We start from the raw sequence: 57,671 nt of genomic DNA, 5'->3' as shown, positions 1-57,671 counted from the left end.
ACTTGACAGAACTCCGGTTATTTTCCATAAGGAATTTGATGCCTCCGACCTTGTAATCGATGAGAGTCCACTTGAGATTACAAAGGTGAAGGAAGGTGAATACCTTGTTAAGGGCTCCAAGATTGATAAAATGCTTGGATACACTAACCTTGATGATGAAAAGGGCTTTGCTTTCTTCCAAAAATTCCTGCGTGACCAGGGAGTTATTGATAGATTAGAGGAGCTTGGAATAGAGGAGGGTGACCTTGTAAATCTTGGTGACCTGAGTTTTGATTATTATAAGTAAATTATGTGTTTATAAAAAGTATTTTATAATTATACTTTTGACACTTGTATCAATAAATATTGATTGACATAGCGGGAGATTATATGACCAGTAAACAAAGAGCATACCTTAAAGGTCTTGCAATGAAGTTAGATCCTGTATTTAATGTTGGGAAATCCAGCATCACCCCTGAATTTACCTCTGCAATTGCAGAAGTTCTTGAAACAAGGGAGCTTATTAAAATATCCGTACTTAAGAACTGTCTGGATGAGCCTCGTGAAATAGCTGAAGTTCTCGCTGAGCGCACGCATTCACAGGTTGTACAGGTGATTGGAAAGAAGATAGTTCTTTACAAAGAATCAAAAGATAATAAAAAGATTGAACTACCTAAGAAATAACGAGTGACAATATGAAAAAAATAGGTATTTTTGGCGGCACCTTTAATCCGATTCACAACACCCATATAGATATGGCAAACGCCGCTCTTAAAGAAGGAGGGCTTGATGAAGTGTGGGTGATGCCGGCAAAGGTCCCGCCTCATAAGCTTGGAATGAAAATTGTGGCTGACATCCATAGGTTTGAAATGGTAAAGCTTGCACTCATTGGCGAAAAGAACATCTTCCCATCTGATTATGAGCTTGTAAGAGATAGGGTTAGCTATACCTCAGATACTTTAATATCACTTAAGAAAGACTTTCCAGGCGATGAATTTACACTTATCATTGGAGGAGATTCGGTTCTATACCTTGAAGACTGGCACGAGCCACAGATTATCTTTGATAATGCCGATATTCTCTATATTTCAAGAATAGGAAGTGAGTCCGACAAATGCTTGTCTCACATTGATAATGTTTTAAAGAAAAGATTCACTAATGTCAGAATGAAGGAAGTGAGGTTTAGGGCAACGTCAGTTTCATCAACTGAAATCAGAAAATTGATTTCTGAGGGGATAAAGGATGCAAGCTTACTTGGTATAAGTGATAAGGTGATGCAATATATCTTAACTAATAACTTATATAAGGAGGAAGTTCATGGGTGATTCTGTAAGGCTTTTTGATATACAAAACAAGCTAAGAGTGCTTCTTCCTGAGTATAGATTTTATCATACCTTAGGTGTTTCATATACAGCTGCTTCACTGGCAATGAGCCATGGAGGAGATGTATATAAGGCTCAGCTTGCAGGACTTTTGCATGACTGTGCAAAATATCTTAAAAGCTCTGAAATGATAACTGAATGTGAGAAAAACGGGATTGAAATTTCCGATATAGAAAGGCTTTCACCGGGATTGTTACATACAAAGCTGGGTGCCTTCTATGCTGAAAATGTATACGGTGTAGAAGACGTGGATGTGCTTTCAGCCATTACTTACCATACAACAGGCAGACCTGATATGAGCCTATTGGAGGAGATTATATATGTGGCTGATTATATTGAACCAAGTCGTCCTGCTCTGCCTTATATAGATGAAATGAGAGCCTGTGCCTTTACTAATCTACATAAGGCAGCTCTATATGAGCTCAAATCAGTTATCACTAAAATAAAAGAAGATAATGGGGTTATGGATAAAAGAACTGAAGAGACATATGAATATTACAAAAAATTAGTGGAGGGATAATGGAAAATATTTTAGATGCAGTAAGAATTACCTGTAAGGCACTTGATGAGCACCTGGCTCATGATATAAAAGTAATTGATATAGCTCATCTTACAACTATTTCAGAGTATTTTGTAATAGCTGATGCTAAAAACGAAAACCAGATGAAAGCTTTACAGGATGCGGTAGAGGAAAGCCTTGCAAAGGCAGGAATACATCCTGAAAGAATCGAAGGCAGCCGTTCAGAAACCTGGATATTACTTGATTATGGCGAATTTGTAGTGCATATTTTCTCGAGAGAAGACAGAGAGTTCTATAATATTGAGAGAGTATGGTCTGACGGCAAGATGCTTGATACAGATATGCTTATTAATTAACCCTAATTTTTATGAGGCATCCATAGAAATATCGCAATTATTTTGCAAGCTAAAGGTAAGGACTGCTAAAAGTTCAGCTGTAGCAATCCTGTATCAATTTGTGTCAAGTACTGTTGACACACACATCATATAATAAGCAGCAGGAAAATACCACAGCTGATTTAACTAATTATTATGCCTAGTTTAAGGCGGATTAGTCGTAATCAGCTGTGGTATCATTATTTTAATTCCTATAATTCCTGCAATTATAAGAAGCAATGTAGCAATCCTCTATAATATATCGCTGTAACCTTATTAGCTATAATATAGCTCTGTAACCTTATATTTTAAGTTTAAGCTGTTGGTAAATACTGTATAATATTCTAATACATTCTTATAAGTCCTATAACTTTACCAAGGATTTCTACCTGATCAACTATAATAGGCTCCATGGAGTCATTTTCAGGCTGTAATCTAAAGTGGTTTTTCTCTTTATAAAAAGTCTTGACAGTGGCAGAATCGTCTACCATAGCCACTACCATATCACCGTTTGAAGCAGTTGAACATTTTTTGACAATAATCTTATCTCCGCTGTAAACGCCGACATTAATCATACTGTCGCCCTTTACTACAAGCATGAAAGTCTCTTCATTAGGCATATACTCCGCAGGAATAGGGAAGTACTCGGATATATTCTCCACAGCAAAAATAGGCTCACCCGCCGCAACAGTACCCACAACAGGAATACTTACGAGCTCTCTTCTTGTGATATTGAACTCATCATCAACAATCTCTATTGCACGAGGCTTAGTAGGGTCACGCCTGATATAACCATTCTTCTCTAAGGTCTCAAGGTGAGAGTGAACAGATGAAGTTGACTTTAAGTGTACTGCTTCGCATATTTCCCTAACTGAAGGTGGATAACCTTTAGACAAAACCTGTGTTTTCAAATAATCTAATATTTCCTGCTGCTTAGCAGTTATCTTACCATAGCCCATAACTATTCCTCCAAATTCCTAATAATACATGACTCAAGTATATATCATTTATTTCTAAATGTCAAACGGATGTTCCAAAAATTTGTTCGATTTCCCTGTTGACAAAAGAATATTTGTTCGATATAATAACTATATCAGAACGGTTGTTCGCAAACATTTGTTTATTATTTAGGGGGATTTAGATTATGACTAAGAATAATAAGAGAGTACATTATAAAGCAGGGAATCGTCAGAGAAACAAGAGAAGTAAAATCAGCTTTATTTTAACTTTTTATGTTATTACAATGGTTTTTTCATATTTTCTTGGCTTCTCTAACAACTTTGTAAAGGCCGATTCAGAAATGAAGCCTGTATACATAGACAGTAGGGTAGTGAAGCAGGGTGAGACCTTGTGGAGCATTGCACAGAGCTATGACTCTGTTTACTATAGCAGTACCAAAGATTATGTAGAGGCTATAAAAGAGTGTAACAATCTCACCGGTGATGAAATTTCTGCCGGAGTAAGCCTTATTATTCCATATACAAAATGATTTGAGACTAAATATAAAAGGCAACATATAATATTCCACAAGTAATCAGTGTTGCAATGACAAAAATTAGAACTATGCCTAATCTACTTGCGTCTCCTTCATTTTCATCATTGCATTGAGATTGAAGTGTGTGTAGTTGATTGTAACTAGCAGATTTTGGTGTTGATATTTCTTGTGTAAGTTTTGATGGATTAGGCACTGATGCCATAGATTTAGATTCAGTTGTTTTGTCTTTTTCCTGTTTCTTTATAGTAGCTTTTCTATATTGCGCCAAAGGATCTGTAGTGTTCATTATTTCGTTGTAGAAGCTTTTAAGCCATTCAATATCCTCTGGCGCACATATATTATCATAGGATGATCCTATTTCATGGGCATATTGGTTTCTTATGTGTCGTAGTTTTTTTAACCTCTTAAGAACATAGTCCCAGTTTGAAACATATCTATCTCCATTTGTTATTTTTTCCATTGCATCGATATATGAAGTTACGCCTTTTTCACTGTTAAATATTTCTTTACAGATTTTATCCAAGTGTTTAAACGCTTCCATAAATTCTTCATTACTATGGCTCATTGCGGCTCCTTCTATTCTTTACGCAGTTTCACAATATTTGCTGCCTTTCTTCGCCTATCTTCTTCAATGGCAGCATAGTGCTTCTTTGTAGTATTTACGTCCTTGTGACCAAGCACATCGGCTACAAGATAAATATCACCTGTTTCTCTATATAAACTGGTTCCATAGGTACTTCTAAGTTTATGAGGAGTTATTTTTTTCATTGTAGTTACCAGACTGGAATATTTTTTGACCAATAATTCAACTGCACGTACACTTATTCTCTTTTTTTGCATAGATAAAAAGAGGGCATTTGTATGACCTTCTGCAGCTTCTATTTTGATTCTTTCATCCAAGTACTTTTTAAGAGCTGCTTGTGTTTCATCACCAAAGTACACAACAGTTTCATAACCGCCCTTTCTGTGTACCTTCACTCCATTAGTCTTAAAGTCAACATCTTTGATATCAATTCCTACACACTCAGAGACACGAATACCTGTACCAAGCAGGAGAGTAACTATCGCCAAATCTCTCACAGACGTCTTTTCATGATACCTGTTTTGAGCAGCAGTCAGTCCTTCGCCTGACTCGATATTATCAAGCAAGTCAGCAACCTCTTCAGGTTCGAGTCTCACTATTGCCTTATCGTGGAGCTTAGGAGTATCTACGAGAACACTTGGATTATTTTTGATTCTTTCTTTTTTGTAATAATACTTATAAAAGGTTCTAAGCGCCACAAGCTTACGCTTAATACCTTTTTCTTTGTTGCCATGCCCTTCACCGTCTTTTACATAGTACCTGATATAAGATATGTATTCCTCTATATCTATTGCTTTTAAGCTATCTAAAATACTGATATCAATATTTCTCACATCAATGTTTGATAGAGCAGGATTAGACTCCTTAAGCCAGTTAAAAAAGACGATAAGGTCATAGGCGTAGGCTATCCTTGTTCTTGATGCAGTTGTTGACTCTATACCTCTGAAGAATTCAGATGCAAATTGGGGAAGCTTAAGTAGAAGCCCTCTAAGCTTTAATTCATTATCTATATCAACCTGCTGACTATAAGTTTGCTCAGCCATATTACCTCCTGATATTAACGTAAACCTATATTATGATGTGGGTATCAAAAGTATTTGACACCCATTAATACAGGATTGCTACAGCTACGCTTACCGCAATCCTTGCAAAAACTATGTGAAAATTCCAAAAAGCGAAGTCATAATCATACTACATCGCATATTGTTATCATAGCTAATTGTAATTTTTCTACATCAATAGCATATCATATACTACAAATATAGTCAAAAGAATTAATATTTTCTACAAGCATCTAATTGTTACAAATCGCATAAAATAGCTATTTTGTAATGGTTATACCGTGAATTCAACCATAGTAAAGGAGTAGGTTTATGTAAAATGACTAATATTTAACACAAATTCAATCAAAATGACATATTTTTACCACTTGATAATCTTACTATAAAACAGTAAACTAATTAAGTTAAAGCATAAAAATTCCGATAAATATGCCGTAGACACTATTAACGCTTATTTATATTGGTGCTTTTGTATATTATTTTTTGATTGGAGTGATTTAAATGAAATTTAAAAAGTTTGTAACATTTGTATCTGTTTTGGGTATGCTTTGCTGCACTGTACCGAGTGTATCTTATGCTGAAAACATTAATATTAAGTATGGAAAACAAAAGATTAATTATTCGGATGCACAGGTTAAATATACAATAAATGGCAGTAATATCAAATCTAAACATCCGGGTATTATAATTGATGGAATATCTCTTGCAAGTGCAAAAGAGGTCTTTTCTGATTCCAAGATTGGACTTTCTTATAAGTACAACAAGAAAAAAAATACCTTAGAGTTAAAGAGAGACAAGACCACCTTGGTATTAACATTAAATTCAATTAATTCAAAGGTAAACGGCAAGAGTGAAGTGTTGCCTGTAGAACCTAGAATGGTTGAATTTAGCGATAAGACTAAAGATATATATGTTCCTACCAGATATGTAGCAAAAACATTTGGACTTACATACACCTGGGATGCTTCATCAGGCGTTGCATCGATGACCGGAAAGACTGTTAAGAAAAAGAAGGCTGTTAAATCTGACAGCAAAGCAAAGACTAAGAAGGACAAAAATAACACTAAAAAAGATAAAAAAACCACGACTAACAAGACTAATAAGAAGGCAACTAAAAAGACTACTACAAAAAGTGTCAAAGAAACCTTTATATATAGTGGCAAATCTTATGATGTTAAGAATAAAAAGGTCATTTTTAGTATAGAAGATATTGAGCTTAATACTGCAAAGCTTCCAGGTGTCTACGTAGGTAAAACTTTAATGGGACCTGCAAAAAGCTTATTCCTATCAGATAGTATGGAGGGAAGTTTTTCCTTAAGTAAATCAAAGAAAACAGCAACTATAAGCTTCGGTGACAATGACTTAATCCTTACCCTTGGCAGCAAAAATGCAGAATTAAACGGTGCACAGGTAAAACTTGAAAAAGCTCCAGATTTTATTAAACTTAATTTTTCAAATAAAGACGAAGTTTACATACCTATGGAAAGTATATGTGAACTCTTTGATATTGATATTGAAACTAGTGGCAATGTCAGTACTTTAAGCTTACCTGATGATGATGAAGCTGTTGAGGATGTTGGTGATGATGAAAATCCTAAACCAACACCTGAGCCAACACCAGAACCTAGTAATGAAGCAGATAATCCTCTTCAGCCTTTTGTAGCTAACAAACTTCCATTTAGCTGGAAGTCAAAAGTAAACCCTGCGACAGCCTTTAATGCAGTACAAAGCCTAAACGGCAAGAATACTTCTGCAGGCTCATCAATTACTGATATAGTTAATTTATCGGGAAATCAGGCGGATAACTTTGACACATATACCATCAAATCTACAGAAGGGTTTAGTGGCATAAAGGGTAACATGGCCAATAATCAGCTGACAGTAAGCCTTGATAATGTATCTTCAAACGGCGGCCAGAGTTATACAAGTAATATTCGTACCGTTAATTACATAAATACAACATATAACGCTGCGTCAAATTCGAGTAATATCAGCTTTGGCCTTGCAGATGGTGTAGTAGGATATGATATGTCACTGTCAAAAGACGGTAAATCTCTGAATGTGAAAATATATAAAAACACAATTACAGAGATTAAAGGAAGCTATAATAAAGGTGTATATACCTTTACTTTTACAGGTCTTGCACCTTTAAGTGTAAATGATAACGGAAGTTCTGATAGCAACCAGAATCTGGCTATACCTAACATTATAGATACTATAGGCTCAGGTTCATATGTTGACAATACCGGTTCAGCTCTTAGTATGTTTAGCTATTTTAGTAATGGCATAGCAGGAGCTTCTTTATCCGTCAACAAAACTTCAAGACTTACTTATTACACAAGTCAGTCCGGCAATACTTTAACTATAACATTTTCGCAGGCTTCAACACCTGCAAATGTTGCCGGTGCTACAATAGCATTACCAAGCGGCTTAGATACCTCTGAGATAGAAGATGAGGATAATTATTTTTCTGGGAACTTTACAATTACCCTGCCTGGAGACTTAAGAAATCATTTTAATTCTAAGCCAATTAAGTATGATGCAAATAAGGTAAGTAATGTCAATATTTCACTTGATGATTCTGGCGATACAGTACTTACTTTCTATACCACAAAGCTCTATGCATACAGATTAACTGTGTCTAAATCACAGATTAAGGTGGCTATAGATCGTGCTAAAAACCTCTATTCAAAGGTAATTGTGGTAGATCCAGGACATGGTGCCCATGATACAGGCACAGTGAGCTTAAACAAAATATATAAGGAAAAAAATGTAGTGTTGTCAATTGCATATTCATATTTTAGAAATTATATTGACGATGAAGACTTAAAAGTATACTGGACAAGGAAAGATGATACATTTATGACCTTAAATAATAGAGCCGCCTTTGCAAATAAGGTTGATGCTGATTTGTTTGTGAGTGTTCATATGAATTCCGCAGGTAATACATCCGCTAAAGGAACTGAGGTATATTACTCCACAAGGAACAACTCAATTCAGTCAAACGGTTTATCAAGCTATACAATGGCTAGTATGTTCTTAAAGAATATCACCTCCAACTTGAGTATGGCTAACAGGGGTGTGAAGAGTAATGTATTTGTAGTAACAAATATGAATACGGTGCCTGCAGTCCTAATTGAATATGGATTTTTGAGCAATTCAAGTGATTTAGCAAAGTTTAGCAGACTTGATGTGCAGGATAAAGCTGCGGAAATTCTTTACGATACAATAGAAGAGATATTTGATAATTACCCAACAGGGAGATAAAGGAGAGGAAGGTTGAATAATCAGTTTATTAAGAGATTCTTTGCATTCTTTATCGTATTTCAGTTGCTTTTAAGCACCTTTGGCAGCTACGATGCGTATGCAAAGGATAAAATGGCACCAAATATAAAATGTCACGTGTATACAGATGTTAATAACGGGAAATTGAAGTTAAAAATAACTGTCACAGATAACAGTGCAGTTAAAGCTATAAAATACGCTGTTGGAAATCATAGAAAATCATTTTTTGGCAGTGCGTATTACTCAAAAAAAGTAAAAAACGTATCTGTTGACTCAACCAAGAATATAAGTACAGCAATAACAGTTACGCAAAATGATATATACACTGTATATGCAGTGGATAAGTCAGGCAACAGCTCAATTAAAAAGGTGAGGATTAAGATGAACACGAATAACAATCAGACTAATCCAAATACTAAAGATAACACAGATAACAGTAAAAATGCCAGCAAGAATACCGCAAACGGTAATAATGCAAGTAATAATAACGGTGGTAATAACGCTAATGCAGACAGTAATCAAAATGTAAATAAAAATGTTACTGTGAGCACAAATGAAGTGAGAGCTGCTTGGATTACCTTCCTAGAGTTTAATAGCAAGGGATATACATTAAATAGCTTTAACAACAGAATAACAGAGATGTTTGATAGGATAGCAGCGAGTGGCCTCAATGAAATCTACGTACATGTAAGGCCATTTAGTGATGCTATGTACCGTTCTGCATATTTCCCTTGGTCTAAGTATGCCTCCGGTACACAGGGAGTAGATCCTGGCTTTGATCCACTTGCAATAATGGTTAATGCTGCACACTCAAGGAACCTTAAGATTCACGCGTATATAAATCCATATCGAGTGTGTACAGAGGCTGATTTTGGTAAACTGGCTACCAGCAGCCCTGCATATAAATGGCTAAATGATGACGATGAAGACAATGACAGAAATGTACTCAAATTTGGTAACATGTATTACTACAATCCTTCATCAGATGACGTAATTAAGCTTATCAATAACGGTGTTGCAGAAATAGTTAAAAACTATGATGTAGACGGTGTAATCTTTGATGATTATTTTTATCCTACACTTGGCAGTAATTACTCATCAAAGTTTGATTCTGATGAATATAATGACTATAAGTCAGATACGTCAAATCCATTGTCAATAGCTGACTGGCGCAGAAATAACATCAATAAGATGGTTAAGATGGTGTATGCAACAGTTAAAAAATCAGGTAAGAACCGTACTTTTGGCATAAGTCCTGCCGGAAATCTAAATAACTTAAGGGCAAATGACAAGTACTATGTGGACATTGACAGATGGGGTAGGGAATCAGGTTATGTTGACTATATAGCTCCTCAGCTATACTGGGGATTTGAACACAATATATGTCCGTATGAGCAAACTATAAATAACTGGATTGCCACGGTTATCAATCCTAATGTCAAACTATACATTGCACTTCCTATGCATCTTGCACAGGCACAGGAGACTTCTGAGTGGAAGAATAACCATGATATATTAGGACGTATGGTTACGAGTCTCAGGAATAAATCTTTGACCGGATTTTCTGTATACAGATATGACTATATGACGCCGGCCTTCCTTAGAAAGACCGGGGCTATAGATGAATACAATTATTTGGTTAAGGTGATAAAATCTAAATAAATATAACTTTGAAATGGGACTGTACATAGGATAAATTTAGGATGATTTATTTCTTGTGAGACAGTCCCATTTATGTTATAAATACTAAGTCCAGGCAAGAAGTATGATTCCTGCGGTATCTATTCGTTAAACTTGGGTTTCGCGAATAGTTATTATAAGAAACCTATCTCTCATATTCATAAATACCTGTAGTAAAGAGGCTTTCTTAAGGCATCTTACATTTCTTAATATTAAATAAAATCTATTGCATATTCGTTAGTTAAGTGCTAAATTAAAAATATAACAAGGTTTCTATCACTATATTAAAAGGCAGGTGATATATTTGAGAAATAAAGTATATACAGGATATAAGATTATTGATGATTCTTCCATAAAATATTATCTTAAAGAAATAGTTTTGACTTTATTGTCCTTATTCTTAATCTATAGTATATTTTCGTATGGAAGAAACTATGTAATTACTAATAGTCCTTCTTACGTGTTGTATAATAACTGGCATATCAATCTTCCTAAAGGTACTGAAGTTTTAACTCAGTATAAAAATACTAACTGGTTCGGTGAAGGTACTAAGGTATATGTGATTAAGGTTGATAAACAGGAAACAACTGATACCTTCTTTGATTTGAAAAATTATTATACTGATATAGATGATGAATATAAACTTTATCTGACTAACTTAATTAGTCAGATAACAGATACAAACGTCAAGACTGCCCTCTCCGATGCAAACGCTAAATACAAGATACTAACTGCTCAAAGAAAGGCTTGGGACGGAAGTCCTGAGGATAGTAGACGCCTATACTCTTTGTTTGATGAAAAAACAGGCTTATTCTACGTCGTAGAGGAACTGCTCTAGTGTTTCTTAGCAACAATGTATAAAAGTGTATAATTTAGTTAAACATAAAAGAGTGCCGATAGGAAAAGCCTTCGTGCACTCTCTTATTATAATATCATGTTCTCTTACTGCTTATTACGCATATTTATATTGTAAGTTAAATAAATAAACTATAAGCACCTATGTTTACTTATAAGTTTCTTTTAGAACTTCCTGCTGGAGTTCTTAGCAAGCTTCTGTAACTCTGCAATATCGCCTGCTGAAAGGCTTTGATTCTTTAAGTATTCGCTGATAAACGTCTGTAATGAGCCATTATAGAACTGATCTATCAGTCTCTTTGTCTCAATTTCACGAACAGAGCGCTGCGACACAAGTGCACTACAGATAAAACCGGGATCTGTTCTTTGTACAGCACCCTTATCTATTAATCTTTTAATTACAGTATATGTGGTGTTTTTCTCCCAGCCTATATATTCCTTAATAATCTTAGATATATCTTTGGCCGCAAGCTCCTTATTAGACCAAAGAAGTTCCATAATGTTCAGTTCGCCTTCGTGTAATCTCAGTTCGCTCATAACTGTCTCCCCACTCAATAATATACTACTACTGTCTTACGACTTTTTTACTATAACAGTAGTATATAATTATTTAGCCCTAAAGTCAAGCATTTGTAGAAGATTTAAGCCTTTCATAGCATTCTGAGCATACAGCCTTATAAGATATAAAGTCAGAATCATCAATTTCTATCTGATTTCCCTTAAATACAGGCACATTATTAACTAGCCTAAGGTTACAGGTAGCCTTTTTACCACAAGCGCAGACGTTTTTCATCTCGGTTATAGAATGTGCGAGCTCTAACAACCTTGAACTGGCAGGGAAGCCATCCATCCTAAAGTCTGCTCTAAGTCCATAGCATATTACAGGGATATTAAGCACTACCGCTACCCTATAAAGCTCTTCTATCTGAGCTACCGTAAGAAACTGTACCTCATCAACCAGTATACAGTCAAGTCCTTGTCCATTCTCTTCAAAATGCTCAAAAAGATTATCATTTTCCCCAACCAGTAGGTCTACTTCTCTACTTATACCGAGGCGGCTGGTAACACAGGACTTCATCTTTGTGTCTACAGCAGGCTTTATTATTATGGCCTTCTGTCCACTTTCTGAGTAATTATGTGCCGTCTGTAAAAGAGCCGTTGTCTTACCACAGTTCATAGCACCGTACCTAAAATATAATTTAGCCATCACATCTCCTTCTACTTAAATATCCCAAGCATTAGCTTTGACTTCTCCACACTTGTTGCAGCAGTATTATTTAAGAAAACAATGTCTGTATTACTGTGTTTCTTAGCTAGATTAACAACGTTACCGGTATAATACCTATAATCAACCACATACACGTGCTGATAATGATCCACAAGGAAAGGTACAAATGCATTACCATATGACTCTTTGATTATAATACATGAACTGTCATCACTTAATTTTGGATTCTTTATTTCAATTAAAGGCTGGTCTCCTCCAATAAATGCCAGGTATTTATTGGCAGCAGAGAATTTATTTGCATCACTTATTATCTCATAAGTATAAGGCTTTCCTTCACGTGGAGTAATAGTCTCTTTGTTTGTAGCGATAGGAATATAGGCTTCTACAGTATCAGGGTTTTTGGCAAGCGCTTTTGACTGATTGCTGTATGCATAAAATGAGCCTAAGAAATCAGGAAATTCCTTCTTCTTATAATCCTTTAACTCGTGTGGAGTAATACCTTTAACTTCACAAAAACTCCTATACACATAGTATGCACCAAGAGCTGTCCAGTGGTGGTCTGTCTTAAAATACAGATATTCTGAGTTGTGATTTCTAAGCTGCTTGTAGGTCTCAACAGTCTTAATAGACGGATTAAGCCTCTTGTAGATATAGTCAATTGCCTCCCCTTGGTTGGATGTATTCATGCTCTTTTGAATATCCTCATCAAGATTTACTCCAAAGCTGTTAGGAACTACTATATCATACAAGGAAGCTGTATTTTCAACTTTTTTAGCTACAGTATTGAGCATGGATGCATACAAATCAGCTCCCTTTTTATAAAAATAATAAAGAGTGAAGCCTCTGTTTTCGGCTATATAGACTGTTCCCGCCACCTCAGGCTGAACCTTTAATGTTCCATCCTTAAGGGGCTTATCCTTACTGTTCTCCTTCTTATTCTGCACATTAATATTCTCATTGGACTTTGTTACAGTATCGGCGCTTCCTGATACTGTAGCGTTTTCAGCAATTTCCTTAACTGCTGATGTTGAGGCGTTATCTATGTTTTGTTCTTGCCGTGTACTGTTATCCTCGTCTGATGTGCTCTCGTCCACGGTATTATCGGAAGTTTCCTCATCTATATTGGATATAATGGGAGCAGTTTCCTCATTTCCACTTGGAATTGCATCTGCTGTCTGCCCTGTGTCACCATAAATCACTGTATCTCTGATTCCATATATCTCTTCGGCATTCGACTGAAATGCAATCATCTTCTCTCTTAGAGGATAGGTGTCCGCATACCAGGTCACAATATCCTTAAAAAAACTTCCATCAAGTACAGTACGGGTTGTAGGGCTAGGAAATACCGCAAGTTTTCTCTTTTCAAGCTCAGATTCAGTTGGCCTTATAAATATTAAGAATCCTATTATCATAAAAACCATAACAGTTATAGACATAAGTGCAACCCTTATCTTATGCCAAATGTTTTTTTCGTTCATATAAACTCCTTAACTTGGATTAAAACTGATTATAAAGGAATGGAGTAAAGCTATTTCCTGCCATGGCTGCTAATGATAGTAAAAGCAAAATAAGACAGAATAAAGTGCGCATTCCCTGATAAAGGCAAGCTGCACTTCTACTGTTACAAGCCTTGGCAGATATCATTTTACCTAATAAACTAAATACAGGCGTACAGGATAAAACACAGGCTATGATTATAAATATATTATTCTGTATACTAATATTTACAGTAGATATGCTAAATCCATTACTTTTAATTCCAAGGAAGATTGAAATAACTTCCTTTAGCTGATTGATATCGCTGTATCTAAATAATAGCCACGCAAAGTTAATAATAAAGATTGTAATTACCTGTCTTATGATTCTAGGAAATAGAGGGAAATTCATCTTTTTCCACCAGTTTTCAATCATTATAAAAGGCATATAGAATAACCCCCAAAGCACGAAGTTCCAACTTGCACCATGCCAAAGACCTGTAAGCATCCATACTACAAAAAGATTAAAGCCGGTTCTAAGAAGCCCTGCTCTGTTACCTCCCAGAGGGATATACACGTAGTCTCTAAAAAAACTGCTTAGTGTTATATGCCATCTTCTCCAAAAATCCTTTACTGAAGTAGCAACATAGGGATAATTGAAGTTCTCGGTAAAATGAAAGCCGAGGATTCGGCCTACACCAATTGCCATATCGGTATAAGCAGAAAAATCAAGATATAGCTGCATTGCATAGCAAAGAGAGCCCACCCAGACAGCAAGCATTGTAGCTCCTGATATAGACTCAGTGACAGGTGAAAGTGTGTTGGCAAGTTCTCCTATATGGTCAGCAAGAATGGTCTTTTTGGCCAGACCTACTGCAAACCTGTAAATACCCTCAGATATATCATAAGCTCTAGTATCCCTATTATAAATCTCATCTTTAATATCCTTATATCTCTCAATCGGTCCCTGCAAAGCCTGAGGGAATATAGATGTGTATAAAAGCAAAACACTGTAATGCTCTTCCGCGCTGCATTTTCCCGTATAAACATCAGTCACATATGAAATAAGCTTAAATGTATAAAATGATATTCCCATAGGAAGTGCAATTGCTAGTGGCTTCCAGTTAATTCCTGCAATAGAAGTAACTGTTCCCACAAAAAAATTAGTATACTTAAATATACCAAGCACCAAAACAAAGACAACAATTGAAAATATAAGCCACTTCTTCTTAGTATTTTTATCTGGTGCAGTTTCTATTTTTACACCTGAAATCCAACCTATGGCAGTCATAACCATAAGAAGTACAAGATAGCTTACTCCTCCAAAAGAATAGAAAAGCAAAGAAAAAATCAATATAATTCTATTTTTATATCCAACTACAGTTGTAGTAAAGTATATCATTGCCATTATAGGCAAGAAACACAGTACAAAAAACAGGCTCGAAAGCGACATATAAGCTCCTTTGCATATCACAAAGAAGTCACTATAATATAGTTAAATCCCAATTATAGTGACTTTCCATTTATTCTAAAACATTAACTATTTTAATTAAGCTCCTAACTGTGTCTTAACCTCGTCTTTGACAGCTTCAACAGCCTGACCTATTTTGTCAGGAAGCTTTCCACCAGCCTGGGCCATATTAGGTCTTCCACCGCCGCCACCACCTACTATAGGTGCAACTGTCTTTATAAGGTTGCCTGCGTGAACTCCTGCCTTTACGGCGCCATCTGTAGCCATAGCAACAAGATTTACCTTACCATCCTTAGCGGATGCAAGGAAGATAAGCCCTTCGCCAAGCTTATTCTTAAGCTCATCTCCAAGAGTTCTAAGCTCATTTCCATCAGTTTCAGGTATTTCAACGGATAGGACCTTAACTCCACCGATTTCAACAACCTTGTCCATAACATCGCCAAGTGCCTCCTTGGCAGCCTTATTCTTAAGTGATTCATTTTCACTTTGAAGAGCCTTCATCTCCTCCATAAGGTGCTTAGCCTTCTCTACAAGCTTATCAGGACTTGCTTTAATTATCTTTGCTGCCTCAGCGATAGTATTTTCAAGATTCTCATAGTACTTTATTACATTATGACCTGTGATAGCCTCAATTCTTCTGATTCCTGCAGCTACACCACTTTCAGAAATTATCTTAAACTGACCTATCATTCCTGTATTCTTAACGTGGGTACCGCCACAGAATTCCTTTGAGAACTCGCCCATTCCTACTACGCGGACTTCATCCCCGTATTTCTCACCAAAGAGAGCCATAGCACCGCTTTTCTTAGCGTCTTCAACTGACATCACCTTGGTATCAACAGGAAGCGACTCTGCTATCTTGTCATTAACAAGCTTCTCAACAGCCTTAATCTCCTCAGGTGTCATAGCCTTGAAATGGCTAAAATCAAATCTGGTTCTGCCTGCATCCTGATAAGAACCTGACTGCTCAACATGAGTTCCAAGTACCTCACGAAGAGCCTTCTGTAAAAGATGGGTAGCACTATGGTTTCTACAGGTAGCCATACGGTTCTCACTGTCAACCTTAAGGGTAACCTTATCACCTACCTTAAACATTCCCTTTACAACCTTACCTATATGGGCTATCTTAGAGCCTGCCACAGGTATGGTCTCTTTTACTTCAAATACAGAATCTCCAAGAGTTATTACACCTACATCTCCTACCTGTCCACCCTTAGTAGCATAGAAAGGAGTAACATCGGTTATAACAGCTCCAGTCATTCCATCTGTAAGTGCTTCTGATACAGTGCTTTCTTCTCCATCCTCCTCAGAGCTTACACTTACAAGAGCAACAATCTTTCCCTCAGCCTCTGTCTTGTCATAGCCGATATACTCGGAGTTAATAGCAGGATCAATCTGCTCATATACAGTAGCATCGGCACCCATATAGCTGGTGGTTTTTCTGGCATTTCTTGCAGTATCCTTCTGCACCTTCATAGCCTGCTTGAAGGCTTCTTCGTCTATGTCCATTCCCTTTTCTTCAAGGATTTCCTTAGTTAAGTCTATAGGGAAGCCGTATGTATCATAAAGCTTAAAGGCATCTTCTCCTGACATAGTATTAACGCCCTTAGCCTCCATATCCTTCTGAATACCATCAAGTATCTCAAGTCCCTGATTTATGGTCTTTTCAAACTTCTCTTCTTCCTGCTCAATTACACTTAGAATAAAATCCTGCTTTTCAGCCAGCTCAGGATAACCATCCTTACTTCCTGCAATCACAGCCTTAGCAAGACCTACAAGAAACGCTCCATCTATGCCAAGTAGCTTACCATGTCTGTCTGCCCTTCTGATTATTCTTCTAAGCACATAGCCTCTACCTTCGTTAGAAGGCATAATGCCGTCAGATATCATAAAGGTAGCAGAGCGGATATGGTCAGTAATTACACGGATAGAGACATCATTCTTCTCGTTTTCCTTATATTTCTTTCCTGCTATTTCACAAACCTTATTTCTAAGAGCCAAAAGAGTATCCACATCAAAGATGGAATCTACGTCCTGTACAGCTACAGCAAGTCTCTCAAGTCCCATACCAGTATCGATATTCTTCTGTTCAAGCTCTGTATAATGTCCCTTACCATCATTATTAAACTGTGAAAATACAACATTCCATACTTCCATATACCTGTCGCAGTCGCAGCCTACAGTACAGGTAGGCTTTCCACAGCCATACTTCTCTCCCCTGTCGAAGTATATCTCTGTACAAGGACCACAAGGACCTGAGCCATGTTCCCAGAAATTATCATCTTTACCAAACTTGAAGATTCTCTCAGGAGAGATATTCATCTTCTTATTCCAGATTTCATACGCCTCATTGTCATCCACATATACTGATGGATAAAGTCTGTCAGCAGGGATACCAACTGTCTCTGTAAGGAATTCCCAAGCCCAAGGAATTGCCTCTTCCTTAAAATAATCTCCAAAGGAGAAGTTTCCAAGCATCTCAAAGAAGGTACCATGTCTTGCTGTCTTACCTACATTGTCTATATCTCCTGTACGGATACACTTCTGACAGGTACAGACTCTTGTAGATGGTGGTATCTCTTGTCCCGTGAAATAAGGCTTAAGAGGTGCCATACCCGAATTTATAATAAGCAAGCTGTTATCATTATGTGGTACTAGTGAAAAACTGTTCATCTTGAGATGTCCTTTTTTCTCAAAGAACTCAAGGAACATCCTTCTTAATTCATTAACTCCATAAGCTTTCATATCTAATCCTCCATAGGGGTATTGTCATCTAAAGTCATCTTAATATTTTATCATTTAATAATATTTTTTTCAAGCCATTTATCTTGCTTGTTTTCATCAAATAGTCCCATGTAGTTTTGGGACTTAAATGCAACATGACATTGCACTTACCTTGAAAACCTTGCTACAAAACTATCATTTCTGCTATAATAAATCTGCAAACTAAAACGCTTAAAGGAAAATAAGTTATGATAATAGAACGAAAAGCTCTTGATAATTGCTTTAATCCTCCAATTGGCATTAGCTCAGAGGAGACAGTTTATTTTGATATAGAAACAACAGGCTTTTCTGCTGATGTCACTGCTCTTTACCTTATTGGCTGCATATACTTTAAAGAGGGTGAATGGCAATTGATTCAGTGGTTTGCTGAGGATAATAAGTCTGAAAAAGAGGCACTATCCGCCTTTTCAGACTTTATAAAAGATAAAAAATACCTAATTTGCTACAATGGAACCACCTTTGACCTGCCATATCTCACGAAAAAATACGAAAAATACAGTCTCTCTTTTCAGGCTTATAAGTATAAAATTATTGACTTCTATAGGGTGTTTTCTTCCTATAGGAAGTTTCTTGGATTAAGCGGACTGAAACAAAAGGAGGTTGAAGCCTATCTGGGTATCTTAAGGGAGGACAAATACTCCGGCGGTGAGCTCGTGGAGTGGTATGCTAAGTTTTTAAAGCTAAGGTTTAGTGATTCATCTGAAAAAGAAGAAATATACAAGACTTTAATACTACACAACAGTGATGATTTAGCAGGCTTAGCAAGGCTTACAAAGCTTTATAACTTCATAAAAGAACTTGAAACTCTTATTAATTCAGGTGATGAGCTTGAAATTGACTGTGTTGTTAATGATACAACAGGTAAAATCATCTTATCAACAAAGGTTGACTTCGATATTCTAAGGAAAGATGAGCTTCGTGGGGATGGCTTCTCTTGTTGCTTTATTGATGAAAGCACTGCAAATAGGATAGATTTGACCTTAGATATGTATGAAACTGAGCTTAAGTTGTTCTACAAGGACTATAAAAACTACTACTATCTCCCTAAAGAGGACATGGTAGTACATAAGAGTCTGGCATCCTTTGTGGATAAGGAAAACAAAGAAAAAGCTACTTCTTCTAACTGCTATACAAAGCATAAAGGCCGCTTTATAAAGCTCCCCAAAGCCACTACACTTCCAGTGTTTAAATCTGAATATGCGGACAAGACAATGTACACTATTGTAAATGAAAAGCTATTGGAGTCTAAGGAGAGCTTATCTGCTATTTTCAGGTCGTTTCTTAGATATTTAACAAATAATAGGTGAAACACTTCCATAATTGTAGTAAATCACAATTATAATCTAAGTTGAATTAGGGTGTAGATAAAACTTATATCACTTGTATAAAAATAAAATTTTCAGTATTTATAATTTATGATACAAGTGTCAAAAGTATAAAAATTCGATTGGGACTTGCTTGCAGGAGAATTTATTAAAAAAGGGTTTAAATCTTGTTAGAAAGATTTAAACCCTCTTTTTTACCATAAACAAAATAAATAAACATATACAACTAAACTTAGTCTGGATTTTCAAATACTACTTCTCCATATACTTAGACAATACCACCCTATTCTCAGCCAAGCTCCTCTTCATGTCTATGATGCGCTGGTTGGAGCTTCCTCTAAACTTTAGGCTCAAATCTTTAAGCTCAAGTACGAACTTACCGTCTACAAGCACATCTATATTGTTAAGAATATCCATAGTGTGCTCATCATGACAGCGGGAATTAGAGACGTCAAGCAGCTCTTCAAGGGTATAGCCTGAAAAGAGCCAGATGGACTTCTCAGGTAAATCAGCTTTAATCCGCTTAACAAGTCCTGCTACTCCTCTCTGATTGCGGACTTCCATAGGCTCTCCGCCAAGAATTGTAAGCCCTGCTATAAATGATGGAGAAAGGGAAGATATAATCTCCCCTTCTACATCGGTAGTATATTCTTTGCCTGAGTTAAAATCCCAAGCCATTTCATTGAAACAGCCCTTACAGTGGTGAGTACAGCCACTTACAAAAAGGCTTGTCCTCACTCCCGGTCCATTGGCTATGTCAAAGTATTTTATTTCACAATAATTCATCATAAATGAAGAACTCTCTCCGCTATCTCCTGTGTACGTCCCTGATTCCAGTACTGAGTACCTATATAACCACAGGTACGTCTTGCAACATTCATCTTATCCTGGTCTCTATTACCGCAGTTTGGGCATTCCCAAACAAGCTTGCCATCTTCATCATTAACTATCTTGATTTCTCCATCAAAGCCGCAGCACTGGCAGTAATCACTCTTTGTATTCAACTCAGCATACATGATATTGTCATAAATATACTGCATAATAGAAATTACAGCCTCTACATTGTTGCTCATATTAGGTACTTCCACATAGCTTATAGCTCCACCCGGAGAAAGCTTCTGGAAGTCAGACTCAAACTTAAGCTTTGAAAAGGCATCAATCTTCTCTGATACGTGTACATGGTAGCTGTTGGTAATATAATTTCTATCAGTTACACCCTCAATAAGCCCAAATCTCTTCTGTAAGCACTTTGAGAACTTATATGTAGTTGACTCAAGAGGGGTACCATATACTGAATAATCAATATTTTCTTCCTTCTTCCACTTATTACAAGCCTCATTTAACTTCTCCATAACCTTAAGAGCAAATTCCTTACCCTCTGGCGAAGTATGGCTTGCATCCTTCATATATCTTGTCATCTCATACAGACCTGCATAACCTAAGGAAATGGTTGAATATCCATTGTAAAGGAGTTCATCTATCTTCTCTCCCTTAGCAAGTCTTGCTATGGCACCATTTTGCCATAGAATAGGTGCAGAATCTGAAAGTGTCCCAAGAAGCCTGTCATGTCTTGCTCTAAGTGCTCTGTGGCAAAGCTCAAGACGCTCATCAAGGATTCTCCAAAAATCCGCTTCATTTTTCTTAGATGAGCAGGCAACATCAACAAGGTTGATGGTTACAACACCCTGATTGAATCTTCCGTAGTATTTATGCTTATTTTCATCATAATTTTTAGCCTTAGCTATATTGCCTACTCCCTCATCAGTAAATCTATCAGGTGTAAGGAAAGAACGGCAGCCCATGCAAGGGTAAACATCACCCTTTTCCCTGAGCATAATCTTCTCAGATATATAGTCAGGTACAAGGCGTTTAGCAGTACACTTTGCTGCAAGCTCAGTAAGATAATAATACTTACTGTCCTTGCCTACGTTATCCTCTTCAAGTACATATATAAGCTTAGGGAAAGCAGGGGTAATCCATACTCCCTTTTCGTTCTTAACTCCCTGCATACGCTGATTGAGCATCTCTTCTATCACAAGGGCGAGGTCGTCTCTGATACGACCCTCAGGCACTTCATTCAGATACATAAATACAGTAATAAAAGGTGCCTGACCGTTGGTTGTCATAAGGGTAATAACCTGATACTGTATAACCTGTACTCCGCGTCTAACTTCTTCACGTACTCTAAGCTCGGCAACCTTTTCAATCTTCTCGGTATCAAGCTCTACTCCCGCTGCAGCAAACTCTTTTGCAACCTCTACACGGTACTTCTGTCTGCTTACATCTACAAAAGGTACGAGGTGGCTAAGAGTTATGCTCTGTCCGCCATACTGATTACTTGCTATCTGAGCAATAGCCTGAGTAGCGATATTGCAGGCAGTTGAGAAGCTTCTAGGTCTCTCAATCATAGTCTCAGATATAACAGTACCGTTTAGAAGCATATCTTCAAGGTTTACAAGGCAGCAGTTATACATGTGCTGTGCAAAATAATCGCTGTCGTGAAAATGTATAATACCTTCTTCATGTGCCCTTACTATATCTTCAGGAAGTAAGAACCTTCTGGTAATATCCTTACTTACCTCACCTGCCATATAGTCTCTTTGAACACTGTTAACTGTAGGGTTTTTGTTGGAATTCTCCTGCTTAACCTCTTCGTTATCACATTCAATAAGGCTTAGTATCTGGTCATCTGTGGTATTGGCCTGACGAACCAAAGCCCTCTTATATCTGTATGTAATGTACTTTCTGGCAACCTCATTCTTGCCGGTTTTCATAAGCTCATTCTCAACTAAATCCTGTATTTCCTCTACACTAAGCGCTCTGCTCATACCGGAGCACACCTTAGTAACATTCTCTGTAATTGCGAGAACTTCTTCCTCTGTAAGTCTAAGGTTATCGTTAACCTCCTTGTTCGCCTTTCTTACAGCAACGGTAATTTTATTGCCGTCAAAGGTATTTTCCTGACCACTTCTTTTGATAATCTTCACGACTTCCACACTCCCTCAGATATAATTTCCGTTCCAAACGCCCACTATGGGCAGATTTCGGCGGTTTTAAATACAAGTTATTGTTAAGCAACAGTAGTACAATACAATATCTTGTGTCCGTGACTACTATGATAATATATTCTACAGGAAAATGAAAGACCTTTTTAAAATATAATAACGACTACCAATTAATATAATTTTCTTATAGCTGTAGAATGATTTTATTCTACAATAGTAGTTATTTTAAGTATTCTAAGCTTGTCTCCTGTGACCTTAAAATTTACCTCATAAGAAGCAAACCTTAAGCCATATACCCTTGATTCATCACTGTTTTGATATGATGGTCTTGGATCTAAAGACAGTACTTTTATAAGTGCTTCTCTCTTATCATCGCTTACCTTACTAAGTTCTAAGCTCTCTTCCTCAACCTGAAGTCTATGTTCTTTTGTAAATTCAGTATAACCTGAAAGTGCATCTGTATGACAGTCTGCATAAGGCAGATATGGCTTTATATCATATATCGGTGTTCCATCCAGTAAATCAGCACCTCCTACGGTAAGTACAGGACCAATCTCTGTCTCTTCAACAGATATCAGCCTTACACTTGATAGTCCTATTGGGTTAGGCCGGTATGGAGACCTCGTTGCAAATACCCCCAAATGTTCATTCCTAGGAAGCCTCGGAGGCCTTACGCTTGCCTTAAAGGTATCTGTAATAGTTTCAGAAAACTCCCAAATCAGCCAGATATAGTTAAACCCGCTTAGTCCCTTAAATGCATCTATATTTCTATATTCAGGCTCAAATACTATCTTAGCTGTTAGCTCATTTACAAGGCCGCTTTGCCTTGGAATCCCGAATTTATCCTTAAAGTCTGACTGTATCCTAGCTATTATCTTCATTAAACACCCTTAATTATCCAAATTATATTCTTATCTTTTCTAATCTTTCTTATCTTTCTTATCTTTCTTATCTATGCTTAATATTATTATACATACACCTCATGCCTACCTATATCTTCTGCTTATCTGTTATCAAACTTACTTTGTATGCACATATTGTCTAGCTATATCTTTATTTTTGTCCATTTACCCTGTCTGAAGCGTATTTCCGAGAAAATGAACCTGCTGCACTGATCCCCGACTATACCAAACCATATACCAACTATCCCCATGCCTAGCACATAACCAAAAAAGTAAGATACAAATGTCCTTATTATGGTTACACTTATGGTAGAGGTTATTGCAGTATAAAGGGTATCTCCTGCTCCTCTTAGGGCACCTATGTAGACTACGCTTGGGATTTGGAAGATGATTGCAGCTATCAGCACGTGGCTTATGGTAATTCCAATATTTATTACTTCAGGATTGTCAAAGAACATTGAATATATGCCTTTACTGCCCAAAATGTAGACCACTGCAAGAACTGCGGCTATCATAATAGCAAACTTTCTACAGATAACTCCGTATTTTTTAGCCAGTTCAGGTTTTTCCTCGCCTAGACTCTTGCCAATTAATGCTACAACTGTAGACTGAATTCCGTCACCAAAGGAATATGATAGGCTTAAAAGATTCATACTTACCTGATGAGCCGCCATTTGAGAAGTACCCTGGTGAGCCGCCATTATAGCAGTTGACATAAAGCCTACTCTCATAAGAAGCTGCTCGAGGAACACGCTGTATCCTACGGAGGTAATATTTTTAAGGCAGGCAAATGTAGGCCTTATCTTTTCGGCTATCATATAACCTATATTGATAAAGCAGTCTTTTTTCATAATTGAAGCTATACTCATCACACTGGCAACCACTGTCCCAAAAACTGTAGATATGGCCGCTCCCGCTATTCCAAGCTTAGGGAAGCCAAGATTACCTCCTATTAAAAGATAGTTAAACATTATATTTATTACATTGCTCACCACATTGGTGCGCATAGTAATCTTGGTATTCCCTATGCCTCTTTGTGCAGCATTTATGCTCATCTGAAGCACATTAAAAATAATGCCACCCATTATTATCCTGAAATATGTTTCACCATATTCCTTGGTATCAGGAGTTGCACCACATAAGTCCATTATAGTACCGGTAAAAGTAACCGAAATTAGGCTTATAAATACAGTAGCCAAAGTAACAAAAAGTACTCCAGTAAGGACAATCCTATTGGCGTCCTTTCTATTTTTCTGCCCGTACCTTCTTGCTACAAGAGCCGCCAAGGCCACATTGGCTGCAAAGCAGATAGCAAGCCCCAAAAACTTAGGCTGAGCAGTAATTCCAACACCTGCTACTGCATTTTCACCAAGTACGCTCACCATGTAAGAATCAATGAGTGCGGTAAGCGAAAAGAACACAGATTCTAATATAGCTGGCCAGGCCATATTCAGTATAATCCTTAACAACTTCCTATTTTCGTCTTCCATTACCCTAATTCCTTTAGCTTAATAACTTTAGTCTAGTCCTCACAGGTTAGAATTTCAAGAATGTATAAGTTTTAAACTATCCCGCAGTATTTACTTATTTGTAACGGTACTTTTATATTTTGCACCAGATATACGGTCAAATAATAACCGCTTATTTAACAACACAACAGCTATTGTATAGATTAAAAATAATATGAGTATCATAAACGTGATTAAAAATAAGCATATGTACAATAACGAGTCTGCATATTTATTAAACTCATACATCATGTTCTGCAATCCTATGGGAATCAGATAGAAGTATGCTGTTAATAATAATCCTCTAAAAATCGTACCAAACCACTTGTTTTTCTCAAAATAAAGTCCAAATCTAAGTAATGCACTTCCCAGTGTTTTACCGTTAAATAAAGGTATTATGGCAAAATATATTGCTATAAACACAGGAAAAGGAAGTGTTGTATGTGATATGCTATAAGGGATAGATATAATAAAGGTATCAATAATGAGCGAAAGACAAATGCGAATTCCGGAAACCCTTGCACCTGCTTCAAGCGACTTTTCATCTATAGCATCCCTTGATGGAAGAAGTTTAACGGCAAACCACCCCAGAGCATAGCCAATACAGCCTCCTGTTGTATTTTGTATAATGTCATCTATATCGCAAAGGCGGTATGAACCCGGATATATAAAGTATAGTCCCGACAATTGAGTAAGCTCAAAGAATAAGCTAAGAAGAGCTGTCAAAAGTGCTGTCTTCTTAAAGCTGCACTTAAAATAATATCTTAAGTACACTCCAAATGGTATTAACATAAGGACATTAAAAGCCGGCACATAGAAAGTCGAGTGTTTTAATGCCATAAGCCAGGTCGCAGGCTTAGACAAAACAAGCGGATTTTCCTTTATAAAATCCATCACAAATGAAAAAGGCATCAAATTAATCATATCCGTATAGCTGTGTCGCACACTGTCCCTATCCGGCAAAGGCAGAATGACCAAGAGATATATGGTTAGTAAATACAATATAAATGAATATAAAATAAGTGTACGAAGCTTATTTACAGAACCATACTTACGATAGTTAATCACCATATAAGGCAGTGTTATAAATAACGCTAAAATCGGAAACAGTATCATTGCATATGTGATAGTGCTTAAATATCCCATTTATTCTCCTTTTTCATGTGTGATGCATAGTAAAAGCAAGTGCAAAGTCCTGCTAATTAAGACTTCCTTTAGACTGCACCTCTTTCGGTTTGTAGCCCTTCTTACCCAGGCCGTCAATTATTTCCTTCTTATGCTCCATGCCATAGGATTCCATCGTGATAATGAGCTCTACGGCCGCATTTCTATTGATATTTACAAACTGGTTATGTTCAAGCCTTATTACATTGCCCTTTAGCTCTGCAATTACCTCAGCAACCCTTGCAAGCTCACCGGGACGGTCAGGAAGAAGTACAGAAACGGTAAATATCCTTCCTCTCTGCCTCAGTCCGTGCTGAACCATTGAAGACACTGTAATTATATCAATATTACCTCCACTAATGATGGATACGACCTTCTTGCCTGTTACTCCGAGCTTGTTTATGGCCGCAACAGTGAGCAGGCCTGAATTCTCAACCACCATCTTGTGATTCTCTATCATATCAAGGAAGTTTAGTGTAAGTTCTTCATCCTCTATTGTAATTATTTCATCAACATTTTTTTGGATATATGGAAATACATTGGTTCCCGGTGTCCTTACAGCTGTACCGTCAGCTATGGTCTCAACCTTCTTAAGACTGGTGACCTTTCCTGCCTCAAGAGAAGCCTTCATACAGGCTGCTCCTGCAGGTTCTACACCTATTATCTTTACATCCGGATGAAGCATTTTCGCAAGGGTAGATACTCCTGCACAGAGTCCGCCTCCACCGATTGGAACAAGGATGTAGTCCACAGTTGGAAGCTCCTTGAAGATTTCCATTGCTATAGTACCCTGTCCTGTAGCAACTACTTCATCATCAAAGGGATGTATAAAGGTCATCCCATCTTCTTTTGCAAGCTTAAGAGCATAGGCACAGGCCTCGTCATAGATATCACCATATAGAATTACCTCTGCACCGTAGGACTTGGTGCGGTTTACCTTAATAAGAGGCGTTGTTGTAGGCATAACAACTATCGCTTTTACACCAAATAGTTTGGCAGCGTAAGCCACACCTTGAGCGTGGTTACCTGCAGAAGCTGTAATCAGCCCCTTGTTCCTGTCTTCTTCAGAAAGAGTGCTTATCTTATAGTATGCTCCCCTAACCTTGTAAGCACCTGTATACTGCATATTTTCTGGCTTAAGATACACCTTATTACCACTTTGTGCAGAAAAATACTCACTGTACACAAGCTTTGTTGGGTTAACAACTTTCTTCACTGCCTCAGCAGCTTCCTCAAATTTCTCCAGTGTCATCATAATAATTACCTCTTTCTTTCTTGTTTTAGATAAGAAAAGAGGCAAATTACTGCCTCTTTTTCACTGCTCTAAGCTGACTGATGATATTGTATCACTTAAAGTCAGCTTTTACCAGTATAATTTCCCCGTATCTATGCAGTTTCTCTTTATACTACCTATAATTATTGGTTATACTGTTCGACATTAAACAAAGCTTCCACAAACTGCTCTGCATCAAACTTCTGCAAGTCATCTATCTTCTCACCGATTCCAATATACTTAACGGGTATGCTAAGCTCAGACTCTATAGCTATTGCTATACCGCCCTTTGCAGTGCCGTCAAGCTTGGTTAGCACTATACCGTTTACAGGAGCTGCTTCTGAGAACTGTCTTGCCTGTTCTTTGGCATTCTGACCTGTTGTACCATCTACAACTACAAGAGTCTCAACTGCAGCATCAGGGTATTCCTTGCTCACAATCCTATATATCTTGTTAAGCTCGTCCATAAGGTTCTTCTTATTGTGAAGACGGCCTGCGGTATCGCAGATAAGCACATCTACATTACGGGCCTTCGCAGCATTTACTGCATCAAATACAACAGCAGCTGGATCACTGCCCTCACTCTGTGCAATGAGCTCCACATCTGAACGTCTTGCCCATTCAGTAAGCTGCTCTATGGCTCCCGCCCTAAAAGTATCAGCAGCGGCAACCAGAACCTTCTTTCCCGAGTTCTTAAGCTGGCTTGCAAGCTTTCCTACAGATGTAGTCTTACCTACTCCGTTTACACCTATCATAAGGACAACAGACTTTTTATTTTCAAAATCATAAGCATCAGGCTTTACCTGCATCTGCTCCTTAAGGCTGTCCATAAGTAACTTCTTACAATCAGCAGGATCCTTTATCTTTAACTCCTTCACCTTGTCCTTTAAATTCTCGATAACAGAGGTGGTTGTAGTTATCCCAAGGTCCGCCATTATAAGAGTTTCTTCAAGCTCTTCATAAAAATCATCATCTATTATGTCGTGTCCCGTAAAGATGTTGGAGACACTGTTCATTATGTTGTTTCTGGTTTTTGTAAGTCCTTCTGCAAGTTTACTGAAAAATCCCATTATCTCATCCCTTTCTACTTTATATCAGCATCTATAAGGTTAACCGAAACCATGGTAGATACACCCTTTTCCTGCATGGTTATACCGTAGAGTACGTCTGCGGCATTCATTGTACCTCTTCTATGTGTAATAACTATGAACTGGGTGTTCTTTGTAAGCTTATGTAAATAATCCGCAAATCTGGTTACATTGGAGTCATCAAGAGCCGCTTCTATCTCATCAAGAAGACAGAAAGGGGATGGCTTAAGGTTCTGAATGGCAAAAAGAAGTGCAATAGCAGTAAGTGCCTTTTCACCGCCTGAAAGCTGCATCATATTCTGAAGTTTCTTTCCCGGTGGCTGTGCTATTATCTTAATTCCTGCTTCAAGTATATCCTCTCCTTCTGTAAGCTCAAGCCTCCCCTTACCACCTCCGAACAGCTCTTCAAAGGCAAGATTAAACTGCTCATTTATGTCCTTAAAGCGTTCATCAAACTGCTCTCTCATCCTTCTATCAAGCTCTTCAATAACCACCCTTAAGGCATCCTCAGCCTTTATTATGTCCTCTGCCTGAGTTTTAAGAAGCTCATATCTTGAGCCTACTTCCCTGTACTCCTCAATAGCTCCTATATTGACATTTCCAAGCTCTTTTATAAGATTCTTTTGATTGTTAATCATCTTCTTAAGGGTGAAGCTTGTGTATTCCTCATCGGTATCAACCTTATTCTTAACAGCCTCAGAATACGTTACTCCGTACTCCTCAAGCATATAGCCTACCATTGCTTCAAGGCTAGCATCAGCCTTTTCTATGATGCCTCCTAGCTTGTACACTTCTTTATCAAGGCTCGCCCTAAGCTCGGCTATTTCTTCACGCTTGTTAAAGAATGACTTATGGCTTCCTGATATCGCATCTTTCTCTGTAATAAGAGCTTTTTTATTTTTCTCAGCCGCTTCAATTTCTACAGCGAGGTTTTCAATTTCACTTATAAGCTTCTCGATTTCAGTCTGCTTTTCTTTAAGGCTGACTGCAATTTCTTCGTTCTGCTTCTTAAGCTCAGAGATCTCTTCCTCAGCAGATTGCTTATCTCTGTTTATTCTTACAAGATTTTCATTTATGAAGTTCTTCTCAGTAAGTACAGTACTTTCAGCTATCTTAGACTGATTTATTTTTGCATTTATCTCAGCTATCGACCTGTCTGTCTCTTCAATTTTCTTAATAATATCATCAAGTTCTACAGACTGCGCTTCATTTTTATCGTCAGAAGCAATTATGGCACTAAGTCTTTTTATTTCTTTTTCCGTGAAGTCACGCTCTTTATCAAGATTAATACCATCAAGCTTAATCTCGTTAAGCCCTTGTTCAGTCTCAGATATTCTATGCTCAAGCTGCTTTCTTGCATTTATTTCTGTATTAAGGCTAACCTTAAGTTCAGACATGTTTTCCTTGTAAATTGCAAGACTCTGCTTAGTATCAGATAGCGAAGCTCTAATGCCTTCAAGCTCCTTTTTAAGCTCTTCATACTCATTTTCAAGAAAAACAAGTCCCTCCTTCTTCTCCTCAATTTCTCTTGCTCTTCCAAGCAGATTACTAGAGTTTTTAAATGCACCACCTGAGATAGAGCCTCCGGGACTTAGCTGCTCTCCATCCAGGGTAACTATTCTTAAGAAATACCTGTATTTTCTGGCTATTCTTGTAGCTGAGTCCATATTGTCGGCTACAAGGGTACGTCCTAGGATGTGGCTTACAAGACCTGCATACTTAGGCTCATACTCAACAAGGGAGGCAGCCACCCCTATTATCCCCTCTTCATTAAGTGCACCGCCGAAGTTACCCGGGTTATGAAGTGTCATAGCATCAAGAGGGAGAAAGGTTGCCCTTCCAAGCTTATTTTCTTTAAGCCAGGTAATGGTTCGCTTTGCAGTAGCTTCTTTGTCAGTGACTACATTTTGGATGGCACCACCAATTGCAGTTTCTACAGCTGTCTCATACTTTGGCTTAACCTTTATAATGTCAGCAACAACACCTATGATTCCTGTTTCTTCCTTCTTATGCTCCATTATACGCTTTACGGCATTGCCATATCCATCGTACTTTTCAGCCATATTCATAAGGGAATTAAGTGTAGCCTTTGCACCAAGGATAACCCTTTGCTTATCTGATACTTCCTTTTCTTTCTTTGCTCTGTCTCCTGTAAACTTTTCGATAAGCTCCTTGGCATCAGATTCTACAGCCTCAAGTTTTAAGAGATTTGCAGTAAGTTCATTAATCTTTTCAGATGCAGAGTCATACTGAGACTTAAGACCATCGTTTGTTTCTTTATTTCTAAGTATCTTCTGATTAAGCTCCAGCTTTTTTATCTTATTCTGTTCAAGATTTGCCTTATAGAGCTCAATCTGACCTGCAGCCTCAGCCTTTTCTTTGTCTTTTCCTGCCTTTTCGCTAAGCTTATACTCTTTTTCCTTTTCAAGGTTAGCTTTTAAGCCAAGTTTAGCCTCCAGTTCCTCATTTAGCTCGGACTCTTCTTTTGCAAAGTTATCCTCTTTCGTAATAATTTCATTAAGCTTAAGGTTCACTTCGGTTTCTTCTTTTGTGCTGTTATCAAGCTTTAACTGAGCCTGTTTGAGCCTTTCAGCATTGTTTTCAGAGTTTTTGTTTATGGAGTTAATCTGCTCCTTTATAAGCTTAAGTTCACCGTCAGCCTTCTCTCTTGCAACCTGATTCTCAGCTATTAGATTTGAAGTTTCATCAATCATCCCTGACTTTTCATTTAACAAGGCTTCAAGCTTCTCATACTCTTCCTTTATGCCCTCATACTTTGTATTTGCCTCATTAAGATTGTTTTCCGCCAAAGCCTTATCTGACTCCGCCTTAGATTTAGCATCAGCCAAATGGTCATATTCGTTGGTAAAATTGATAATCTCATATTTCTTTAGGTCATCCCTGTAACTAAGATATAACTTTGCAGCCTCAGCCTGCCTCGCAAGAGGACCAATCCGCCCTTCAAGTTCAGACATTATATCATTTACTCTGGCAAGATTAGCGCTTTCCTCTTCCAGATTCTTAATGGATTCAGCTTTTCTTTTCTTAAACTTGGTTATTCCTGCGGCTTCATCAAAAAGCTCACGCCTGTCCTCAGGACGCCCGCTTATAATCTTCTCAATCTGTCCCTGCCCTATAATTGAGTAACCTTCTTTACCAATACCTGTATCAAGGAAAAGCTCACTTACATCTTTAAGCCTGCAGTTATGCCCATTAATAAGATATTCACTTTCTCCTGAACGGTATACCCTTCTTGCAATTGTAACCTCTTCATATTCTATTGGAAGTACCTTATCTGAATTGTCTATGGTGATTGCAACATAGGCAAAGCTCTGTGCTTTTCTTATTTCCGTACCTGAGAAGATAACATCCTCCATCTTTGCTCCACGAAGCTGCTTTGCACTCTGCTCACCAAGTACCCATCTCACGGCATCAGCAACATTACTTTTACCGCTTCCGTTAGGTCCAACTATGCCTGTTATGCCACTTTCAAAGGAAAAGACAATTTTATTGGCAAAGGATTTGAACCCCTGTATTTCAACACTTTTTAGGTACATCGCTATCTTCTCCTCTTTCAGCCTTTAGTTTTAAAATTCCATTATAAGCCGCAACCTGTTCTGCCGCCTTCTTTGTATGGCCTTCGCCTATACCATACTCACGTGTGCCAATATAAACTGCTTCCTTAAACTTCTTGTCGTGGTCCGGGCCGTATTCATCCAGCAGCTTATATTTGATGGTACCTAGATTCTCACTCTGTACCATCTCCTGAAAGATAGTTTTACTATCAAAAAAGAGTTTCTTGTGTTCAATATCATTTAATACATGCCTTTCAATAAACTCTTTCGCATTAGTAAGACCACCGTCAAGATAAATCGCCCCTATAAGAGCTTCAAGTGCGTCAGAAAGTATAGAATCCCTATTTCTGCCACCTGTTATAGCCTCTCCATGTCCTAAAAGCAAATAATCAGACAAATCCATTTCTCTGGCACTGTAGGCTAGAGCCTGCTCACACACAAGCCTTGCACGAAGCTTTGTTAACTCACCCTCCTGCATATCCTTATGTCTGTTAAACAGGAATTCACTCGTTGCCAGTTCCAATACCGCATCTCCCAAAAATTCCATTCTCTCGTTGCAGTCAGACTTGGAAAGATGCTTTTCGTTTACAAATGAACTATGAGAAAATGCATTAGTAAGGAGCTTTCTATCCTTAAACTCATATCCTATTGTTTGTTCGATTTTATCGGCTTTCTCAGGTTTAATAAATAAACTCAAGTTATTTTCCCCCTTCTAAAATGAAATACCCCGCAAACATATGGCGGGGCATCAAACTTTGGTATTATTTACCTTTCGCTAGCTTCTTCAAGCTTTTCTACAGCATCGCCAACCGTTACGATAGAAGCAATAGCGTCATCAGGAATTTCAATTCCAAACTGTTCCTCTATCTCCATAACGATTGATGTAAGATCAAGTGAGTCTGCACCCAAATCATCTACAAATTTTGTGTCTGCAGTTATACTGTTTTCATCCACATGAAGTACTCCTGCAACAATTTCTTTAATTTTATCCAGTTCCATATTTCCTCCTTTATTACATCTTATTCTGATAAGTACTGCTTTATTTTATCGTTAATTCCCTGATTTTTAAAGCTGATACACTGAATAAGAGCATTTTTAATTTCGTTATGTGTTGCATTGCCGTGAGTCTTAACTACAAGTCCATTAAGTCCAAGCATAGGGGCTCCGCCATGTTTAGTAGCATCAAACATAGACAATGTGTTTTTAAGTGCCTTTTTTGATAGCATGGCTCCTATCTTACTCATAGTAGTACTTAAAAGTCCCTTCTTGATTTCTTCAAGAAGAACTGCAGCAACTCCTTCAAAAAGCTTTAATATAGCATTACCTACAAAGGCATCACACACTATTACATCCGCATCTCCGTAAGGAATCTGTCTTGATTCAATACTACCTACAAAGTTAATATCTGAACGGGATTTGAGCAGCGGGAAGGTTTCCTTTACAAGCGCATTTCCTTTCTCTTCTTCTACACCGACATTCACTATGGCAACCTTAGGGTTCTTAATACCGATTACATTTTCCATATATATTGAACCCATAACGGCATACTGAATAAGGTGAGCAGACCTTGAATCCACATTGGCTCCACAGTCAATCAGCAAAGATACACCCTTTTGCGTTGGGATAAGTGATGCAAGAGGAGAACGCTCAACTCCCTTAAGCCTTCCGACAACTAGCTGTCCTCCTACAAGAACAGCCCCTGTAGAACCAGCAGAAACGAAGGCATCTGCCTTTTCTTCCTTCACTAGCCTCATTGCAACAGAAATCGATGAGTCCTTCTTCTTTCTGATTGCCATAACCGGTGCCTCATCATTTGTAATAACCTCAGACGCCTCTATTATTTCAAGTGCATTCATGTTGATTTCGAGGCCTTCGCCTCTTAATCTGTTAAGCGTATCGTGAACGACCGCACTCTGACCTACAAGATAAACCTTAAGCTCCTTATTCTCATTAACAGCAAGGACAGCTCCTTTGACTATCTCATAAGGCGCATTATCGCCACCCATTACATCCAATGCAACTTTAATCATATTTATTTTTACCACCTATCTATTATTTACTGTTTGATGTAGAAAAACGAATACTGTGGTTTAAATCCTATAGCAGCTGACTGAATAATCTGCTCTGTACTTCCTACAAAGAGCACACCTTCAGGCTTTAGGACTGAATGAAACTTCTTAAATACCTCATTTTTAGCTTCATCCGTAAAATATATTACTACATTTCTGCAAACTATCATAGAACAGCCTGTTGGATAAGGATCTTTAAGGAGATTATGCTTCTTAAATTCAACTCTTGACTTAATATCATCATTAATCTTGTAAGAAGTAGCTGTAAGCTTGGTGAAATGCTTTTCTAGAAGTTCCTTAGGTAAGCCCTTCACACTATTATAGCTGTACACTCCCATTTTAGCCTTCTCGAGCACCTGATTGTCTATGTCTGTAGCAATTATCTTAATCTGGTTAAGTGGAACAAATTTTAGAAGCAACATAACAAGTGAATATGGTTCATCACCTGTAGAGCAGGCAGCACTCCATATTTTAATATTCTTTCCATCCTTCTTCATAAGATAAGGAATTATGTCTTTCTCAAGGATAGCCCACTGCTCAGGATTGCGCCAAAATTCAGATACATTTATAGTTAGATAGTTTATAAACGCATCATAAAGGTCTTTATCAGTCTTCAATCCTTTTACATAATCATCATAAGTCTTAAATCCATTTTTTGCAATAAGAGAATCTATCCTTCTCTTCATCTGTTTCTCTTTATAAGCATCCAAATCAATCGAAGACAAGGTATATATCTGCTTTTTAAAACTCTCGTAATCGCTCATACTTACCTCCATGTTCGTATATTATTCGAGTTATAAGTACTAAAAGTGTATATCATTATTTTAATGTGACAGGTAATTTTGGAGAAATTTCCTGTCACATTAAAAATGCCCAGCTCATACAGATCTAACTGCATAAGCTGAGCAAAACCTGACAAATTATTCTGCCTGGCTATCTTCAGAATCATCAGAAGCTTTCTCTTCTTTCTCCTCTGTTCCGGCTAAAAGAGCCTTGATAGAAAGTGAAATCTTCTTTGTCTCAGCGTTAAAATCAACAACCTTTGCTGTCACTTCCTCGCCTGTCTTAAGTACGTCGCTTGGCTTCTCAACATGATTATTAGCAATCTGTGATACGTGGAGAAGAGCATCTACACCCGGCTCAAGCTCAATAAATGCACCAAAGTCAGTCATACGGGCAACCTTACCGGTAACAATCTTACCTACTGCAAATTTCTCTTCTGCACCCGCCCATGGGTTCTGATCTTCAAACTTAAGGCTTAAAGCAATCTTCTCACCCTGAATATCTTTAACGAAGGTCTTAACCATATCGCCAACCTTGAATACCTTCTTAGGATTCTCGATATGTCCCCAGCTCATCTCTGAGATGTGGAGAAGTCCATCTGCTCCGCCAAGATCTATAAATGCACCGAAATCAGTTACATTCTTAACTGTTCCGTCAACAACCTGTCCAACTGCGAGCTTCTCGAAAAGAGCCTTCTTAAGCTCATTCTTCTTAGCTGTAAGAATCTGCTTTCTATCACCGATAACCCTTCTCTTCTTAGGATTGAACTCGCTGATAACAAACTCAATTTCCTCACCAGCGTACTTATCAAGATTCTTCTCATAAGTATCTGATACAAGGCTTGCAGGGATAAATACCCTAGCCTCATCAACTACTACGCTTAAACCACCATTAAGTACCTGGCTAACCTTAGCCTTAAGTACCTCTTTGTTGTTAAAAGCTTCTTCAAGGCGCTTATTGCCCTTTTCTGCAGCAAGGCGCTTATATGTAAGAAGCACCTGTCCATCTCCGTCATTAAGCTTAAGTACCTTAACTTCCATCTTATCTCCAACCTTAGCAACAGTAGTAAGGTCAGTAGGAGTGTTGGAATATTCACTCTTTGTAAGAATTCCATCTGCTTTATATCCAATGTTAAGGATAATCTCATCTTCCTTAACAGCTATTACAGTTCCTTCTACCACCTCTCCGTTGTGTCTGGTAGTCTTTAAAGACTCCTCAAGCATTTCTTCAAAACTCATTTCAGCCATTCTGGTCCGAACCTCCTCAATAATATTATTTGGGGTTGAAGCCCCTGCTGTAATACCTACGCAACGAAAAAGTCTTAGTTTCCTTATATCCAAGTCCTCAGGTGTCTGTATATAGTAAGTATCAACACATTTTTTTATACATATATCGTATAATTTTTGGGTGTTGGAGCTATGTCTGCCACCAACAACTATCATTGCATCTGCTTCTCCCGCAAGTTTTTCCGTTTCAGTCTGCCTTTTTGATGTAGCATCGCAGATAGTATTCAAAACAATACTATAATATCTCTTTTTCTCTAAAATTTCAACTATATCTTGAAATTTATTTAAATTAAATGTAGTTTGAGCCAAAATAACATGTTTCTTTAAAGGATTTCCGTTATAAGCCTCGGCTTCCTCCTTAGTTTCAAATATAACCGGCTCAGTCAGGCACCAGCCCTTTATACCTATAACCTCAGGATGATTTCTTGAGCCTACAATGACAATTTGATTGTCAGGCTCCTCTGAATACTCCCTTGCAAGCTTATGTATCTTTTTTACAAAGGGACAGGTAGCATCTTGAAATTCAGCTCCCAAATCAGCTAACTTATCGTAATCAGACTTAGGTATTCCGTGAGATCTTATAACCAAAGTTCCCTTTTCAAGGTTCTTTAGCTCATCCAAGTCATTTACAACCCTTACTCCCTTTTCTTCAAGCTCCTTTACCACACTCTCATTATGGATAATATCTCCATAAGTGTATACAGGCTTTCCTTCAGATGAAAGTTTGTTGACAAGCTCTATGGCCCGCTTTACACCAAAACAAAAACCTGCATTCTTAGCAACCTTAATTTCCAAATATAGTTTCCCTTTCTAAGAGACTCTAGATAAAGTCAGGATTCTTGTCACAGGCTATTTTTATTATGGTATCAACCACTTCATCAATGCTAAGTGAAGATGTATCAACCAACACAGCATCACCGGCCTGTACAAGAGGTGAAACCTTTCTATTCATATCCTGCTCATCCCTACTCTTTATATCGGACATAATGTCTTCTAAATTAACCTTTTCACCTTTATCAGTAAGTTCTTTATATCTTCTCTCGGCCCTAACCCTCACATCTGCAGTTAAAAATATCTTAACCGCCGCAGAAGGAAGTACCTTTGTACCTATGTCTCTTCCATCCATAACTACAGGTCTTTTGTCAGCCAGTTCTCTTTGCAGTATTAAAAGCCTTTCCCTTACCTCGGGAACCTGTGCAAATGAAGATGCAGCCTTACTTATTTCAGGATTTCTAATAAGCCTGCTCACATTTTCATCATTTAATATAATCTGCTGTTCACCATTTTCATAGACTATGTCAAGACGGATGTTATTTAACTCTTCTTTAACTTTGTCAGTCTCATTGCTTTTGACACACTTTCCCGTCATGTAAAGGGCAATCGCTCTAAACATAGCACCTGTATCTACATAGATTAGTCCTAACTTTTCGGCCACTCTTTTTGCTATGGTACTTTTACCGGCCCCCGCAGGTCCGTCAATTGCTATTTCTTTGTTCATTATATCCTCTTAGTTTGATTAAAGGACAAACGAAGTGAGGCTCCGTTTGTCCCTCATTATTTTACTTAGAAGCAATAGCTTCAATCTCAACCAATGCACCTGCCGGAAGTGCTTTTACTGCAAAGCAGGATCTTGCAGGCTTGCTAATAAAGTATTTCTCATATACTTTATTAAATACCGCAAAGTCTTCCATGTTGGCAAGCAGACAGGTTGTCTTTACTACATCATTCATAGAAAGACCTGCTGCTTCAAGTACAGCCTCAACATTCTTGCAAGACTGTTCTGCCTGAGCCTCAATTCCCTCTGCCTCAATCTTTCCTACTGCCGGATTGATTGGTATCTGACCACTTGTAAATACAAGTCCCTGTACCTCTACACCCTGGCTGTATGGTCCGATTGCTGCCGGTGCCTTGTCTGTGTTTAGCTTATTCATTGTAATACCCCCTTAATTAAATAATATCACTACCTGCAACTACACCTGTAGACCACGCAATCTGCAGGTTAAATCCACCGGTAAGAGCATCTACATCCAAGACCTCTCCAACAAAATAAAGTCCTTTCACTAACTTAGACTCCATTGTTTTAGGATTGATTTCTTTAACAGATACTCCACCTTTTGTTATAACTGCTTCTTCATAGCCTCTAAGCCCTGTTACCTGCAGTGTAAAATGCTTAAGCAACCCTATTATAACACTTCTTTCTGATTTAGTTAAGTCCCCTGCCTTTTTTTCTGTATTAATTTTTGTTCTCTCTAGAAAAACAGGAATTAGGCTTTTAGGCAAGAGCTTATCAAGAGCATTCTTAAGCGCCTTAGCCCTAAACTCAGTAAAATCCCTAAGAAGTCTTGCGTCCAGTTCATCCTCAGTAAGTGCAGGCTTTAAGTCTATACTTAACTCTCCACCCTCACTATAAAATATGTCACCTGCAATACTGCTTGCAGAGAGAATAAGAGGACCGCTTACGCCGTTTCTGGTAAATAGCATCTCGCCTAGTTCATTAAACAAAGTCTTCTTACCGTTCTTAACTATAACTCTGACATTTTTTAGTGAAAGACCTTCAAGTTCTTTTACAAAGCTCTCTTTTACCTCAAGGGCTACAAGACTGGGCCTTAAATCTTTGACGGTATGCCCTGCCTGCTTTGCAAACTCATACCCATCCCCTGTTGAGCCTGTTGACCTGTAGGATATTCCACCTGTAGCCACAATAACCTTATCGGCTTCAACCATCTTACCATCTCTTAGTTTAATACCCTTTATAGTGGCTCCATCATCACTGATAACAAGCTGTTCTACAGGTGTATTATATCTGACTTTGACCCCTGCCTCTTCCATTGCCTTATCAAGTGCTTTGATTATATCTGAGGAATGGTCACTTTCGGGAAATGCCCTATTTCCTCTCTCTACCTTTATCGGACAATTTAGTTTCTCAAAGAAACCAATAGTGTCGTTACTTGAAAATGCTGAGTAGGCACTGTACATAAACTTAGGATTCCGTATGGTGTTCTTTATAAGCTCCTCATTTTCTACAGCATTAGTAAGGTTACAGCGCCCCTTACCTGTAATATAAATCTTCTTACCGGTCTTGGCATTTTTTTCAAATACAATGACATCATTTCCCGCCCTCGCCGCAAATATAGCAGCCATGCTACCGGCAGCTCCGGCACCTATTACCAATACTTTACTCATTTATCATAAACGGCTTAGTATCTGACAGCTTAAGCTGTTTCGACCTAAATGCCTCTCCATTCAATTTAAAATAAATTTTCTTAAAATCCTTAAAATTGTCAAATATACTGTACGATATGCAATCAAGTACAACAACATCCTCTACCTGAGACTTCTTTCCAAAAGGGTAGTCTTTGTTCTTGGTAATAAAATTTATCGTAACAGAATCCTTGTCTGTCAAGGTATTAGCAATTGCATCACCATCTATCAAGTCATCAAGTTCAAACAATACAGCATCAATAATATCCTGAGGTATCAGTTCTTCCTTTATGGTTATCATACTGTTTTTAGCTTGTATCTTATCACTTTCAGCATCAACAGAATATATGGTCACCTTTTGCTGAGTAATGCTTATATGCTTAGAATTTCCACCCTTTTCAGGAACTTTTATCACAGTATTTACTACACTTGATGAACCATTTACAGAATTTCCGACAGATGATTCAGTTTTAGAAGCTTCTTTTTTATCATTATCCGCTTTGTTTCCACACGAAGTCAAAACCAGGGAAGCGGCTACTACACACAATATAATTCCTCTTAATTTTTTAAACATTGAACCCTCCTTTCCTATTATCACATATATAGAATAAGGAGGGTTGTTGTCAATTATGTGGCAGATAGAATAATTTTTAATGCTTCCTGTACAGTTTTATGTCTAATCTCTGTTCTATCACCCTGAAAATGAAATTCATAGGCTCTACAAGACAGAGCTTTCGTATTTTTATCCTTAATGCAAAGACCAATAAACACAGTACCTACAGGCTTTGAAGGGCTACCGCCAAGCGGGCCTGCTATCCCCGATACAGCTACCGCTATGTCGGCAGAAGCAGACTTTAATGCCCCTTTTGCCATCTCTTTAACAACTATATCGCTGACCACGCCGTATTTACTTATGTTTTCTTCCTTCACTCCTAAAAGCCTCACTTTTGCTTCATTTGCATAAGTAATATAGCCCTCGTTAAAACAGCCTGAAGCACCGGATACATTTACAATAGTGGCACCTATTAGTCCTCCTGTGCAGGACTCTGCCGTTGTAATTGTTAATTTTTTCTCTAATAGCCTTTGAACTACCTCTTCTTCAAGTTTCATTACTTTGTTTCCTTTAGCACATCTTTATTTTTGATAAAATAATCAATAAGTGAAACAATTGTCAGTATGAGTGAACCCCATATAAAAATCTGCTCCGTAGCAAGCCAAACAGGATGAGAAAAATGGAAAATCAACATAACACTCATCACCATCTGAAATACGGTTTTAAGCTTTCCCAGGTAACCAGCCGCTATCACTATTCCTTTATCTGCAGCAACAAGCCTAAAACCGCTTATAATAAACTCCCTGCTCATTATAACAATTGCAATCCAGGCAGGTAAAAGTCCGTTCGCAACAAAGCAAAGCAGGGCAGACTGAACAAGCAGCTTATCCGCAAGCGGATCCATAAACTTACCAAAATTGGTGACAAGATTAAATCGTCTTGCTATCTTGCCGTCAACAAGGTCTGAAAGTGCAGCAATTATAAATATTACTCCCGCTATAATCTCATGATATGGGATTTCTTTAATAAGCATACATGCCACAAAAAATGGTATCATAAGTATCCTGAATACCGTAATCTTATTAGGCAGATTCATATTATCTCCTCCTAAATCAATACTCCAAATAAATCATACTCGTCTGAGGCAATTATTTCAACCTCCACAAGCTCACCTGACATAATTTCGTAGTCAGATTCAAAAAACACCTGTCCGTCAACATCAGGAGCATCCATATAGGTTCTTCCTATATAGACTTTCTTTCCATCTTCGTTTACCTCCATAATTGAAGCAAAAGCCTCGCCATTAACAGAATCAACAGGTACCGTGCCTTCAACAAGGACTTCATAGACCTTCCCTATTCTACCCTCTGCTTTTTCAGCCGATATCTCCTGCTGAAGCTCCATTATTTCATTCCTTCTGGCGGTTTTTACTTCTTCGTCTACCTGACCATCCATTTCAGCAGCAGGAGTACCCTCCTCGGCAGAATATGTAAACACCCCCAGACGGTCAAATTCCATCTCGTCTACAAAGTTGTAAAGCTCCTTAAAGTCTTCTTCAGTTTCACCCGGGAAACCTGTGATAAGTGTAGTCCTAAGGGTGATATCAGGTATCTCTTTACGAAGTTTAGCAATTCTCTCCCTCAGTTCAGCCTGATTTGTCTTTCTTGCCATTTTCCTTAGAATTGCATCAGAACTATGCTGAATAGGCAAATCTATGTAATGACAGACCTTTTTTTCATTCTTGATTGCTTCAATTATCTCATCTGTTATTTCTTCCGGATAACAGTATAACAGTCTTATCCATTCAATTCCACTTATTTCTGATAATTCGTGAACTAAATCAGGAAGTGCTTTCTTACCGTAAATGTCAACTCCATACAGTGTAGTCTCCTGAGCCACCAAAAGAAGCTCTTTTGTTCCCTGTTTAGCCAACTCTTCTGCCTCTTTAACAATTGTTTCCATAGGAATACTTCTATAATTACCACGGATATACGGAATAATACAGTAAGTGCAGCGTTTGTTACAGCCTTCCGCTATCTTAATATAAGATGAAATCTCTCCGGCAGGCACGAGTCTGTGTTCCTCTCCTCCAGCCAGCCTTTCAAGGTCCTCTATGTAGAGAGATTTATCAGCTAAGCCATTTTTAGACTTTATCTCAGCAATGGCAGATACAATGTTATCATAAGCAGTTGTACCTATAACAGCATCTGCCTCAGGAAGTTCATCAGTAATCATTGACTGGTATCTTTGTGCAAGACAGCCTGTCACAATGAGTCCTTTAAGCTTACCTTCTTTTTTAAGTTCCCCTATTTCTATAATTGTATTTATACTTTCTTCTTTTGCATCCCCAATGAAGCAGCAGCTATTTACTATGGCATAGTCAGCTTCACTAAGCTCATTAGTTATCGCATAGCCTTCTTTACTTAAAAGCCCAAGCATAATTTCTGAGTCTACAAGGTTTTTATCGCAGCCAAGCGATACCAGATATATTTTTTCTGTCATTTACTCTCCAATCAACCGTTTCCTTCATTATCCTTAATATTGTCAACCGCAATTGTCAGTGCCAGCAAGGCTTCTTCAAATTCAGGATCAAATACGCTAATTACATAGGTATCCCCCCAAGCAAGAATTTTCCTACTGATATTACCAATCTCATTGTTATCAGAAAACACTCTAAAATCCAAATCCCATAAGCTTCCATCGAGACTAAGTAACTTATTATCAAAATACATATCTATTGACTTTATAAAAAAAGTAAATTTTTGCTTAATAAATGCCGTTTTCCCATTGCTAAAATCGACATCATACTTAGGCATTATTGTAAGCACCCTTTTATTGATAACAAAGGCCTCACTGCCGTCCATCCTGCTAACATGTACTGTATTGCCTACCAGTCTGAAGTCCTGATCTACACGATAGACAGGATTTTGATTTGAATCCATAACCTCATAGTGGTCAGTTATCTTAAATACCTTCTGTTTAATATATAATTCATACATAAGAAAGCTCCTTAATCTCCATCACTTTTATACATCAACTTAAATTTTATCGTACTTAGATAGTATATATCAATTCCCTTAGATAATCAAATAATTCTATTAAGTATTGATATAGCCTTTAGTTTGTTATATTATACAAGTGTCAGGATAGTGTAAGACTGATTGCAGAATAATTACATTCAAATGGTGACGAAATAATGATTAAAGGAGAGTATAGATGAAGAAAAAATGGTGGCACGAAAAGGTAGCATATCAAATATATCCAAAGAGCTTTTTGGATACAAAAGGAAATGGAATAGGCGATTTAAGAGGTGTAATTAACAAGCTTGATTACCTTAAGGAGCTGGGTGTTGACATCATATGGCTTTCACCCTGCTATCCTTCTCCGCTTGCTGACCAGGGCTATGATATAGCGGATTACTATGATATAGATCCAAGATTTGGAACCATGGCTGATATGGATGAATTGCTTGTAGAGGCAAAGAAGAGAAATATGTACATCTTGATGGACTTGGTTATCAATCACTGTTCTGACGAGCACGAATGGTTTAAGAAAGCTATGGCAGATCTGGATAGTGAGTATGCCAAATATTTTTTCATAGAAGACGGAGTAAATGGCAACCCTCCAAATAACTGGCGCTCCTACTTTGGCGGAAGTGCCTGGGAAAAGATTGAAGGAACTGATAAATATTATCTTCACCTCTTTCATAAAAAGCAACCGGATTTAAACTGGGAGAACCCTAAGCTTCGTGATGAAATCTACAAAATGATTAACTGGTGGCTCGATAAGGGGCTTGCAGGTTTTAGAGTCGATGCCATAATGAATATAAGCAAGGCTCTTCCATTTACCTCTTATAACTATCCTCCCGACAGGGAAGATGGCACCGTTATATGTGCGAAGATGCTTGGTGATGCAAAAAATGTAGATACCTACCTTCATGAGCTTAGACTACATACCTTTGATAAACACGACGCATTTACAGTTGGAGAGGTATTTACAGACAGAACGGAGGATATCCCTATATTTATAGGTGATGACGGCCATTTTTCAACTATGTTTGACTTTAACGAGGTAGGATTTGGCAAGAGTGACAAGGGGTGGTATGCTGCAAAGCCAATTACACCTGATGACTATAGAAACTGCTGCTTTGAAACTCAAGCTAGAGTAAATGATTTAGGTTATATTTCTACAATCATAGAAAACCACGATTTACCAAGAGGTGCCAGTTATTTCCTTCAGACCTGTGATATAAACGATGACTCAAAGAAACTTCTTGGAACTATGCAGCTTATGATGAAGGGACTTCCTTTCATCTATCAGGGGCAGGAAATAGGTATGGAAAACTGTGATTTTACAGGTATGGAGGAAATAGATGACATATCTTCTATAGGTGAGTATCAGAATGCACTTGATGCAGGTCTGTCAAAAGAGGATGCATTTAATGCTGTTAAGAAGTTCAGCAGGGATAATGCAAGAACTCCTATGCAGTGGGATGACAGTGACAATACCGGATTTACCACAGGAACTCCTTGGCTTATGGTCAACCCTAAATACAAAAAAATCAATGTAAAGTCTCAGATAGATGATGAAAACTCTGTTCTTAACTACTACAGGAAGTTAACTGCTCTTAGAAAAAATGAAGCATATAAGGATACAATCGTCTATGGAGAGGTGGTGCCTTACCTTGAAAATGAGCATAATCTTATGGCATTTTACAGAGAAGGCGAAAAACAAACCCTGCTTGTACTTGGCAATTTTGAGAAAGAAGAAAAAACTGTAAAGCTTGAAAAGAAATGCAAGACTAATATCTTATCAAATATGAAGAAGGTAGAATTTGTAAACGATAGCACCATAAAGCTTAGTCCTTATCAGTGCGTGATATTAGAGGTTGAATAATATTGCTATATAAGCGTAAAAGCCACCATATTGATATCGCCGCTTATATGTTCTAAAAGTTTATTTGCGTTAAAAAAGTGGGTACCTTACGGCACCCACTTCATTTTTATAAGAATTACAACTTAAACTTCTGAATAACCTCATCAAGGTCTCTAGAGAGTTCCATAAGAGCCTGGCTCTCATCCTTAACCTCTTCAAAGGTAGCAGCCTGTTCCTGTGTAGAAGCTGAGATTTCTTCCGCTGAAGCAGAGTTCTCTTCTGAAAGAGCAGAAGCATTTTCCATAACTGTGTACAGCTTCTCCTGTGCCTCACTGAACTGCTTATTAGATGCTACGATTTCGTCCATAGCTGACTTAAGCTCAGTAATAGCATCAGATATACCGTCAAAGCGTACACTAACTTCATCTACATTATGTGACTGATTCTCAACAATTTCAGTAGATTCATTTATCTTCTCAACCGCATAAGCTGTTCTTGTTAAAAGTTCGCTTACTGACTGGTTGATATTCTCTGTAAACTTACTTGAGTTCTCAGCAAGCTTTCTGATTTCCTCAGCTACAACCGCAAAGCCCTTTCCTGCCTCACCTGCTCTTGCAGCCTCAATAGCCGCATTAAGCGCAAGAAGGTTGGTCTGCTCAGCGATAGAACGAATCATTTCACCGGCAACTTTAATCTCATCAACTGAGCTCTGTGTATTGTCAATAGCTTCCTTAATGTCATTAGATATTGCCTTGCTGTTCTCTGTAGACTTAAGAAGTCCCTCCATAGTAACAAGACCTTCATTCTTAAGATTCTCCGCATTGTTTGAAGCATCACCAAGTATCTTAAGGTTAGTGCTGTTTTGTTCAATGAGGTTACTGAGGTTCTGTACCTGAATTACACCAACCTGAGTATCCTCAGCCTGAGATGTAACACCCTGTGCAACTTCTTCAAGAGTCTTTGCAATCTCTTCTGATGAGTGGCTTACCTTCTCAGCTTTCTCTAAGAAGCTGTTGCAGGAAGCACTAAGCTCAGAAGAAGACTGCTTCATCTTCTCAACTATCTCGATGAATTTGTTCTTGAGGTCCTGAGTAGCTCTGTATATATCTCCAATCTCATCTCTTCTCTTAGAATAATCATTCTTAGGAGCAGCACTGAGATTATATGATGAAAGTTCATTTATATCAGCCTTAAGCGAATTGATAGGCTTAGCTATCCTTGAAGCTATGATAAATGAGAATACAACTCCTATTGCAATTATAACAAGACCAACTATAAGGAGTAATGTTGTAAGCTTTGTCACAGCATCAAATACTTCGCTCTGGTCAATAGAAACTATAACTGTGATTCCTCTTTCAGCAAAGTTATAAAATCCTGCAAGCTTTTTCTGTCCGAGGAAGGTATACTCGCCTATTCCTGATTCCTTAGTCATAATTTCATTCTGGAAGAATTCTGCTACTTCTTTATATTCAGGATCACTTGCCTTCTCTAAGATATTTATCTTATCCTTCACAAGCTCCTGATCGGTGTGTCCAATTAAGTTAGTATCCTCATCATATACAGCAAGGATACCTGTCTTCTCCCACTTAAATGTACCACAGATTTCATTCATAAACTTAGTAGGCTTAACTCCGGCAAATATACCATCGATTTCACCGTTCCTGTATAAGGGAGCAGCTACTATAACAATCTTTGAACCATCTATGTTATCGGTTCTAACCTTTGATATAGAGGTCTTGCCCTGGATAGCCTGTTTGAAGTAATCATTGGCTGAAACATCAAACTTATCAGCAGTTTCAGTAAGGTTCACGCACATACCTGCTTTGTCAGTATAAAAGAAGTTAGTAAATCCAAGATCCTCAGATCTCTTACTAAAGAAAGCAACCTTGTCTTTCCAAGATACCTTATCGTCGGTAAGCATAGTGTTTCTTGAAAGCTCGTCTACTGTTCTTTCAACAGACTTTAACTCTGCCTCCATACGCATTGCAGCCTGGTCAATGATAACTGACATATCGTCGTGTATCTGATTTGTGAAATACTTTTCGATTGTGCTCTGGTTAATAAGCCGCATAATCACATTTGAGAGGATCAGCATACCTACAATACACGCAGCAATCACTGTCTTAATTGATGTTTTTTTCATCTTTCCCTCCATTGAAAAATATTAATAGTATTTTATAACAGTGCACTATTAGAATGTGTGCCATCTAAACACTATTATATATATCGGACAAGATGAACTATAACTTAAGGGTAAATTTCACATTTTCTCGAACTTTTTTATGAATGGAAGTCAACTTCCACATCAATCTCAAACATCCTTTTCCAAGGATGAGTTAAACTGCTTATTTTAAGCTTCCCTCCTAAGGATGAAAGCTCTTTACTAATAAATTCATTCAATCTTTCTTTAACAATCCTGCTGATAACCCCTTCTTTTTCTTTTACATCAAAATAATTCATGCTATATTTATCAAGTTCTGATGTGACTTTAGTCCTAACTAACGAGCAATATCCTATATCCTCGATATATCTTTGTCCAAGGAAATCAAGATGCGCTTTGGTTATCTTATAATGATAGGCATCCACAGCCTCAGCTATGGCTGTGCCTATGGTATTGGCAGAGGTGTTCCAGCCTGCATAGCCATCTACCTTCATAAGCAGGTTATTGGCATTAAGAAGCCTTAGCACCTGCAAGTCTCCTCCATTAGCGTAGGCATTGTCAGCAATAGTCACAATCTTTCCCTCATCAAGCCTCTCCTTTATAAAATCAACCATCTCTGCGAGATTCCTTTCAGCATAATACTCCGGCTTGGTTGAGGGCTGATATGCAGCCTCCTCCATATTACCTGCCGGTGCAGTTACAACCAGGATGATGTCTGCCATCTCGTATGTGTCCGTCAGCTGACAGCCTGCTGAAAGAATGTGATATTTAAGTGTACCTGAGAGCATGTTTCCTTCATAAAGGGGAATTATGCTCTTTGCTGCGTCTGTTACATACTTGATATACACCTTAGGCTTTTTATTCTTAAGCACATTTATCATCCTTGATATAAGTGTAAGCTCCACCTCATCAGCACCCGGGTACATAAGTACCGTATCTTCAAGAGACTTCTCTGCTACAGCCTTTCTTATCTCTCCCTGGTCAATGGCCGCAAACCCAAATCTACAGGAATCATCTTGAGGAATAACCAGAGCATCGATGATTCTTTCGCTAATCAAATCAAGTGAAGCTAAATTGAGTGCCTTATTCACCTTTCTTCTTGATGTATAGTCATCTAAGTACTCCTTAGGTATCTTATCCGTAAGCTCACATACAGGTGTATCGCTCTCAAGCCCTAAACTGCTTTTATGAAGAGCTGCTCCCAAATCATGAATTTCTTTACCATAATTTTCATAGTAATCAGGCTCTTCATCGCTGCTTGAATAAGCCGGACACCTCATAATCACATTAAAAGCGTAGATAGTAAGCCTTGGATTAGCTTTTCTTATGTCCATTAAAACTCTAAGTCTTTCTTTAAGCTTAGCCTCACTCTCAAGATGAATCCTTGATGGAACAAGTCCTCCGTAAAGAAGCATATCAAGTGATATCACAAGACCGGTGGCATTCTTACATTCTTTAATTAAAAACTCGTCTATCTCTTCCAAATCAGCTGGAATTTTTTTATCTCCGAGCCTATTCGGGGTTACGATTTCAATATCATCATGAGAATATAGTTTCCCCGGAAAAAGGAAGTTACAAGGTCTCTCATCCAGTGGCAATAATACAATCTTAGTCATCATCCCATCATCCCTTTACTGTAATTCTTTATAAGCAGCTATGTAGGTCCTCTTTACTATAAACCCAAATTGTCCATAAAACTTAACGAGGATGGTCCAATCTATATTTACTCTTACTATGCCGTTAAGTTTTGCCTGAACAAGGGACTCGCGAAGCAGAAAATTCCCCACCTGTCTGCCTCTAAGTGCTTTAGCAATACCTATAGGACCAAGCCCTCCATATCCGGTCTTTTTTCCCTCATCATCCTTGTATGATGTCAATATGCAAAATCCAACAACTTTATTATCTCTTTTATCCCATAATAACACGATTTCAGATGGATCCTTATGTGCCTTTATTGCTGTGTCAACTTCATAAGCCCATCTTCCCGGAAATTCTGCATCTAAGAACTTCATAAGTTCATCATAATCATCATTATATGTTTTAACCTTAAATTCACCGATAAATACAGAATTATCAAAGCTCTCAATGTAGGTATTATCGGTAATTACAGCTTCCAAATCAAAGTGGCTGCCTTCATTTACAGCAAACCCAAGAGCGTTAAAGAAGCCCATATTCTCGTCATTTGGATTAGGTATTCCTGAGAAAAAGTTATGAAACTCCTGTCCCACACTTACTCTCTTGACTCCTACACTGTGAAGCGCCTCCAAGGCTTTGGAGACAAGAAGCCTGCCATATCCATTGCGCCTATAATCTCTTGCTACAGCAACTATGCTTATCCAGCCGGTATCAGGATAAAGTTCGCTGTGTGATATCTTAGTTCCGATAAATCCTATAGGCTTACCTGATATGGCTTCTCTTATTATAAGGCTTCCTTCATCAAACTTGTCAGCATCATCTATCAGTTTTTGCCTAAGACTTACCTTAGTTACATTATATTCAGCAGGAAATGATTCCCCCGAAATTGCGAGGATATCATCCAAATCATCCTTAGTAATTAACTTAATATCCGTATTTTCCATATCATCAACCCTTTACTGCTCCACTGACAGCCTCTATATAATTTTTCTGACAAAGCATAAACACGATAAGTACAGGTATAATAGATAAGATTGTACCTGCCGCTACATAACCAAACTTATAACTAAAAGAACCGTTTAAGTACTGCAAAGCAGTTGCAAGAGGGTACTTTGCAGGATCCTTGAATATGATAATAGGCCACAAAAAGGCATTCCAGTTACCTATGAAGTCAAATATGACTATGGTTGATATACTTGGTACTATGCCCGGAAGCATTACCTTTAGCCAGGTAATAAACTGCCCTGCACCATCTATCTTGGCTGCATCGATTAGTTCTTTGGGCACTCCAAGATAGGCCTGTCTAAGAAGTATGATACTAAAGGTCTTGACAGATGAAGGAAGGATTACTCCCAACGCATTGTCAAGAAGATGCATCCTTGAAATCGTGAGGTAGTTGATTATCATACCGGCAGCAGCAGGAATTATCATAGTTGCAACCAGGATAGCAAAGATAACATTTTTACCCTTAAAATTCATAGTTGCAAGAGGATAAGCACACATTGCAGAAAATACTACATCCATTGATATAGCCCCTGCGGTAATCACGATAGTGTTCCATACGTATTTATGAAGCTTCATAAATTCCATCACACCGGTATAGTTTGATATTGAAAAGCTATCCAGGTTGAACTTTAGGTCATATATATTGGCTCCTGTTCTAAGTGATGACAGCAAAAGCCAAAGAAATGGGCCTGCACATATCAGAGCAATTGTAATTAAGAGAATGTATGATATAGTATTTGAAACCAATACCTTGGTTCTAATTCTTTTCTTAGCATTACTCATTGTTTGTCATACCTCCTCTTCTTCCATATACAAATACTGCTATACTTACTATACCTGTAAGAACTGCCTGAACTGCTCCAACTGCGGCTGCATATCCGAATCGGAACTCTCCGAAGGCCTTAGTATATGAATAGTAGTTAATAACCATGGTTGCATTATCAGGCCCTCCCTTAGAAAGCACAAAAACTACATCAAATACACCTATAGCTGAAATGATGGAGTTAAGTGTACAAAACCAGATAAATGGCTTAAGCTGTGGGATGATGATACTTGTAATCACCTTTAGCGTGCCTGCACCATCTATTTTGGCTGCTTCACTAAGTTCTGATGGTATTCCCTGAAGTCCTGCAAGGTACATCATCATATAGTAACCAAGTCCCTGCCAGAGTGTAATAAACATAAGACAGAGCATGGCTGTTTTCTTGTCACTGATGAATCCAAGTGGCTGAGTAATCAGTCCCAAGTCGCTTAAAAGGGTATTAATTACTCCACTTGAATTAAATATAAAGCCCCAGATGATAGAAACCGCTACCATAGAGGTGATAACCGGTATATAAAAAAGGGTACGGAATATACCAATACCCGGCAATTTCATATTTGCTAAAAGAGATAATAGTATTGCAAGTATCTGAATAACCGGAACAACTGCAACAAATATAAGTGAGTTTTTGATAGCAATTATAAACTCTCTGTCACTAAAAGCCTTGATAAAGTTACCTAATCCAACAAATCTGGTCTTTCCAAGAACTGAGTAGTCAAAGAACATCAGTCCAAGACTAGCAAATATTGGAATAATTGTAAAAATGAAAATTATAATAAGTGCAGGAAGCATAAAGGCATAAGCGGCTGCTGTCTCCTTTAACTTTCTGTTTTTCCTAGCTTTACTGCCTTCCAACATAGTACCTCCAAAATAGTATGGGGTTGCTACCCAAGGTAACAGCCCCATTAAATTATTTATTGATTTTTTGAATCTGCTAAGATTATATTAACATCTTCTTCAGCCTGTCTAAGTGCACCTTCGATATCATCACCATTTACTATAGTAGCCTCATAAGCCTTGTTAATAGCTGCCTGAATGGTTCCCTGGTTAGCTACACCAAGTGAAAAGTCCTGAGAAGTAAGACTTGCTTTTGCAGACATAGCACTTGCCTGTCCTTCAAGTGTCTTGGTATCAGAAGTAAAGAAGCTGTCCTCACTTGCCTTCTTGGTTGAAGGGAAGATGGAAACTGTCTTACAGAAGGCAAGCTGATTTGCATCATCTGTAACGTAGCTAGCAAACTTGATAGCCTCTGCCTGATTCTTACTTGCAGTTGGTACTACAAGGTTCATAAGTGGGTTACGGCTAAGTCCGGTACTTCCTGTAAGTGGTGTACTTACAGCAATCTTCTTATAGATATCAGGTGCTTCATCCTTAATTCTGCTAAGTGAAGAACCTGATGAGCTAACAATTGCAAGCTTGCCTGATTCAAACAGCTTAAGAGCTTCGTCCCAAGAACCCCAATTTGTCTTTGGAAGTACACCTTTATCTGTATATGACTTATACTTTTTAAGTAAGTCTACAGCTTCTTGTGTATTAAATGCTGCCTTTGTCTTATCTGCGTTTAAGATTGGAATATTTTCTTCAATTAAAAGGTTGAAGAACTCATCCGGCAAGAAAAGATAAGCATTGGTATCTTTATGGAACTTCTCAGCACTCTCAAGAGCCTTGGCAAAGGTTGAAGGAGCCTTGATTCCACCCTTCTCTATAAGATCTTTGTTGTAGAACATAATATCAGGTGATGCATACCAAGGGAAAGCATAAACACCGTCTCCTACCTTAGCTGAATTCCAAAGGCTTTCGATATATATGCCCTTCTGTTCAGCTGTAGCGGCCTTGTTTAAGTCAACAAGGGCATCCTGGCCAACAAGAGTAAGTGCCATCTGAGTATTAAGGTTAACAACGTCAGGTGCTGTTCCACCTGCAACAGCTGTAACGAGCTTAGACTGAACATCCTCATAAGGTACATCAACCCAATTGATGGTTACATTTGGATTAGCAGTCTGGTAGTCCTTTATAAGCTTATTGAAGAAATCTTCAAAGTTAGCCTTAAGTGATATAGTCCAGAACTCCAAAACTACAGGGCTTGATGATGTGGCAGCGCTTCCTGAATTTGTGTTAGCAGTCTTTGAACCACAGCCCGCAAGTGTAGTAACAGCTATTGCGGCACAAGCTAACAAACTTAATAATCTTTTTTTCATTTTTTCCTCTTTTCCTCCTTAAAATGAATATCAGGTATTAACCTCTATATATGATAACACCTTTGTATAAAATATACAATAAAAATAGACAAATCAAATAAATAATCCAATTAACTTTTTCTATTACTAGTAATTATTCTCAATTGCCTTTATCAAGGTGTCCGAAACCCTCTTATTCACGTTAAGGCTTGGATGTCCGGCTGCGCCAATCCCTTCACTTAACTGCTGTTTATCAAGCTTTATAAAAAAGCAGTTATCATCTTTGTAGTCTTCCTTATAATTGTTTACCATAGCTTCAAGGTCAGGCAGCAGCTCATCCTCCATGACACCAAATGCAATAAATAGCATTGACTTAGGGTATAGTTTTCTAAGTTTTACTATAAATTTCGTATACTCTTCCTTAAATCTGTTTATTCTCCAAGCTTTGCCCTTTATGTAGCTGTTGTCATTAGTTCCAAGATTTACAAATATATAATCAGCCTCAGGGAAGATATCCTTCTCAAACGGGAAAATAACAGGCATAAGTCCGTCTTTATTCGGTTCATCTTTGTCGGGCTCTATCCATCTGGATATGATGCCGTTTCCGCTGCTTGCAAATACATAAGCCTCAGCATTTATACTCTTTGCAGTAAGAATGGCTGATGAACTTAGCACATTTTCCTCAAAGGTGGTAAAATCCCCTTCTCCATCTATGCCGTCCACTCCATAACCGGCAGTTATGGAATCACCTATGAACAATACACTTTTATTATAGCTTTCGGTCTTCTTAACACTATCCTCATCCTCAAAGCAAAGTTCGCTAAAATATATATTACCATATTGTTCTTCTGTAAGTTTAACTATTTCGATTTTATGAGCTTTTCCATCACCCTTAGTGGCTTTAACATTTTTTAATTCATGGGTTATCGCAATTTTCCTAACAGCCTCGAGGTCATCATCAATTACCACGCCAACATATGGGCAGCTATCCTTATCTGTCTCTTTTTCAGGTGTTATTGTAAGCCTCACACTTCCCTTACAGTAGAATGAGAGCCCCGTATACGAGTCTTTAAGCAGCAATCTGCCACCCTTTTCAAATGTTCTGCCAAGCAGCTTTACTCTGTCACTAAACATATGAGTTTCTCCTTAATAATAAAAATTAAATACCATCCCTAATCCTAAGAATAATATCATAACACTTCTTAAGACAATTACAAGTATATCTTCAGACTTTGATACTCTCTCAATAAGCAAACTTATAACAGAATATACAGCAAATAACACAGCTGTTATTATAAATATCTTTGTTTTAAACCCACACAATATAAAAGGCAGCATTACACCCATACTTTTGATACAGGATGCTGAAAAGTCCACAATGATTACCTTTGTTTCACTGGTACCTGAAAGTTCTAATCTGTCTAAAAGTCCACCTATTCTCATTTTATTTAGCTTTAATGCTGCTCCTATACTTATGCTAATACTAAGTGTAAGTAAGAAGAATAAAGCTATATAAGATGTGAAATCCACCTCAGTGGCAAGATTATCTGCGAGCTTGCCATCATTAACTTTTATTAATAAAATCTCGTTATTAAGCTTTGTCTTTTCAAGGTCTTTCGCATAGCTTTCAAAGCTTAGGCTTTCTACTGAATTTATCCTATCGTACAGATTTAGATAAATATAATCGCTTATAAGTTTGGTTACTATTCTGTCGTTTAACAGACTTATTCCCTGCTTTAAGCTGTTTTTACTAACCACAATGAGTCCATCAAATCTACCTTTAGTAAAGTTATCCTCATATCCTTTTTTTATTGTATATTTTACATCCTCATCTTCCCTTGTAAGGGTTACTCCACTTAGCCCGCTGATTATAGCTACTGCCTTCTTAGACAGTTTCGTGTTATCTTCGTCAACTATAGAGACCTTAAAGGATACACGTGATTCCATGCTTTTACTAAATACACCTAAAGCAAGTGCAAAAGTAAAAGAAAATTCGATAATAAGAAGCAAGCTCCATCTAAGTATTTCACTTTTTAATCTAATTCCGATATACACTTAACCACCTATTCCTATCACCTTAGCTAATTTTATAAAAATCAAAAGAAATACAATGTCAGTAATCAATATCAGGCTAATAACCGTAGCATATATTTCCTGTTCGTTTATACCTGAAAGAATGAGTCTTTGTCTCATATTTTTTCGCATAATATCGCTATTTACAAGAATAGTTATGCTTATTCCAAGTAAGATTACCGCTACAATTACTTTATATCCTGCCTCCATGTCCTTCGCACCTAGACCAAATACCTTGTCTTCTCCGCTGAAAATGCTGCTTCTTGCAAGTGTAAGCTTCACATAAGATGATTGAAGTTCATTAAACTTATCTATCCTTTCACTCTCAGTCATTCCTTTTTTATAAAGCACATCCATATAGGCAAGACCTGCATTTTGCGATACATTGATTATATCCGTAAATCCTTTAATATAACTGATTACAAGCTTAGTAAAGTCGTTGTTCTCATTCTTTGTATAGATATCAAGTTCCGCCTTTTTCCCCTCATACAAGGTATCAATAGTTCCTTTTTTGATATATACCATAAGAAGGGCATCTCCTTTGTCAATAAGCTTCTTTCCCTTCTCATAATCCGTCCTTTGAAAGTTAACAATCTCAGCCACCTTATTATTTAGCACTGAGCTTATTGTGAGGTTAGCTATTACCGAGTTCTCTTCATTCGCTATCAAAACCGTAGGTTTAGCCATATCTGATTTTTTCCACCAGATTATAAATAAAGAAAGCAAAACCATCATTAATAATAAAAGGAAAAGCGACGACTTGATTTTAATTAAAGTGAGCTTTACTTGAATTATACATAACTTGGCTATATTATTAATCTTCATAATGAAGCTCCATCTTTCCGTCAACCAGTCTTCCGCTTATATTGCATACTTCTCTTAAGAAGTCTTCCTGATGTGAAGTAATTATCATAATTTTATCTTTTTTTATAGAGTTTATCAACTTGACTACCTTTTCTACTGTACTTTCATCCATTCCTACAATGACTTCATCAAGCAGTATTAAACTAGGATTATTAGCTAGCCCGATAAGGAAATTAACAAGCCTCTTCTGTCCTCCTGATAGCTTGCAGGTCTTTTTCTTAAACAACTCCGATAAGCCTAACTGTGCAGCAAAGCCTTCAAGCATGTGCATATTTTCCTTAGCATTTTTACCATTGCAAAAGGTCTTAAGATTATCTCTAACATTCAGGTTCTCAAATAATATGATATCCTGCGGTACATAGCCTATCGTTACACCGTTCTCTATAATTACCTTACCTTGATAGTCCTTGTCAAGACCTGCGATTATCCTTAGAAGGGTTGTCTTGCCGCTTCCGTTACTCCCCCTCAAAGCAAGCACGTCTCCCTCTTTAAGCCGAACATCAAGTTCATTTAGAATTACATCTTTTCCTATTGTTTTAGATAAACCCTCTATCTTAAACTCCATCTTTTCTCCAATCAATACTAAGATTAAAGCACCTTACAAATTGCAAAGTGCTTTAACCAAAACTAATAGCAAAATCTTAAGGCAAGCCTTTTTAGATTATTTATTCTTTAATCCGTATAAATTAGTTACCGGATACCCCTGATAATGCTGAAATCTGCTTAAAATTATTTTCAATCGTTGTAGCATCTTCCGCCGCAAGAGTTTCTTTAGCAGTTTTAATGATATCTTCCTGCATGTTCTTAAAGGCATCGCCTGTTAATATTTCATTAGCCTTGCCCATTACTGTTCCCATAAGGCTGTATCCGTTAAGAACAGTTGTAAGGTCATCAGAATTTGATGCATCAGCAAAGGTATAGCCGTCTTCACTGTATTTATCAATTGTAGTATTAAACTTAACAGTTAGTCCCTTAACATTAGTTTCACCATCTATCTTAGCAATCTTATCACCACTAAAAGTAAATGTATACTTTACAGGCATATCACCTGTTGCTGCTATAGCCTGTTTGAACTCATCTCCTGAATAGGTCTTAGCAAGCTCGGTAAGGATGCTTTCCCAGTTATCATTTAACTGTTTCTTTCCTTCTTCTGCCTGCTTCTTAAAGTCTTCCTCTGAAAGTCCCATTAGTTTGTAATCACCGTTTTTAACAGCAACTGCAATTAACTTATCAAGCTTATTTAATACAGAAGTCTTTAATGTTTCGTCCTTAGCGCCTTCGTTAAGTAAGTCTTCAAACATCTTTAAAGAATCTTCATAGTTCATGCTAAGCACAACCTTATCTAATCCTTCTGACTTAAGGTTATCCTTAAGTTTTTCCTTTAAGATTTCTGCATACTTTGACTTAGTAAAATTCTTAGTAAAGTCATCCTGCTCGTAGAGTACATCAAGATAATCCTTAAGCTTGATGCCGGATATATCAAGACCTGTAGAACTTTTAACAGTATCTGCTAAGTTAGAGTAAAGCGGTTTGGTAAGCAGAGACTTAGAATATACTGAAACCTCCCAAGGTCTTACTGTAACTCCACCGTCTACAAGTTCTTTACTGTCGTAAAGAACGGACATATTAGCACCGAAATTAACAGGATCTTTATCTGTATTAGTTATAGCAGAAAACTTTACACTAAGCTTAGGAAGTACCTTAGATGCAAAATCCATAAGCTGATCGGTGTTTGACTTAAAAGCACCGGCAGGAATCTGTGCAAATAGCTTCTTTGCTTCAGCATTATCCTTATCGATAGAAAATGTCATTTCTGAAGAATAGCCCATTTCCCTCTGGCTATAGGTGTTAATATAGCCTGTTATGAGCTTAGTAAGTGGATCTGACATAAACATGTTCTTTGCAAACATCACTCCACCGGCAGCAAGTGCAACAACGAGTACTATAATGATAACCAAAGCACTCTTTGCAATTCCCCTGTTATCTTTCTTTAAGTTCATTCTGTTCCTCCTTTAATAAAACAAATTTATATTTTGCAGTACAAGTTTAACATGTTTTCCATACAATTTCAATCCAGCAAAAAGTCACTAAGTACATAATTACTGATATCAAGCCCCCTGTCAGATAGCTTTAAAAAATCTCCATTATCTATTA

52 protein-coding genes (2 of these 52 running past the window's edge) are annotated in these 57,671 nt (G+C 37.7%); 11 read left to right on the top strand and 41 right to left on the bottom strand.

Going from position 1 to position 57,671, the window contains the following annotated elements:
- The 5 genes from obgE to rsfS all read left to right on the top strand — a co-directional run.
- Window positions 1-286, top strand: partial view of a GTPase ObgE gene (gene obgE / locus JJN12_RS05660; RefSeq protein ID WP_208428769.1) — the 3' portion only. The gene continues 1,001 nt to the left of window position 1, outside the view; the window shows 286 of its 1,287 coding nt (coding positions 1,002-1,287); its start codon lies beyond the left edge, outside the window; the stop codon is at window positions 284-286.
- 83 nt (window positions 287-369) lie between these two features.
- Window positions 370-663 carry a ribosome assembly RNA-binding protein YhbY gene (yhbY, locus tag JJN12_RS05655; RefSeq protein ID WP_208428768.1) on the top strand — a complete coding sequence of 98 codons (294 nt, stop codon included), beginning with the start codon at window positions 370-372 and terminating at the stop codon, window positions 661-663.
- An 11-nt stretch (window positions 664-674) separates the two neighbouring features.
- Window positions 675-1,304 (top strand): nicotinate (nicotinamide) nucleotide adenylyltransferase, encoded by a 630-nt coding sequence (nadD, locus tag JJN12_RS05650; protein ID WP_208428767.1) that lies wholly within the window; start codon window positions 675-677, stop codon window positions 1,302-1,304.
- The gene (gene yqeK / locus JJN12_RS05645) at window positions 1,297-1,881 is read left to right on the top strand and encodes a bis(5'-nucleosyl)-tetraphosphatase (symmetrical) YqeK (protein WP_208428766.1); all 585 of its coding nucleotides are present in this window, start codon (window positions 1,297-1,299) and stop codon (window positions 1,879-1,881) included. Before nadD ends, yqeK begins: the two co-directional genes overlap by 8 nt.
- Window positions 1,881-2,237, top strand: coding sequence for a ribosome silencing factor (gene rsfS / locus JJN12_RS05640; RefSeq protein ID WP_208428765.1), 357 nt, complete (start codon window positions 1,881-1,883; stop codon window positions 2,235-2,237). The genes yqeK and rsfS overlap by 1 nt, the downstream gene beginning before the upstream one ends.
- Before the next feature lie 362 nt (window positions 2,238-2,599).
- On the opposite strand, the gene lexA is transcribed toward rsfS, so the two are convergent.
- Window positions 2,600-3,214, bottom strand: a complete 615-nt coding sequence (gene lexA / locus JJN12_RS05635) for a transcriptional repressor LexA (protein WP_208428764.1) — start codon at window positions 3,212-3,214, stop codon at window positions 2,600-2,602.
- Between the two features lie 185 nt (window positions 3,215-3,399).
- Here lexA and yneA point away from each other — a divergent pair, with 185 nt between their 5' ends.
- Window positions 3,400-3,744, top strand: coding sequence for a cell division suppressor protein YneA (gene yneA, locus JJN12_RS05630; protein ID WP_208428763.1), 345 nt, complete (start codon window positions 3,400-3,402; stop codon window positions 3,742-3,744).
- A 7-nt stretch (window positions 3,745-3,751) separates the two neighbouring features.
- Here the strand turns inward: yneA and JJN12_RS05625 are convergent, their stop codons facing one another.
- Complete coding sequence (locus tag JJN12_RS05625; protein WP_208428762.1) at window positions 3,752-4,315, bottom strand: DUF6548 family protein; 564 nt, start codon at window positions 4,313-4,315, stop codon at window positions 3,752-3,754.
- 11 nt (window positions 4,316-4,326) lie between these two features.
- The gene (locus JJN12_RS05620; RefSeq protein ID WP_208428761.1) at window positions 4,327-5,376 is read right to left on the bottom strand and encodes a tyrosine-type recombinase/integrase; all 1,050 of its coding nucleotides are present in this window, start codon (window positions 5,374-5,376) and stop codon (window positions 4,327-4,329) included.
- Window positions 5,377-5,895: 519 nt separating this feature from the next.
- On the opposite strand from JJN12_RS05620, the gene JJN12_RS05615 reads away from it, so the two are divergent.
- The 3 genes from JJN12_RS05615 to JJN12_RS05605 all read left to right on the top strand — a co-directional run bounded on the left by JJN12_RS05615 (window position 5,896) and on the right by JJN12_RS05605 (window position 11,197).
- Window positions 5,896-8,661 (top strand): N-acetylmuramoyl-L-alanine amidase, encoded by a 2,766-nt coding sequence (locus tag JJN12_RS05615; protein ID WP_208428760.1) that lies wholly within the window; start codon window positions 5,896-5,898, stop codon window positions 8,659-8,661.
- A 12-nt stretch (window positions 8,662-8,673) separates the two neighbouring features.
- On the top strand, window positions 8,674-10,341 hold the full coding sequence (locus JJN12_RS05610) for a glycoside hydrolase family 10 protein (protein WP_208428759.1): 1,668 nt from the start codon (window positions 8,674-8,676) through the stop codon (window positions 10,339-10,341).
- Window positions 10,342-10,663: 322 nt separating this feature from the next.
- Window positions 10,664-11,197, top strand: coding sequence for a hypothetical protein (locus JJN12_RS05605; RefSeq protein ID WP_208428758.1), 534 nt, complete (start codon window positions 10,664-10,666; stop codon window positions 11,195-11,197).
- Between the two features lie 182 nt (window positions 11,198-11,379).
- Here the strand turns inward: JJN12_RS05605 and JJN12_RS05600 are convergent, their stop codons facing one another.
- From JJN12_RS05600 to alaS, 5 genes are all read right to left on the bottom strand, one after another.
- The gene (locus JJN12_RS05600; RefSeq protein WP_236013710.1) at window positions 11,380-11,751 is read right to left on the bottom strand and encodes a BlaI/MecI/CopY family transcriptional regulator; all 372 of its coding nucleotides are present in this window, start codon (window positions 11,749-11,751) and stop codon (window positions 11,380-11,382) included.
- 85 nt (window positions 11,752-11,836) lie between these two features.
- Window positions 11,837-12,421: a thymidine kinase gene (locus JJN12_RS05595; protein ID WP_208428757.1), complete on the bottom strand. Its 585-nt coding sequence runs from the start codon at window positions 12,419-12,421 to the stop codon at window positions 11,837-11,839.
- Between the two features lie 11 nt (window positions 12,422-12,432).
- Window positions 12,433-13,920 carry a DHHW family protein gene (locus tag JJN12_RS05590; protein WP_208428756.1) on the bottom strand — a complete coding sequence of 496 codons (1,488 nt, stop codon included), beginning with the start codon at window positions 13,918-13,920 and terminating at the stop codon, window positions 12,433-12,435.
- 19 nt (window positions 13,921-13,939) lie between these two features.
- The gene (locus JJN12_RS05585) at window positions 13,940-15,370 is read right to left on the bottom strand and encodes an MBOAT family O-acyltransferase (RefSeq protein WP_208428755.1); all 1,431 of its coding nucleotides are present in this window, start codon (window positions 15,368-15,370) and stop codon (window positions 13,940-13,942) included.
- Between the two features lie 96 nt (window positions 15,371-15,466).
- The gene (gene alaS / locus JJN12_RS05580) at window positions 15,467-18,133 is read right to left on the bottom strand and encodes an alanine--tRNA ligase (protein WP_208428754.1); all 2,667 of its coding nucleotides are present in this window, start codon (window positions 18,131-18,133) and stop codon (window positions 15,467-15,469) included.
- A gap of 227 nt (window positions 18,134-18,360) precedes the next feature.
- On the opposite strand from alaS, the gene JJN12_RS05575 reads away from it, so the two are divergent.
- A complete protein-coding gene (locus JJN12_RS05575) occupies window positions 18,361-19,479 on the top strand; it encodes a ribonuclease H-like domain-containing protein (protein WP_208428753.1) in 1,119 nt (372 codons plus the stop codon).
- 270 nt (window positions 19,480-19,749) lie between these two features.
- On the opposite strand, the gene nrdG is transcribed toward JJN12_RS05575, so the two are convergent.
- The 21 genes from nrdG to JJN12_RS05470 all read right to left on the bottom strand — a co-directional run bounded on the left by nrdG (window position 19,750) and on the right by JJN12_RS05470 (window position 42,903).
- Entirely contained in the window at window positions 19,750-20,283 is a 534-nt protein-coding gene (gene nrdG / locus JJN12_RS05570; RefSeq protein WP_208430334.1) for an anaerobic ribonucleoside-triphosphate reductase activating protein, read from the bottom strand.
- The gene (nrdD, locus tag JJN12_RS05565; protein WP_208428752.1) at window positions 20,283-22,484 is read right to left on the bottom strand and encodes an anaerobic ribonucleoside-triphosphate reductase; all 2,202 of its coding nucleotides are present in this window, start codon (window positions 22,482-22,484) and stop codon (window positions 20,283-20,285) included. The genes nrdG and nrdD overlap by 1 nt, the downstream gene beginning before the upstream one ends.
- A gap of 221 nt (window positions 22,485-22,705) precedes the next feature.
- Window positions 22,706-23,383, bottom strand: coding sequence for a tRNA (N6-threonylcarbamoyladenosine(37)-N6)-methyltransferase TrmO (gene tsaA, locus JJN12_RS05560; protein ID WP_208428751.1), 678 nt, complete (start codon window positions 23,381-23,383; stop codon window positions 22,706-22,708).
- Window positions 23,384-23,547: 164 nt separating this feature from the next.
- Window positions 23,548-24,894, bottom strand: coding sequence for an MATE family efflux transporter (locus JJN12_RS05555; RefSeq protein WP_208428750.1), 1,347 nt, complete (start codon window positions 24,892-24,894; stop codon window positions 23,548-23,550).
- A gap of 90 nt (window positions 24,895-24,984) precedes the next feature.
- On the bottom strand, window positions 24,985-26,058 hold the full coding sequence (locus JJN12_RS05550; protein WP_208428749.1) for a VanZ family protein: 1,074 nt from the start codon (window positions 26,056-26,058) through the stop codon (window positions 24,985-24,987).
- Window positions 26,059-26,110: 52 nt separating this feature from the next.
- A complete protein-coding gene (ilvA, locus tag JJN12_RS05545) occupies window positions 26,111-27,331 on the bottom strand; it encodes a threonine ammonia-lyase (RefSeq protein WP_236013708.1) in 1,221 nt (406 codons plus the stop codon).
- A gap of 161 nt (window positions 27,332-27,492) precedes the next feature.
- Window positions 27,493-28,419, bottom strand: a complete 927-nt coding sequence (ftsY, locus tag JJN12_RS05540; protein ID WP_208428748.1) for a signal recognition particle-docking protein FtsY — start codon at window positions 28,417-28,419, stop codon at window positions 27,493-27,495.
- Window positions 28,420-28,433: 14 nt separating this feature from the next.
- Window positions 28,434-31,994: a chromosome segregation protein SMC gene (smc, locus tag JJN12_RS05535; protein WP_208428747.1), complete on the bottom strand. Its 3,561-nt coding sequence runs from the start codon at window positions 31,992-31,994 to the stop codon at window positions 28,434-28,436.
- Window positions 31,975-32,709 carry a ribonuclease III gene (gene rnc, locus JJN12_RS05530; RefSeq protein ID WP_236013706.1) on the bottom strand — a complete coding sequence of 245 codons (735 nt, stop codon included), beginning with the start codon at window positions 32,707-32,709 and terminating at the stop codon, window positions 31,975-31,977. The genes smc and rnc overlap by 20 nt, the downstream gene beginning before the upstream one ends.
- Window positions 32,710-32,777: 68 nt before the next feature.
- The gene (gene acpP / locus JJN12_RS05525; RefSeq protein ID WP_208428746.1) at window positions 32,778-33,011 is read right to left on the bottom strand and encodes an acyl carrier protein; all 234 of its coding nucleotides are present in this window, start codon (window positions 33,009-33,011) and stop codon (window positions 32,778-32,780) included.
- Between the two features lie 20 nt (window positions 33,012-33,031).
- Entirely contained in the window at window positions 33,032-34,042 is a 1,011-nt protein-coding gene (gene plsX / locus JJN12_RS05520; RefSeq protein WP_208428745.1) for a phosphate acyltransferase PlsX, read from the bottom strand.
- A gap of 26 nt (window positions 34,043-34,068) precedes the next feature.
- Window positions 34,069-34,845 carry a CheR family methyltransferase gene (locus JJN12_RS05515; RefSeq protein WP_208428744.1) on the bottom strand — a complete coding sequence of 259 codons (777 nt, stop codon included), beginning with the start codon at window positions 34,843-34,845 and terminating at the stop codon, window positions 34,069-34,071.
- A gap of 156 nt (window positions 34,846-35,001) precedes the next feature.
- A complete protein-coding gene (locus JJN12_RS05510) occupies window positions 35,002-36,945 on the bottom strand; it encodes a bifunctional 4-hydroxy-3-methylbut-2-enyl diphosphate reductase/30S ribosomal protein S1 (protein ID WP_208428743.1) in 1,944 nt (647 codons plus the stop codon).
- A gap of 25 nt (window positions 36,946-36,970) precedes the next feature.
- Window positions 36,971-37,648 carry a (d)CMP kinase gene (gene cmk / locus JJN12_RS05505; protein WP_208428742.1) on the bottom strand — a complete coding sequence of 226 codons (678 nt, stop codon included), beginning with the start codon at window positions 37,646-37,648 and terminating at the stop codon, window positions 36,971-36,973.
- A 61-nt stretch (window positions 37,649-37,709) separates the two neighbouring features.
- Window positions 37,710-38,081: a RidA family protein gene (locus tag JJN12_RS05500; protein ID WP_208428741.1), complete on the bottom strand. Its 372-nt coding sequence runs from the start codon at window positions 38,079-38,081 to the stop codon at window positions 37,710-37,712.
- Between the two features lie 16 nt (window positions 38,082-38,097).
- Window positions 38,098-39,333, bottom strand: a complete 1,236-nt coding sequence (locus JJN12_RS05495; protein WP_208428740.1) for a BaiN/RdsA family NAD(P)/FAD-dependent oxidoreductase — start codon at window positions 39,331-39,333, stop codon at window positions 38,098-38,100.
- On the bottom strand, window positions 39,326-39,925 hold the full coding sequence (locus JJN12_RS05490) for a hypothetical protein (protein ID WP_208428739.1): 600 nt from the start codon (window positions 39,923-39,925) through the stop codon (window positions 39,326-39,328). The genes JJN12_RS05495 and JJN12_RS05490 overlap by 8 nt, the downstream gene beginning before the upstream one ends.
- Before the next feature lie 53 nt (window positions 39,926-39,978).
- Complete coding sequence (locus JJN12_RS05485; RefSeq protein ID WP_208428738.1) at window positions 39,979-40,461, bottom strand: CinA family protein; 483 nt, start codon at window positions 40,459-40,461, stop codon at window positions 39,979-39,981.
- Window positions 40,461-41,000: a CDP-diacylglycerol--glycerol-3-phosphate 3-phosphatidyltransferase gene (gene pgsA / locus JJN12_RS05480; RefSeq protein WP_208428737.1), complete on the bottom strand. Its 540-nt coding sequence runs from the start codon at window positions 40,998-41,000 to the stop codon at window positions 40,461-40,463. The genes JJN12_RS05485 and pgsA overlap by 1 nt, the downstream gene beginning before the upstream one ends.
- Before the next feature lie 11 nt (window positions 41,001-41,011).
- Entirely contained in the window at window positions 41,012-42,406 is a 1,395-nt protein-coding gene (gene rimO, locus JJN12_RS05475) for a 30S ribosomal protein S12 methylthiotransferase RimO (protein WP_208428736.1), read from the bottom strand.
- Between the two features lie 11 nt (window positions 42,407-42,417).
- Window positions 42,418-42,903 carry an LURP-one-related/scramblase family protein gene (locus tag JJN12_RS05470; RefSeq protein ID WP_208428735.1) on the bottom strand — a complete coding sequence of 162 codons (486 nt, stop codon included), beginning with the start codon at window positions 42,901-42,903 and terminating at the stop codon, window positions 42,418-42,420.
- Between the two features lie 217 nt (window positions 42,904-43,120).
- Here JJN12_RS05470 and JJN12_RS05465 point away from each other — a divergent pair, with 217 nt between their 5' ends.
- Complete coding sequence (locus JJN12_RS05465; RefSeq protein WP_208428734.1) at window positions 43,121-44,800, top strand: alpha-glucosidase; 1,680 nt, start codon at window positions 43,121-43,123, stop codon at window positions 44,798-44,800.
- A gap of 115 nt (window positions 44,801-44,915) precedes the next feature.
- Here JJN12_RS05465 and JJN12_RS05460 read toward each other — a convergent pair whose 3' ends face one another.
- The 12 genes from JJN12_RS05460 to hemW all read right to left on the bottom strand — a co-directional run.
- A complete protein-coding gene (locus JJN12_RS05460; RefSeq protein ID WP_208428733.1) occupies window positions 44,916-46,922 on the bottom strand; it encodes a methyl-accepting chemotaxis protein in 2,007 nt (668 codons plus the stop codon).
- Window positions 46,923-47,059: 137 nt separating this feature from the next.
- Window positions 47,060-48,559 carry a DUF4127 family protein gene (locus JJN12_RS05455; RefSeq protein ID WP_208428732.1) on the bottom strand — a complete coding sequence of 500 codons (1,500 nt, stop codon included), beginning with the start codon at window positions 48,557-48,559 and terminating at the stop codon, window positions 47,060-47,062.
- Window positions 48,560-48,571: 12 nt separating this feature from the next.
- A complete protein-coding gene (locus JJN12_RS05450; RefSeq protein WP_208428731.1) occupies window positions 48,572-49,519 on the bottom strand; it encodes a GNAT family N-acetyltransferase in 948 nt (315 codons plus the stop codon).
- A 4-nt stretch (window positions 49,520-49,523) separates the two neighbouring features.
- Complete coding sequence (locus JJN12_RS05445) at window positions 49,524-50,363, bottom strand: carbohydrate ABC transporter permease (protein WP_208428730.1); 840 nt, start codon at window positions 50,361-50,363, stop codon at window positions 49,524-49,526.
- Complete coding sequence (locus JJN12_RS05440) at window positions 50,356-51,261, bottom strand: carbohydrate ABC transporter permease (RefSeq protein WP_208428729.1); 906 nt, start codon at window positions 51,259-51,261, stop codon at window positions 50,356-50,358. The genes JJN12_RS05445 and JJN12_RS05440 overlap by 8 nt, the downstream gene beginning before the upstream one ends.
- A 56-nt stretch (window positions 51,262-51,317) precedes the next feature.
- Entirely contained in the window at window positions 51,318-52,601 is a 1,284-nt protein-coding gene (locus JJN12_RS05435) for an ABC transporter substrate-binding protein (protein ID WP_208428728.1), read from the bottom strand.
- Window positions 52,602-52,727: 126 nt separating this feature from the next.
- Window positions 52,728-53,714: an SGNH/GDSL hydrolase family protein gene (locus JJN12_RS05430; protein WP_208428727.1), complete on the bottom strand. Its 987-nt coding sequence runs from the start codon at window positions 53,712-53,714 to the stop codon at window positions 52,728-52,730.
- Between the two features lie 12 nt (window positions 53,715-53,726).
- Window positions 53,727-54,635, bottom strand: a complete 909-nt coding sequence (locus JJN12_RS05425) for an ABC transporter permease (protein WP_208428726.1) — start codon at window positions 54,633-54,635, stop codon at window positions 53,727-53,729.
- Window positions 54,636-55,478, bottom strand: coding sequence for an ABC transporter permease (locus JJN12_RS05420; RefSeq protein ID WP_208428725.1), 843 nt, complete (start codon window positions 55,476-55,478; stop codon window positions 54,636-54,638). It abuts the gene before it with no gap.
- On the bottom strand, window positions 55,468-56,082 hold the full coding sequence (locus JJN12_RS05415) for an ABC transporter ATP-binding protein (protein ID WP_208428724.1): 615 nt from the start codon (window positions 56,080-56,082) through the stop codon (window positions 55,468-55,470). The genes JJN12_RS05420 and JJN12_RS05415 overlap by 11 nt, the downstream gene beginning before the upstream one ends.
- 121 nt (window positions 56,083-56,203) lie before the next feature.
- Window positions 56,204-57,517 carry a hypothetical protein gene (locus JJN12_RS05410; RefSeq protein WP_208428723.1) on the bottom strand — a complete coding sequence of 438 codons (1,314 nt, stop codon included), beginning with the start codon at window positions 57,515-57,517 and terminating at the stop codon, window positions 56,204-56,206.
- 68 nt (window positions 57,518-57,585) lie between these two features.
- On the bottom strand, window positions 57,586-57,671 hold the final stretch of the coding sequence (hemW, locus tag JJN12_RS05405) for a radical SAM family heme chaperone HemW (RefSeq protein WP_208428722.1). The gene runs 1,072 nt beyond the window's last position; 86 of the gene's 1,158 nt are visible here — the last part of the coding sequence; its start codon lies beyond the right edge, outside the window; its stop codon occupies window positions 57,586-57,588.

This window comes from Catonella massiliensis (genome assembly GCF_016651435.1).
Lineage (GTDB): Bacteria > Bacillota > Clostridia > Lachnospirales > Lachnospiraceae > Catonella > Catonella massiliensis.
This window is presented reverse-complemented; position numbering and strand designations above follow the sequence as displayed.

What these genes read in the sequence shown, in the direction of transcription:
- yhbY (WP_208428768.1), top strand. Translation starts at nt 370, where the DNA reads ATGACCAGTAAACAAAGAGCATACCTTAAAGGTCTTGCAATGAAGTTA.
- nadD (WP_208428767.1), top strand. Translation starts at nt 675, where the DNA reads ATGAAAAAAATAGGTATTTTTGGCGGCACCTTTAATCCGATTCACAAC.
- yqeK (WP_208428766.1), top strand. Translation starts at nt 1,297, where the DNA reads ATGGGTGATTCTGTAAGGCTTTTTGATATACAAAACAAGCTAAGAGTG.
- rsfS (WP_208428765.1), top strand. Translation starts at nt 1,881, where the DNA reads ATGGAAAATATTTTAGATGCAGTAAGAATTACCTGTAAGGCACTTGAT.
- lexA (WP_208428764.1), bottom strand. Translation starts at nt 3,214, where the DNA reads ATGGGCTATGGTAAGATAACTGCTAAGCAGCAGGAAATATTAGATTAT.
- yneA (WP_208428763.1), top strand. Translation starts at nt 3,400, where the DNA reads ATGACTAAGAATAATAAGAGAGTACATTATAAAGCAGGGAATCGTCAG.
- JJN12_RS05625 (WP_208428762.1), bottom strand. Translation starts at nt 4,315, where the DNA reads ATGAGCCATAGTAATGAAGAATTTATGGAAGCGTTTAAACACTTGGAT.
- JJN12_RS05620 (WP_208428761.1), bottom strand. Translation starts at nt 5,376, where the DNA reads ATGGCTGAGCAAACTTATAGTCAGCAGGTTGATATAGATAATGAATTA.
- JJN12_RS05615 (WP_208428760.1), top strand. Translation starts at nt 5,896, where the DNA reads ATGAAATTTAAAAAGTTTGTAACATTTGTATCTGTTTTGGGTATGCTT.
- JJN12_RS05600 (WP_236013710.1), bottom strand. Translation starts at nt 11,751, where the DNA reads ATGAGCGAACTGAGATTACACGAAGGCGAACTGAACATTATGGAACTT.
- JJN12_RS05595 (WP_208428757.1), bottom strand. Translation starts at nt 12,421, where the DNA reads ATGGCTAAATTATATTTTAGGTACGGTGCTATGAACTGTGGTAAGACA.
- JJN12_RS05590 (WP_208428756.1), bottom strand. Translation starts at nt 13,920, where the DNA reads ATGAACGAAAAAAACATTTGGCATAAGATAAGGGTTGCACTTATGTCT.
- JJN12_RS05585 (WP_208428755.1), bottom strand. Translation starts at nt 15,370, where the DNA reads ATGTCGCTTTCGAGCCTGTTTTTTGTACTGTGTTTCTTGCCTATAATG.
- alaS (WP_208428754.1), bottom strand. Translation starts at nt 18,133, where the DNA reads ATGAAAGCTTATGGAGTTAATGAATTAAGAAGGATGTTCCTTGAGTTC.
- JJN12_RS05575 (WP_208428753.1), top strand. Translation starts at nt 18,361, where the DNA reads ATGATAATAGAACGAAAAGCTCTTGATAATTGCTTTAATCCTCCAATT.
- nrdG (WP_208430334.1), bottom strand. Translation starts at nt 20,283, where the DNA reads ATGAATTATTGTGAAATAAAATACTTTGACATAGCCAATGGACCGGGA.
- tsaA (WP_208428751.1), bottom strand. Translation starts at nt 23,383, where the DNA reads ATGAAGATAATAGCTAGGATACAGTCAGACTTTAAGGATAAATTCGGG.
- JJN12_RS05555 (WP_208428750.1), bottom strand. Translation starts at nt 24,894, where the DNA reads ATGGAAGACGAAAATAGGAAGTTGTTAAGGATTATACTGAATATGGCC.
- JJN12_RS05550 (WP_208428749.1), bottom strand. Translation starts at nt 26,058, where the DNA reads ATGGGATATTTAAGCACTATCACATATGCAATGATACTGTTTCCGATT.
- ilvA (WP_236013708.1), bottom strand. Translation starts at nt 27,331, where the DNA reads ATGATGACACTGGAGAAATTTGAGGAAGCTGCTGAGGCAGTGAAGAAA.
- ftsY (WP_208428748.1), bottom strand. Translation starts at nt 28,419, where the DNA reads ATGGGATTTTTCAGTAAACTTGCAGAAGGACTTACAAAAACCAGAAAC.
- smc (WP_208428747.1), bottom strand. Translation starts at nt 31,994, where the DNA reads ATGTACCTAAAAAGTGTTGAAATACAGGGGTTCAAATCCTTTGCCAAT.
- acpP (WP_208428746.1), bottom strand. Translation starts at nt 33,011, where the DNA reads ATGGAACTGGATAAAATTAAAGAAATTGTTGCAGGAGTACTTCATGTG.
- plsX (WP_208428745.1), bottom strand. Translation starts at nt 34,042, where the DNA reads ATGATTAAAGTTGCATTGGATGTAATGGGTGGCGATAATGCGCCTTAT.
- JJN12_RS05515 (WP_208428744.1), bottom strand. Translation starts at nt 34,845, where the DNA reads ATGAGCGATTACGAGAGTTTTAAAAAGCAGATATATACCTTGTCTTCG.
- cmk (WP_208428742.1), bottom strand. Translation starts at nt 37,648, where the DNA reads ATGAACAAAGAAATAGCAATTGACGGACCTGCGGGGGCCGGTAAAAGT.
- JJN12_RS05500 (WP_208428741.1), bottom strand. Translation starts at nt 38,081, where the DNA reads ATGAATAAGCTAAACACAGACAAGGCACCGGCAGCAATCGGACCATAC.
- JJN12_RS05495 (WP_208428740.1), bottom strand. Translation starts at nt 39,333, where the DNA reads ATGAGTAAAGTATTGGTAATAGGTGCCGGAGCTGCCGGTAGCATGGCT.
- JJN12_RS05490 (WP_208428739.1), bottom strand. Translation starts at nt 39,925, where the DNA reads ATGTTTAAAAAATTAAGAGGAATTATATTGTGTGTAGTAGCCGCTTCC.
- JJN12_RS05485 (WP_208428738.1), bottom strand. Translation starts at nt 40,461, where the DNA reads ATGAAACTTGAAGAAGAGGTAGTTCAAAGGCTATTAGAGAAAAAATTA.
- pgsA (WP_208428737.1), bottom strand. Translation starts at nt 41,000, where the DNA reads ATGAATCTGCCTAATAAGATTACGGTATTCAGGATACTTATGATACCA.
- rimO (WP_208428736.1), bottom strand. Translation starts at nt 42,406, where the DNA reads ATGACAGAAAAAATATATCTGGTATCGCTTGGCTGCGATAAAAACCTT.
- JJN12_RS05470 (WP_208428735.1), bottom strand. Translation starts at nt 42,903, where the DNA reads ATGTATGAATTATATATTAAACAGAAGGTATTTAAGATAACTGACCAC.
- JJN12_RS05465 (WP_208428734.1), top strand. Translation starts at nt 43,121, where the DNA reads ATGAAGAAAAAATGGTGGCACGAAAAGGTAGCATATCAAATATATCCA.
- JJN12_RS05460 (WP_208428733.1), bottom strand. Translation starts at nt 46,922, where the DNA reads ATGAAAAAAACATCAATTAAGACAGTGATTGCTGCGTGTATTGTAGGT.
- JJN12_RS05455 (WP_208428732.1), bottom strand. Translation starts at nt 48,559, where the DNA reads ATGATGACTAAGATTGTATTATTGCCACTGGATGAGAGACCTTGTAAC.
- JJN12_RS05450 (WP_208428731.1), bottom strand. Translation starts at nt 49,519, where the DNA reads ATGGAAAATACGGATATTAAGTTAATTACTAAGGATGATTTGGATGAT.
- JJN12_RS05445 (WP_208428730.1), bottom strand. Translation starts at nt 50,363, where the DNA reads ATGAGTAATGCTAAGAAAAGAATTAGAACCAAGGTATTGGTTTCAAAT.
- JJN12_RS05440 (WP_208428729.1), bottom strand. Translation starts at nt 51,261, where the DNA reads ATGTTGGAAGGCAGTAAAGCTAGGAAAAACAGAAAGTTAAAGGAGACA.
- JJN12_RS05435 (WP_208428728.1), bottom strand. Translation starts at nt 52,601, where the DNA reads ATGAAAAAAAGATTATTAAGTTTGTTAGCTTGTGCCGCAATAGCTGTT.
- JJN12_RS05430 (WP_208428727.1), bottom strand. Translation starts at nt 53,714, where the DNA reads ATGTTTAGTGACAGAGTAAAGCTGCTTGGCAGAACATTTGAAAAGGGT.
- JJN12_RS05420 (WP_208428725.1), bottom strand. Translation starts at nt 55,478, where the DNA reads ATGAAGATTAATAATATAGCCAAGTTATGTATAATTCAAGTAAAGCTC.
- JJN12_RS05415 (WP_208428724.1), bottom strand. Translation starts at nt 56,082, where the DNA reads ATGGAGTTTAAGATAGAGGGTTTATCTAAAACAATAGGAAAAGATGTA.
- JJN12_RS05410 (WP_208428723.1), bottom strand. Translation starts at nt 57,517, where the DNA reads ATGAACTTAAAGAAAGATAACAGGGGAATTGCAAAGAGTGCTTTGGTT.